The 56,864-nt window shown below is 68.8% G+C and carries 51 protein-coding genes, 1 tRNA gene, 1 pseudogene and 1 riboswitch (1 of these 54 running past the window's edge); of the genes and pseudogenes, 29 read left to right on the forward strand and 24 right to left on the reverse strand.

What is annotated here, in order from left to right; translation table 11 throughout:
• On the reverse strand, positions 1–1,180 hold a 1,180-nt coding region (gene groL / locus ACFE76_RS02430), incomplete at its 3' end, for a chaperonin GroEL (RefSeq protein ID WP_375430145.1).
• 247 nt (positions 1,181–1,427) lie between these two features.
• A complete protein-coding gene (locus tag ACFE76_RS02435) occupies positions 1,428–3,221 on the reverse strand; it encodes a glycoside hydrolase family 3 protein (protein ID WP_375430146.1) in 1,794 nt (597 codons plus the stop codon).
• 88 nt (positions 3,222–3,309) lie between these two features.
• Between ACFE76_RS02435 and ACFE76_RS02440 the strand changes: the two genes are divergently transcribed.
• Entirely contained in the window at positions 3,310–4,788 is a 1,479-nt protein-coding gene (locus ACFE76_RS02440; protein ID WP_375430147.1) for an MDR family MFS transporter, read from the forward strand.
• Positions 4,789–4,802: 14 nt separating this feature from the next.
• Here ACFE76_RS02440 and ACFE76_RS02445 read toward each other — a convergent pair whose 3' ends face one another.
• Positions 4,803–4,997 (reverse strand): hypothetical protein, encoded by a 195-nt coding sequence (locus tag ACFE76_RS02445; protein ID WP_375430148.1) that lies wholly within the window; start codon positions 4,995–4,997, stop codon positions 4,803–4,805.
• A gap of 31 nt (positions 4,998–5,028) precedes the next feature.
• Positions 5,029–5,838, reverse strand: coding sequence for an HAD-IIA family hydrolase (locus ACFE76_RS02450; protein ID WP_375430149.1), 810 nt, complete (start codon positions 5,836–5,838; stop codon positions 5,029–5,031).
• A 70-nt stretch (positions 5,839–5,908) separates the two neighbouring features.
• Between ACFE76_RS02450 and ACFE76_RS02455 the strand changes: the two genes are divergently transcribed.
• From ACFE76_RS02455 to ACFE76_RS02465, 3 genes are all read left to right on the forward strand, one after another.
• Positions 5,909–6,124, forward strand: a complete 216-nt coding sequence (locus ACFE76_RS02455; RefSeq protein WP_375430150.1) for a hypothetical protein — start codon at positions 5,909–5,911, stop codon at positions 6,122–6,124.
• 338 nt (positions 6,125–6,462) lie between these two features.
• Positions 6,463–7,890, forward strand: a complete 1,428-nt coding sequence (locus ACFE76_RS02460; RefSeq protein WP_375430151.1) for a hypothetical protein — start codon at positions 6,463–6,465, stop codon at positions 7,888–7,890.
• Between the two features lie 118 nt (positions 7,891–8,008).
• Complete coding sequence (locus tag ACFE76_RS02465) at positions 8,009–8,707, forward strand: GTP pyrophosphokinase family protein (RefSeq protein WP_375430152.1); 699 nt, start codon at positions 8,009–8,011, stop codon at positions 8,705–8,707.
• Positions 8,708–8,729: 22 nt separating this feature from the next.
• Here the strand turns inward: ACFE76_RS02465 and ACFE76_RS02470 are convergent, their stop codons facing one another.
• Entirely contained in the window at positions 8,730–10,784 is a 2,055-nt protein-coding gene (locus ACFE76_RS02470) for a RecQ family ATP-dependent DNA helicase (RefSeq protein WP_375430153.1), read from the reverse strand.
• Positions 10,785–10,963: 179 nt separating this feature from the next.
• Here ACFE76_RS02470 and ACFE76_RS02475 point away from each other — a divergent pair, with 179 nt between their 5' ends.
• Entirely contained in the window at positions 10,964–11,170 is a 207-nt protein-coding gene (locus tag ACFE76_RS02475) for a hypothetical protein (RefSeq protein ID WP_375430154.1), read from the forward strand.
• A 366-nt stretch (positions 11,171–11,536) separates the two neighbouring features.
• Here ACFE76_RS02475 and ACFE76_RS02480 read toward each other — a convergent pair whose 3' ends face one another.
• Positions 11,537–11,812 carry a MoaD/ThiS family protein gene (locus ACFE76_RS02480; RefSeq protein ID WP_375430155.1) on the reverse strand — a complete coding sequence of 92 codons (276 nt, stop codon included), beginning with the start codon at positions 11,810–11,812 and terminating at the stop codon, positions 11,537–11,539.
• On the reverse strand, positions 11,809–13,110 hold the full coding sequence (gene thrC, locus ACFE76_RS02485) for a threonine synthase (RefSeq protein WP_375430156.1): 1,302 nt from the start codon (positions 13,108–13,110) through the stop codon (positions 11,809–11,811). Before thrC ends, ACFE76_RS02480 begins: the two co-directional genes overlap by 4 nt.
• Before the next feature lie 10 nt (positions 13,111–13,120).
• Positions 13,121–13,233, reverse strand: a riboswitch (SAM riboswitch).
• A 100-nt stretch (positions 13,234–13,333) separates the two neighbouring features.
• Between thrC and ACFE76_RS02490 the strand changes: the two genes are divergently transcribed.
• Complete coding sequence (locus tag ACFE76_RS02490) at positions 13,334–13,825, forward strand: hypothetical protein (RefSeq protein ID WP_375430157.1); 492 nt, start codon at positions 13,334–13,336, stop codon at positions 13,823–13,825.
• On the opposite strand, the gene ACFE76_RS02495 is transcribed toward ACFE76_RS02490, so the two are convergent.
• Positions 13,809–14,117 carry a DUF3263 domain-containing protein gene (locus tag ACFE76_RS02495; RefSeq protein ID WP_375430158.1) on the reverse strand — a complete coding sequence of 103 codons (309 nt, stop codon included), beginning with the start codon at positions 14,115–14,117 and terminating at the stop codon, positions 13,809–13,811. The genes ACFE76_RS02490 and ACFE76_RS02495 overlap by 17 nt on opposite strands.
• A 91-nt stretch (positions 14,118–14,208) precedes the next feature.
• Between ACFE76_RS02495 and ACFE76_RS02500 the strand changes: the two genes are divergently transcribed.
• The 3 genes from ACFE76_RS02500 (at position 14,209) to ACFE76_RS02510 (ending at position 16,569) form a co-directional block, all read left to right on the forward strand.
• A complete protein-coding gene (locus ACFE76_RS02500) occupies positions 14,209–15,225 on the forward strand; it encodes a Gfo/Idh/MocA family protein (protein ID WP_375430159.1) in 1,017 nt (338 codons plus the stop codon).
• A gap of 13 nt (positions 15,226–15,238) precedes the next feature.
• Positions 15,239–16,414, forward strand: coding sequence for a mannose-6-phosphate isomerase, class I (gene manA, locus ACFE76_RS02505; RefSeq protein WP_375430160.1), 1,176 nt, complete (start codon positions 15,239–15,241; stop codon positions 16,412–16,414).
• A 79-nt stretch (positions 16,415–16,493) separates the two neighbouring features.
• Positions 16,494–16,569: transfer RNA gene (locus ACFE76_RS02510), tRNA-Thr, on the forward strand.
• 190 nt (positions 16,570–16,759) lie between these two features.
• Here the strand turns inward: ACFE76_RS02510 and ACFE76_RS02515 are convergent.
• The 7 genes and pseudogenes from ACFE76_RS02515 to ACFE76_RS02545 form a co-directional block, all read right to left on the reverse strand.
• Positions 16,760–19,180, reverse strand: a complete 2,421-nt coding sequence (locus tag ACFE76_RS02515) for a DUF262 domain-containing protein (protein WP_375430161.1) — start codon at positions 19,178–19,180, stop codon at positions 16,760–16,762.
• Between the two features lie 270 nt (positions 19,181–19,450).
• Positions 19,451–20,602, reverse strand: coding sequence for a tyrosine-type recombinase/integrase (locus ACFE76_RS02520; RefSeq protein ID WP_375430162.1), 1,152 nt, complete (start codon positions 20,600–20,602; stop codon positions 19,451–19,453).
• A complete protein-coding gene (locus ACFE76_RS02525; RefSeq protein WP_375430163.1) occupies positions 20,599–20,784 on the reverse strand; it encodes a helix-turn-helix domain-containing protein in 186 nt (61 codons plus the stop codon). Before ACFE76_RS02525 ends, ACFE76_RS02520 begins: the two co-directional genes overlap by 4 nt.
• A gap of 187 nt (positions 20,785–20,971) precedes the next feature.
• A pseudogene (locus tag ACFE76_RS02530) lies at positions 20,972–22,488 on the reverse strand (replication initiator).
• On the reverse strand, positions 22,485–24,017 hold the full coding sequence (locus ACFE76_RS02535) for an FtsK/SpoIIIE domain-containing protein (protein ID WP_375430164.1): 1,533 nt from the start codon (positions 24,015–24,017) through the stop codon (positions 22,485–22,487). Before ACFE76_RS02535 ends, ACFE76_RS02530 begins: the two are co-directional and overlap by 4 nt.
• Positions 24,014–24,211 carry a hypothetical protein gene (locus ACFE76_RS02540; RefSeq protein WP_375430165.1) on the reverse strand — a complete coding sequence of 66 codons (198 nt, stop codon included), beginning with the start codon at positions 24,209–24,211 and terminating at the stop codon, positions 24,014–24,016. The genes ACFE76_RS02535 and ACFE76_RS02540 overlap by 4 nt, the downstream gene beginning before the upstream one ends.
• An 11-nt stretch (positions 24,212–24,222) precedes the next feature.
• Positions 24,223–24,633 (reverse strand): hypothetical protein, encoded by a 411-nt coding sequence (locus ACFE76_RS02545; protein ID WP_375430166.1) that lies wholly within the window; start codon positions 24,631–24,633, stop codon positions 24,223–24,225.
• Between the two features lie 128 nt (positions 24,634–24,761).
• Between ACFE76_RS02545 and ACFE76_RS02550 the strand changes: the two genes are divergently transcribed.
• Positions 24,762–25,496 (forward strand): multiprotein-bridging factor 1 family protein, encoded by a 735-nt coding sequence (locus ACFE76_RS02550; protein WP_375430167.1) that lies wholly within the window; start codon positions 24,762–24,764, stop codon positions 25,494–25,496.
• Between the two features lie 5 nt (positions 25,497–25,501).
• Entirely contained in the window at positions 25,502–25,984 is a 483-nt protein-coding gene (locus tag ACFE76_RS02555) for an NUDIX domain-containing protein (protein ID WP_375430168.1), read from the forward strand.
• On the opposite strand, the gene ACFE76_RS02560 is transcribed toward ACFE76_RS02555, so the two are convergent.
• Positions 25,948–26,493, reverse strand: a complete 546-nt coding sequence (locus tag ACFE76_RS02560) for an HD domain-containing protein (protein WP_375430169.1) — start codon at positions 26,491–26,493, stop codon at positions 25,948–25,950. The two genes, ACFE76_RS02555 and ACFE76_RS02560, sit on opposite strands and share 37 nt — an antisense overlap.
• A gap of 36 nt (positions 26,494–26,529) precedes the next feature.
• On the opposite strand from ACFE76_RS02560, the gene ACFE76_RS02565 reads away from it, so the two are divergent.
• Positions 26,530–27,768: a DUF262 domain-containing protein gene (locus tag ACFE76_RS02565; RefSeq protein WP_375430170.1), complete on the forward strand. Its 1,239-nt coding sequence runs from the start codon at positions 26,530–26,532 to the stop codon at positions 27,766–27,768.
• Positions 27,769–28,538: 770 nt separating this feature from the next.
• Here ACFE76_RS02565 and ACFE76_RS02570 read toward each other — a convergent pair.
• From ACFE76_RS02570 to ACFE76_RS02585, 4 genes are all read right to left on the reverse strand, one after another.
• On the reverse strand, positions 28,539–29,213 hold the full coding sequence (locus tag ACFE76_RS02570) for a hypothetical protein (RefSeq protein ID WP_375430171.1): 675 nt from the start codon (positions 29,211–29,213) through the stop codon (positions 28,539–28,541).
• A 288-nt stretch (positions 29,214–29,501) separates the two neighbouring features.
• Entirely contained in the window at positions 29,502–31,016 is a 1,515-nt protein-coding gene (locus tag ACFE76_RS02575) for a restriction endonuclease (protein WP_375430172.1), read from the reverse strand.
• The gene (locus ACFE76_RS02580) at positions 30,961–31,560 is read right to left on the reverse strand and encodes a hypothetical protein (protein ID WP_375430173.1); all 600 of its coding nucleotides are present in this window, start codon (positions 31,558–31,560) and stop codon (positions 30,961–30,963) included. Before ACFE76_RS02580 ends, ACFE76_RS02575 begins: the two co-directional genes overlap by 56 nt.
• A gap of 417 nt (positions 31,561–31,977) precedes the next feature.
• Entirely contained in the window at positions 31,978–33,255 is a 1,278-nt protein-coding gene (locus ACFE76_RS02585; protein WP_375430174.1) for an ATP-binding protein, read from the reverse strand.
• Between the two features lie 344 nt (positions 33,256–33,599).
• Between ACFE76_RS02585 and ACFE76_RS02590 the strand changes: the two genes are divergently transcribed.
• Both ACFE76_RS02590 and ACFE76_RS02595 read left to right on the forward strand, forming a co-directional pair.
• Complete coding sequence (locus tag ACFE76_RS02590) at positions 33,600–35,084, forward strand: amino acid permease (protein WP_375430175.1); 1,485 nt, start codon at positions 33,600–33,602, stop codon at positions 35,082–35,084.
• The gene (locus ACFE76_RS02595; protein WP_375430176.1) at positions 35,081–35,968 is read left to right on the forward strand and encodes a universal stress protein; all 888 of its coding nucleotides are present in this window, start codon (positions 35,081–35,083) and stop codon (positions 35,966–35,968) included. The genes ACFE76_RS02590 and ACFE76_RS02595 overlap by 4 nt, the downstream gene beginning before the upstream one ends.
• Positions 35,969–35,975: 7 nt before the next feature.
• Here ACFE76_RS02595 and ddaH read toward each other — a convergent pair whose 3' ends face one another.
• Positions 35,976–36,761, reverse strand: coding sequence for a dimethylargininase (ddaH, locus tag ACFE76_RS02600; protein ID WP_375430177.1), 786 nt, complete (start codon positions 36,759–36,761; stop codon positions 35,976–35,978).
• A gap of 260 nt (positions 36,762–37,021) precedes the next feature.
• On the opposite strand from ddaH, the gene ACFE76_RS02605 reads away from it, so the two are divergent.
• The 8 genes from ACFE76_RS02605 to ACFE76_RS02640 all read left to right on the forward strand — a co-directional run bounded on the left by ACFE76_RS02605 (position 37,022) and on the right by ACFE76_RS02640 (position 44,628).
• Positions 37,022–38,245 (forward strand): EAL domain-containing protein, encoded by a 1,224-nt coding sequence (locus ACFE76_RS02605; RefSeq protein WP_375430178.1) that lies wholly within the window; start codon positions 37,022–37,024, stop codon positions 38,243–38,245.
• Positions 38,246–38,407: 162 nt separating this feature from the next.
• A complete protein-coding gene (locus tag ACFE76_RS02610; RefSeq protein ID WP_375430179.1) occupies positions 38,408–39,814 on the forward strand; it encodes an L-serine ammonia-lyase in 1,407 nt (468 codons plus the stop codon).
• Between the two features lie 251 nt (positions 39,815–40,065).
• Positions 40,066–40,860: a transglutaminase family protein gene (locus ACFE76_RS02615; protein WP_375430180.1), complete on the forward strand. Its 795-nt coding sequence runs from the start codon at positions 40,066–40,068 to the stop codon at positions 40,858–40,860.
• Between the two features lie 138 nt (positions 40,861–40,998).
• Positions 40,999–41,205 (forward strand): hypothetical protein, encoded by a 207-nt coding sequence (locus tag ACFE76_RS02620; RefSeq protein ID WP_375430181.1) that lies wholly within the window; start codon positions 40,999–41,001, stop codon positions 41,203–41,205.
• 1 nt (position 41,206) lies between these two features.
• The gene (locus ACFE76_RS02625; protein ID WP_375430182.1) at positions 41,207–42,034 is read left to right on the forward strand and encodes a metal ABC transporter ATP-binding protein; all 828 of its coding nucleotides are present in this window, start codon (positions 41,207–41,209) and stop codon (positions 42,032–42,034) included.
• Positions 42,031–42,912, forward strand: coding sequence for a metal ABC transporter permease (locus ACFE76_RS02630; protein WP_375430183.1), 882 nt, complete (start codon positions 42,031–42,033; stop codon positions 42,910–42,912). The genes ACFE76_RS02625 and ACFE76_RS02630 overlap by 4 nt, the downstream gene beginning before the upstream one ends.
• A gap of 88 nt (positions 42,913–43,000) precedes the next feature.
• A complete protein-coding gene (locus tag ACFE76_RS02635; protein ID WP_375430184.1) occupies positions 43,001–43,411 on the forward strand; it encodes a Fur family transcriptional regulator in 411 nt (136 codons plus the stop codon).
• A 119-nt stretch (positions 43,412–43,530) separates the two neighbouring features.
• A complete protein-coding gene (locus tag ACFE76_RS02640) occupies positions 43,531–44,628 on the forward strand; it encodes an ABC transporter ATP-binding protein (protein WP_375430185.1) in 1,098 nt (365 codons plus the stop codon).
• 138 nt (positions 44,629–44,766) lie between these two features.
• On the opposite strand, the gene ACFE76_RS02645 is transcribed toward ACFE76_RS02640, so the two are convergent.
• Positions 44,767–45,636, reverse strand: a complete 870-nt coding sequence (locus ACFE76_RS02645; RefSeq protein WP_375430186.1) for an NUDIX domain-containing protein — start codon at positions 45,634–45,636, stop codon at positions 44,767–44,769.
• Positions 45,637–45,702: 66 nt separating this feature from the next.
• Between ACFE76_RS02645 and ACFE76_RS02650 the strand changes: the two genes are divergently transcribed.
• On the forward strand, positions 45,703–46,239 hold the full coding sequence (locus ACFE76_RS02650) for a GNAT family N-acetyltransferase (protein ID WP_375430187.1): 537 nt from the start codon (positions 45,703–45,705) through the stop codon (positions 46,237–46,239).
• On the opposite strand, the gene ACFE76_RS02655 is transcribed toward ACFE76_RS02650, so the two are convergent.
• Positions 46,190–47,095, reverse strand: coding sequence for a 3-methyladenine DNA glycosylase (locus tag ACFE76_RS02655; RefSeq protein ID WP_375430188.1), 906 nt, complete (start codon positions 47,093–47,095; stop codon positions 46,190–46,192). The genes ACFE76_RS02650 and ACFE76_RS02655 overlap by 50 nt on opposite strands.
• Positions 47,096–47,217: 122 nt before the next feature.
• Here ACFE76_RS02655 and ACFE76_RS02660 point away from each other — a divergent pair, with 122 nt between their 5' ends.
• From ACFE76_RS02660 to rlmB, 4 genes are read left to right on the forward strand one after another with little or no spacing between them, the layout of a single operon-like run.
• A complete protein-coding gene (locus tag ACFE76_RS02660; protein ID WP_375430189.1) occupies positions 47,218–48,594 on the forward strand; it encodes a DUF4032 domain-containing protein in 1,377 nt (458 codons plus the stop codon).
• 41 nt (positions 48,595–48,635) lie between these two features.
• A complete protein-coding gene (locus ACFE76_RS02665) occupies positions 48,636–49,067 on the forward strand; it encodes a MarR family winged helix-turn-helix transcriptional regulator (RefSeq protein WP_375430190.1) in 432 nt (143 codons plus the stop codon).
• Positions 49,068–49,116: 49 nt separating this feature from the next.
• Complete coding sequence (cysS, locus tag ACFE76_RS02670) at positions 49,117–50,532, forward strand: cysteine--tRNA ligase (RefSeq protein ID WP_375430191.1); 1,416 nt, start codon at positions 49,117–49,119, stop codon at positions 50,530–50,532.
• 4 nt (positions 50,533–50,536) lie between these two features.
• Entirely contained in the window at positions 50,537–51,496 is a 960-nt protein-coding gene (gene rlmB / locus ACFE76_RS02675; RefSeq protein ID WP_375430192.1) for a 23S rRNA (guanosine(2251)-2'-O)-methyltransferase RlmB, read from the forward strand.
• Positions 51,497–51,519: 23 nt separating this feature from the next.
• Here rlmB and ACFE76_RS02680 read toward each other — a convergent pair whose 3' ends face one another.
• Positions 51,520–51,780, reverse strand: coding sequence for a hypothetical protein (locus tag ACFE76_RS02680; protein WP_375430193.1), 261 nt, complete (start codon positions 51,778–51,780; stop codon positions 51,520–51,522).
• 88 nt (positions 51,781–51,868) lie between these two features.
• Between ACFE76_RS02680 and ACFE76_RS02685 the strand changes: the two genes are divergently transcribed.
• Positions 51,869–53,335: a glycine hydroxymethyltransferase gene (locus ACFE76_RS02685; protein ID WP_375430194.1), complete on the forward strand. Its 1,467-nt coding sequence runs from the start codon at positions 51,869–51,871 to the stop codon at positions 53,333–53,335.
• Between the two features lie 348 nt (positions 53,336–53,683).
• On the forward strand, positions 53,684–56,864 hold the 5' portion of the coding sequence (locus tag ACFE76_RS02690) for a S8 family serine peptidase (RefSeq protein WP_375430195.1). It continues 167 nt past the right edge of the window; only the first 3,181 of its 3,348 coding nucleotides appear in the window; its start codon is at positions 53,684–53,686; its stop codon lies off the right edge, out of view.

Consider the following 56,864-nt stretch of genomic DNA (forward strand, 5'->3'; position numbering starts at 1 on the left):
TGCGGTGCTTGCGCTCCTTGAGCTCGACCTCGGTGGCCGCGCCGACCTTGATCACGGCAACGCCGCCGGCCAGCTTGGCCAGCCGCTCCTGCAGCTTCTCGCGGTCGTAGTCCGAATCGGACTTCTCGATCTCGGCCCGGATCTGCGAAACGCGGCCGGCGATCTGCTCGGCATCGCCGGAACCGTCGACGATCGTGGTCTCGTCCTTGGTGACGACGACCTTGCGGGCGGTGCCCAGCAGGGACACGTCGACCGAGTCGAGCTTGAGCCCGACGTCCTCGGAGATGACCTGGCCACCGGTCAGGATCGCGATGTCCTGCAGCATGGCCTTGCGGCGGTCACCGAAGCCCGGGGCCTTGACGGCGACGGACTTGAAGGTGCCACGGATCTTGTTGACGATCAGCGCGGCCAGGGCCTCGCCGTCGGTGTCCTCGGCGATGACGACGAGCGGCTTGCCGGCCTGGATGACCTTCTCCAGCAGCGGCAGGACGTCCTTGAGGCTCGAGACCTTCGAGTTGACGATGAGGATGTAAGGGTCGTCGAGGACCGTCTCCATCCGCTCGGTGTCGGTGACGAAGTAGGGCGAGATGTAGCCCTTGTCGAAACGCATGCCCTCGGTGAGCTCGAGCTCGAGGCCGAAGGTGTTCGACTCGTCGACGGTGATGACGCCTTCCTTGCCGACCTTGTCCATCGCCTCGGCGATGATGTCGCCGACGGTGGCGTCCCCGGCGGAGATCGAGGCGGTGGCCGCGATCTGCTCCTTGGTCTCCACGTCGGTGGCCGTAGCGGCCAGCTGCTCGACGATGGCTGCGACGGCCTTCTCGATGCCCTTCTTGAGGCTCATCGGGTTGGCGCCGGCGGTGACGTTCTTCAGGCCCTCGCGGACCAGAGCCTGCGCGAGCACGGTGGCGGTGGTGGTGCCGTCGCCCGCGACGTCGTCGGTCTTCTTGGCGACCTCCTTGACGAGCTCGGCACCGATCTTCTCGTACGGGTCCTCGAGCTCGATCTCCTTGGCGATGCTCACACCGTCGTTGGTGATGGTGGGCGCACCCCACTTCTTCTCGAGCACGACGTTGCGACCCTTGGGGCCGAGGGTGACCTTCACGGCGTCGGCGAGGATGTTCATCCCACGCTCGAGCCCGCGACGCGCCTCGGTGTTGAACTGAATGAGTTTGGGCATGTTCTCCGCGAGTCCTCCCGCGCGCCGGCGGCGGACCGCCGGCTAGATTGGCTGGTTGTCTGCCCCACGACGGTGCCCGCGACGGACGACCCCTGACGGGGTCTCACACGTGTGTGAGGTGGCACTCACGCTAGGAGAGTGCTAACTAATGTTTAGCACTCGGACCATGCGAGTGCAAACACCGGCCCGCTCCCCGACTTGTCAGCGGCAGTGGTCGCCGGGGCGACCATGGGCGCTGACAGGTCGGTCAGTCGACCAGGCCGTCGCCGAAGCGGAACAACGGGTCGACGGTGTCGAACGGCACGTCGCTCCGACTGGCCTCGACGGCGGCCGTCGACGAGGGCAGGTCGAAGGGCAGCCGACCGCGCGCCTGGGCCGTCCCGAGGAGCACGTCGACCAGGGCCTCGTCGTTGGCGCCGAAGTTCACCAGCAGCGCGGCCGCCGCGCCGGCGACCTCGGTGAGCACGGCCGGTCGGTCGAGGTAGACGTCGACCACCGTCGGTACGGCGGCGCAGACCGCCAGGACCCGGTCCCGCTCGGCGGCGGGGAACTCCAACGAGCCGGCGTGGAAGCGGGACTCGAACCTTCCCGGCCGGGCTTCGTACGGGGCAGCCAGCCGCAGCACGGCCAGATCGGCCTCGGCCGGGTCGTCGACCACCCGGCCCAGCCGCTCCGCCGCGTCCCGGCCCAGCCCCTCGACGTAGACCGACGCACCTGCGGTCAGCGGCAGGGACGCCGGCCCGGCGGCGGCCGCGGTCAGCCGGGTGATCGCCGCCCGCTGAGCCGCCGCCCCGTCCGCCACGAAGTCGGCGCGACCGATGGTGGCCAGGGCGTGCTCGAGGTCCAGCGGCGCAGCGTCGAACAGGCCCAGCACGAACTTCTCGCGCAACAGCCGGCGGACCGAGACGTCCAACCGCTGCTCGTCGACCCGGCCGGCCCGGACGAGGTCGACCACCAGCTCGGGGCAGCTCTCGCCGCCGAACTGATCGACGCCCGCCTCGATCGCCTTCAGCACCCGCATCGCCGGGGTGAGCTCCTCGATCCCCCAGGCCCGCGCCGGCATCGGCTCGCCCGCGAAGGTCTTGTCGGTGATCAGTCCCCAGTCGGTGCAGACGATGCCGTCGAAGCCGAGCTCGGTACGCAGCAGGTCGGTGATGACCCCGCGGCTGAAGGCAAAGCCCACCTCTTCCCAGTCCGTCCCGATCGGCATCCCGTAGTAGGGCATGATCTGCGACGTCCCGGCCGCCAGCGCCGCCCGGAACGGCCGCAGGTGGTACTCCTGCCGACCGCCGGGATAGACCTGCTCGCGGCCGTAGTCGAAGTGCGGGTCCTCGCCGTCGAGCTGCGGCCCACCGCCGGGGAAGTGCTTGGTCATGGTGGCCACCGACTCCGGGCCCAGCCGCTCGCCCTGGAAGCCCCGGACGTACGCCTGCACCAGCTCGGCGGTCAGGTCGGCGTCCTCGCCGAAGGTCATCCCGATCCTCGACCAGCGCGGTTCGGTGGCGAGGTCGATCTGCGGGTGCAGCGCCACGCGCAGGCCGCCGGCGAGGTACTCCTGCCGAGCGACGTCAGCGAACCGCTCCACCACGGCGGGGTCGCGCAGGGCGGCGAAGCCCAGCGACTCCGGCCACAGCGAGAACGCTCCCGCCGGCGCCGCGGTGCCCAGGTTGCTGCTGAAGGCATGCCGCGGGTCGGTGGACACGCTGACGGGGATGCCGAGCGGGGTGTCGGCGGCCAGCTCCTGCAGCCGGTGGTGCCAGCCGACGAGGTCGCGGACGCTCTCCGGCGCCCCGAGCACGTTGAAGTGGTTCATCCTCAGGTCCTGCACCGACGCAGCCGCCTCCGGCCGGCCGATCATGTTGCCCGACCGCATCAGCCCACCACCGGGCTCGGTCATCTGCATGTCGTGGAACATCAGCCCGGCCTTTTCCTCCAGCGTCAACCGGCCCAGCAGGTCCTCGACCCGCCGTTCGACCGTCAGCTGCGGGTCGCGGTACGGGACGTCGGCTGGCGGGTGAGGTGGGGACGTGAGCTGGGGCATCGGCGCTCCTTCAGGGATGGTGTCGCCATCCTGCCGGAGGCTCACCGGCCGCGGGAATGCCGGGACGCCCGGGGCGGTTGGCGAATTCGTGACCGAGTCCGCAGCCCCGACCATCAGCCGGTCCGATGTCGGACTGCGCTCGGCGCGCGGCCCCATCCTGCTGGCGGTGATGCTGAGCGTCGGCCTGGTGGCCATCGACTCGACCATCCTGGCCACGGCCGTCCCCGCGATCGTCAACGACCTCGGTGGCTTCGCTCAGTTCCCGTGGCTGTTCTCGATCTATCTGCTCGCCCAGGCCGTCTCGGTGCCGATCTTCGCCAAGTTCACCGACCTCGTCGGCCGCAAGCCGGTGATGCTGCTGGGGATCGGGCTGTTCGTGCTCGGTTCGGTGCTGTCGGGCTTTGCCTGGTCGATGCCGGCGCTGATCGCGTTCCGCGCCGTGCAGGGACTGGGCGCCGGGGCGGTGCAGCCGACCGCGATGACGATCATCGGCGACATCTACTCCGTCGCCGAGCGCGCCAAGGTGCAGGGCTACGTGGCCAGCGTCTGGGCGATCTCGTCGGTCGTCGGTCCCACGCTGGGCGGGGTCTTCGTCGACTTCGCGGACTGGCGCTTCATCTTCTTCGTCAACGTGCCGCTCGGCGCGGTCGCGGCCTGGGTGCTGGCCCGCCGGTTCTCCGAGGACGTGCACCGTTCGCGGCACTCGATCGACTACGCCGGTGCGGCGCTGCTCGCCGCCGGCACGTCGCTGGTCGTCCTCGGGCTGCTCGAAGGCGGCGTGGTCTGGCCGTGGCTGTCCGTGCCCGGGGTCGGCGTGCTCGCCGCGGGCGTCGCGAGCCTGGTCGCCTTCGTGTTCGTCGAACGCCGGGCCAGCGAGCCGATGATCCCGCCGTGGGTGCTGCACAGCCGGCTGCTGAACAGCACGAACGTGGCCAGCCTGGCGGTCGGGGTGGTGCTGATCGGGCTCACCTCCTACATCCCGCTCTACGTCCAGGGCGTGCTCGGCACCAACGCGTTGGTCGCCGGCTTCGCGTTGGCCGCGTTGACCCTCGGCTGGCCGATCTCGGCCTCGCAGGCGGGCCGGATCTATCTCCGGATCGGCTTCCGCCGGACGGGGCTGATCGGCACCGCGATCGTGCTGGTCGGGATGGGACTGCTGATCCTGCTGTCCCCCGACAGCTCGGTCGCCCAGGTGGCCGTCACCTGCTTCGTGATCGGCCTGGGCATGGGCCTGGTCGCCAGCCCGACGCTGATCGCCGCCCAGTCGGCGGTGGAGTGGAACGTCCGCGGCGTGGTGACCGGCACCAACATGTTCGCCCGCTCCATCGGCAGCGCCGTCGGGATCGCCGTCTTCGGCGCTATCGCCAACGCCGCCCTCGCCGCCTCCAGCGGCGGCAAGGTGTCCACCACCGCGAGCGCGATCCCGGCCCGGGTGCTCGACCCGGCCCTGCACCAGGTGTTCCTCGGCACCGGGGCCGTCGCCGTGCTGATGCTGGTCGCGGTCGTGCTGATGCCCGAACGGGGCGCCGCGCGCGACACCGAAGCCGCGTCGGCGACCTCCGACTGAGCGGTCGGGTGGCCTCAGCGCAGCTCGACCGTCGCCACACCTTCGGTCAGGAGTCCTCCCGCCCGCGAGACTCTCGAGCTCAGCCCGCTGGGGACGTCGTCGTACAGAAAGCCGCTGGCCGCCCGGTTGGAGTCGGCACTCACCAGGGTCGAGGTGAAGGTCTTGGCGTGCGAGGCGATCCGGAACAGGTGGCCGGTCTGTGTCGGCACCCGTGCGTCCGGGTCGGCCAGCCAGCAGGGGTCAGTCTGCCGTGGCCGGCGGGGCGAACTCGGCGACCAGCGGGACCACGTCGGCGATCGAGTCCAGGACGCGGGTCGGCCGGTACGGAAACCGGCTGATCTCGTGCGCCTTGGTCGAGCCCGACAACACCAGGATGGTGCGCAGTCCGGCCTCGATGCCAGCGATCACGTCGGTGTCCATCCGGTCGCCCACCATGGCCGTGGTCTCGGAGTGCGCTTCGATCGTGTTCAGCGCCGACCGCATCATCAGCGGGTTCGGCTTGCCGACGAAGTAGGGCAAGATCCCCGTCGCCCGGGTGATCAGCGCGGCCACCGAACCGGTCGCGGGCAGCGACCCTTCGGCCGAGGGTCCGGTGGCGTCGGGGTTGGTGGCGATGAAGCGGGCGCCGCGTTCGATCAGCCGGATCGCCCTCGTGATGGCCTCGAACGAGTAGGTCCGGGTCTCCCCCAGCACCACGTAGTCGGGGTCGCGGTCGGTCAGCACGAAGCCGATGTCGTGCAGGGCGGAGGTGACGCCGGCTTCCCCGATCACGTACGCCGATCCCCCGGTGCTCTGCTCGGCGAGGAACTGCGCCGTGGCCAGCGCCGACGTCCAGATCGCCGCCTCCGGGACGTCGATGCCGCTGCCGAGCAGCCGGGCCCGCAGGTCGCGTGCGGTGAAGATCGAGTTGTTGGTCAGCACCAGGAAGGGCCGGCGGTGCTGCTGCAGGGCGGCGATGAAGTCCGCTCCACCCGGCAGCGCCTGCTCCTCGTGCACCAGCACCCCGTCCATGTCGGTCAGCCAGCAGGCGACGGGCTTGGTCTCGGTCATGGCTCCAGGCTGACAGCGGCTGACGGGTCCGTCCAACCCCAGGGTGACCGATGTTCCTACCCCAGAGGTGATGAGACTCCTCCGGACGGCCGCCGTGGTGCTGGCCGCAGGCTTGGGCGTGATGGGCTGCGGTACGGCGGCCGAGCCGTCCCCGAGTCCGACGCCCACCCCGACGCCGAGCGTGGAGCTGCCGACCGAAGGCGCGGGCAGCGATGGCCTGACCGTCCGCTACCGCGACGAGGCCGGCCGGCTGAAGACGCTGCGGGTCGAGGACTTCCCCCGCTGACGGGTGCCAGACTCCCGGCATGATCGAGCAGGTCCTGAGCCGGCCGGCGCTGGTCGTGCTGGTGGGGCGGCGGGCGCCGGCACGTGGGCGGCGAGCCGGTTCCGGGCGGTGGAGATCGTCTCCGCGGACGCTCTGCGGCAGCGGTCGGCAACGGGCCGGCCGACCTCGAGGCTACGACCGAGGCGTTCGCAGTGCTGGACCAGATCGTGACCGCGCGGCTGCGGCGTGGGCTGGCCGAGCTGGGCGCTGAACGGCGCGCACCCGGTCCCGTGTGAACAGCAGGTTTCAGCACCGGACCACGGTCGGAGTAGTCCTCGCCCGGACGGCATACTGCAGACGTGTCTGAGACCGTGACTCCCGAGCAAGCGACTGCCACCGAGAAGCCGACCGTGATCATCCTCTACGGCGGTACCGGTGACCTGGCCAAGCGGCTGGTGCTGCCGGCCTTCTGGGAGCTCTACACCCGCGACCTGCTGCCCAAGCGCTGGAAGCTGGTGGGCAACGGCCGCGGCGACGTGTCGCACGAGGACTTCGCCGCGCACATCTACGACTGCCTGGTCGAGTTCGCGAGCACTCCCGACCCTGAGCTGTGGAAGGGGTTCGCGGCCAACGTGCTGTTCGCTGGCGGCGGCTTTCGCGACAGCAACCCCGGCAGCCTGCTCGACGTGATCGCCCACGCCGAGGCCGAGCTGGGCGAGGACCGGACGATCATCCACTACCTGGCGATTCCCCCGTCGGCCTTCGAGCCGACGACGCGCGCGATCAAGGCCCACGGCCTCGCGCCGGGCTCCAAGGCGGTCTACGAGAAGCCGTTCGGCACGTCCCTGAAGAGCTTCCACGAGCTGGACGACCTGGTGCACTCGGTGTTCGACGAGGGGCAGGTCTACCGGATCGACCACTTCCTGGGCAAGGAGGCGACCCAGAACCTGCACCTGGTGCGCTTCAGCAACCGGCTCTTCAATGACACCTGGAGCAAGGAACACCTGGCCCAGGTGCAGATCGACGTGCCGGAGACGCTCGACATCGCCGACCGCGCCGGCTTCTACGACGAGACCGGCGCCGCGCTCGACATGCTGGTCACCCACATGTTCCAGGTCGCGGCGGAGGTCGCCATGGAGCCGCCGCAGAGCATGGCGGCGGCGGACCTGCAGTCGGCGCGGGAGTCGGTGATCGCTGCGTTCCGGCCGTTGGACCCCGACGAGGTGGTGCTCGGCCAGTACCGCAGCTACCGCGAGACCGACGGCATCCCCGACGACTCCGACACGGACACGTTCGTCGCCGCCCGGCTGTGGATCGACACCGACCGCTGGCAGGGCGTCCCCTTCCTGCTGCGCACCGGCAAGATGATGAAGAAGAGCGCCCAGCGGGTCAGCCTGATCTTCAAGCCCTCCGATGGCCCGGTGCACTCGATCGGCAGCAACACCAACGCCTTGATCTTCGACCTCAAGGGCAACGGGGCGATCGAGATCCAGATGACGGTGAAGAAGCCGGGACCCGAGCCGCTGCCGGCCGAGAGCTGCAGCACGCTGCACCTGGAGAACGTGGCCACCGGGTCGATGACGGCCTACACGTCCCTGATCTACGACGTGTTCGCCGGCGACCGGTCGCTGTTCACCAGCTCGGCCGGGCTGGCCGCCGCCTTCGAGGCTTTCGCCCCGATGCTCGGCGAGCACCGTCCGAAGGTGGAGCTCTACGACGACGGCACCTGGGGCCCGGCCGCCGCCACGGCCCTGACCGACGACGTCGGCTGGCTGCTCGGCGGCTGAGGTTCGGGCGGTCCTCGACGTCGTCACTATGAGGGTGGGGCGGACCTCGGTCAGAATAGGGGTCCGCACTCTCGAGGGAGCCATCGTCGACGAGCCCAGTAGTCCCATCCAGGCCGCAGTGCTGTTGCCTGGATCGGCGGACCTGCCTGACGCCGGCGTCCTGGCGCAGCTGCAGGCGGCTCAGGACCGCTTTGCGCCGTTCATCATGCAGTACAAGTTCGGCATCGACGAGATCATGACCAAGATCTCGATCCTGCGCGAGGAGTTCGTGCAGACCCACGCCTACAACCCGATCGAGCACGTCACCTCGCGGCTCAAGACGCCGGAACGGCTGATGGACAAGATCGCCCGCAAGGAGTGCCCGCACACCTTCGAGCACATCCGCGAGGCGATCACCGACATCGCGGGCGTCCGGGTGGTCTGCAGCTTCATCTCCGACACGTACTTGATCTTCGACATGCTGGTCAGCCAGTCCGACGTGACGCTGCTGCAGGTCAAGGACTACATCCGCGATCCGAAGCCGAACGGCTACCAGAGCCTGCACGCCATCGTGGAAGTCCCGGTGTTCCTGTCCGACGGCCCTCGGCCGGTCGTCGTCGAGCTGCAGATCCGGACGATCGCGATGGACTTCTGGGCCAGCCTCGAGCACAAGATCTACTACAAGTACCGCGACGACGTCCCCCAGCGACTGCTCGACCAGCTGACCGAGGCGGCCGGAGCCGCGTACACCCTCGACACGACGATGGAGTCCCTGCACCAGGAGGTCTTGGGACTCGGACAGCGCCCCGGCACCGCAGAACCGACCACCGACGCCTGAGCCCGGGAGCGGCCTCGACCGCTCAGGGCAGCTGGTGCAGCGCGAGCGGCAGTACCGAGGTCGCACCGGCCTCCGCGAGCAGGGACCCAGCCACGGTGATCGTCCACCGGCTGCGGATCCGGTCGTCGACGAGCAGGACTGGACCATCGAAGCTCATCCCGGGCATCAGCGTGGTCGTCCGCAGCAGGTCCCCAGCACGGACCGAGGACGAGGAGTCTTCGGCCGGTCGTGGACCGCTCACCGCCAACGCCTCCACGAGCGGCAGCCGGCCGATCCGGGACAGGTGCTCGGCGACCGAGCCCACGAGCGTGGGATAGCTGCGCGACGGCATCGCCACGACCGCCACCGGGCGCTGCCAGGTCTTGGACCAGCGCTTGAGCACCTCGACCATGCCGTCCAGGACGTGCGGCGGGGCCGCGCCGTCGCGCTGCCACATCCGGGCCAGCTCCTCGGCCCACGCCGGGTCGTCGGCGAAGGCGAGCGCCCGCCCCTCGGCGAGGAAGCCGATCCGGCCCTTGCGCCCCGGCAGTCCGGACGGCCACAGCTTGCGCGGCTCGACCACCACGTCCTGGCCGCGGAAGAAACGCTGCGCGGCGGCCACCACGTCCGCGCCCGGTCGCTCGCCCGGCTCGGGCAGCTGGCCGGTGCAGACCGAGCAGCGGCCGCACGGCTGCGGGTCGGGATCGTCGAGCGCCTGCTGCAGGAACTGCATCAGGCAGCCCTCGCCGTGGGCGTAGGAGCGCATCAGGTCGGCTTCGGCCGCCCGGACGCGGCGGAGCGCCGCCCACTTGGCCTCGTCGAAGTACCAGGCCGTCCCGGTTGCCACCCAGCCGCCGGACTGGCGCTTGACGGCGTCGTCGACGGCCAGGATCTTGAGCGTGCTCTCGAGCCGGCCGCGGCGGATACCGGTGGCGCTCTCCAGGGCCGGCAGCGACTGGGGTGCGTCGCCGAGGGCGTCGAGGATCTGCTCCACCTGGTGCTCGTCGGGGATGCCGGCGGTGGCGAAGTACTGCCAGATCCGCTCGTCGGACTCCGCGGGTACGAGGACGGCGAGCGCGTCGTCCAACGCCCGGCCGGCACGGCCGACCTGCTGGTAGTAGGCCACAGGCGACCCCGGCGAGCCGAGGTGGACGCAGAAGGCGAGGTCGGGCTTGTCGTAGCCCATGCCGAGGGCCGAGGTCGCGACCAAAGCCTTCACCTGGTTGGCGCGCAGCCGGTCCTCCAGCTCTTCACGGTTGGTCGTCTGGCCCGAGTACGCGGCGACGTCGAACCCCTGCTCGGTCAGGAACGCCGCCACGCGCTCGGTCTCGGCCACCGTGAGCACGTAGATGATGCCGGAACCAGGCAAGGTACGGAGCGCGTCGGCCACCCAGGCGTAGCGCTCGAGCACACTGAGCTGCGGCACCACGGCCAGCCTCAGCGACGCGCGCGCCAACGAGCCCCGCAACGTCACGGTGTCCTCGCCGAGCTGCGCGGCCACGTCGGCGGTCACCCGCTCGTTGGCCGTGGCGGTGGTGGCCAGCACGGGTGTCCCTGGCGCGAGCGCCAGCAGGGTCCGGGTCAGCCGCTGGTAGTCCGGCCGGAAGTCGAAACCCCAGTCCGAGACGCAGTGGGCCTCGTCGATGACGAGCATCCCCACCGACGCCAGCAGATCAGGCAGTCCAGCGGCGAACGCCGGGTTGGACAGCCGCTCGGGCGAGATCAGCAGCACGTCGAGCTGGCCGGTCCGGACGTCGCCGAGCACCTGCGCCCACTGGTCGATGTTGGTCGAGTTCACCGTCGCCGCCCGAAGGCCTGCTTTTTCGGCCGCCGAGATCTGGTCGCGCATCAGCGCGAGCAGCGGCGAGACCACCAGGGTGGGGCCGGCGCCCTGTTGGCGCAGCGCTGCCGTGGCCGCCCAGTAGACCGCCGACTTGCCCCAGCCGGTCGCCTGCACCACCAGGACGTGCCGGTGCCGGTCGACCAGCTCCTCGACCGCGGTGATCTGCTCGGCGCGCGGCCGGGCGTCCGGGCCGGCCATCATGGCGATGGTCGTGGCCAGGACGTTGCGAGCTGTGTCACGCGCCACCGAAGTCATGCCCCTATCCTGCCCGCCGGATCTGACGTGGACGAACGCTGGAGGCGAGCTGTGGATAGCCGCTTGACACTCGGCTGCCTGTGGACAACCTGGTCGGCGGAACGGCTACGGCCTCTTGGCGCCGCGAGTTACGATCGTGTTACACACGGCGAGAGTGCGGCTCACCGGTCGTAGGAAAGGTGCAGATCGACATGGAGCTTCTGGCTCTTTGGATGGTGGCGGGTGTCTTGCTGATGTCGGCCGTGGTCTTCGGCTGGGTGGCGGTCACGACACACGCCATGGCCGACGACCTCGAGCGACGAACCGCAGAGCTGCATCAGGAGGACCTCATCCGGCGGGCCTGCGCCCGGCTCGACGAGGAGCACCGCCTGCTTCTCGAGCACTGAGCTGTGCCGCCTGAGGGGCGGGGTCATCGGTTAGCTCTTCGAGGTGACCATCTCGCCGGTGTGACCTCGCCTTCCGCGCCCTTGCGCGCATTCGAGCGTTCCCCGGAGAGTGATGTCCCCGTGTAGCGGTGCGTCCGTACGTTCCCGCCGATGAGCGGCGCTGGCTGCTCTGCCGGCTGCTGTCGTCCTTCGACACCTGCTACGACGACGACGTCCATAGTGTCAGGACCCTCTGCACCTTGCCGGTCCATCCAGCCCGTCGCCGCTCTCGAGGGCGATCGCGAGTGCGGAAGAGACCGGGCGCGCAGCGCTCCGGCGGAGCCTGCTCGAGGTCGACCCCGAGCTCTGCGAGCGCTACGCCGACGCTCAGCCGCCGGCGACGGCCGGGATGATCGAGACCTTGGCGCCCTCGGGCACGGGTGCCTCGAGCCCACCGGAGAAGCGCACGTCCTCATCCCCGACGTAGACGTTCACGAAACGGCGCAGCTGGCCCGCGTCGTCGAGGATGCGACCCCGGATGCCCTTGTGGTTGGCCTCCAGCGACTCGAGCAGCTCGGCCAGCGTGCCGCCGTCGGCGGTGACCTCACCGGCACCGGCGGTGTAGGTGCGCAGGATCGTGGGGATGCGTACCTTGGCGCTCATCCGCGGTACTCCTTCCAGAAGTCGGTGAACGCCTCGTAGCGAGGCGGGATGGTGGTCTTCGGTCCGACGTGGCCGCTCACGGCGTCCAGGGTCTTGAGTCCGTCACCGGAGTTGATCACCACGGTCTCGGCGTCGGGGTCGAGCACGCCGTCGGAGATCAGCTTCGCCGTGACGCCCACGGTGACGCCGCCGGCGGTCTCCCCGAAGACGCCCTCGGTCCGGGCCAGCCGGCGGATGTTCTGCACCACGGTCTCGTCGTCGACGTCGGCGATCAGTCCACCGGTACGCCGGACCACGTCCAGCACGTACGGTCCGTCGGCCGGGTTGCCGATGGCGAGCGACTTGGCGATCGTGTCCGGCTTGACCGGCGGGACGAAGTCAAGATCATTTCGGTAGGCCTGGGCGATCGGCGAGCAGCCGGTGGCCTGGGCGCCGTAGATCTTGTAGGGCTTGTCCTCCACCAGTCCGAGCTTGATCAGCTCGATGAAGCCCTTGTCGATCTTGGTCAGCTGGGAGCCCGAGGCGACGGGGATGACCACCTGGTCGGGCAGCCGCCAGCCGAGCTGCTCGGCGATCTCGTAGGCCAGCGTCTTCGAGCCCTCGGAGTAGTAGGGACGGACGTTCACGTTGACGAACGCCCAACCCTCCTCCTCGGCGGCGATCTCGCTGGCGAGCTTGTTGACGTCGTCGTAGGTGCCCTGCACGGCCACGAGGGTGGTGTCGTAGACGGCGGAGGCGATGATCTTCTGCTGCTCGAGGTTCTGCGGGACGAAGACGACCGACTCGATCCCGGCCCGGGCCGCGGCCGCGGCGACCGCGTTGGCCAAGTTGCCGGTCGACGGGCAGGCGAGCACCTTCAGGCCGAGCTCGCGGGCGGCCGACAGGGCCACGGCCACGACCCGGTCCTTGAAGGAGTGGGTCGGGTTGCCCGAGTCGTCCTTCACCCAGAGCTGGCGCAGGCCGAGGTCGGCGGCAAGGTTGCCGGCGTCGAGCAGCCGGGTGTAACCCGGGTCGGTGGAGCGGAAGGTCGCGATGTCGGTCGGTACGGGGAGCAGCGGGGCGTAGCGCCAGATGCTCTTGGGACCGGCCTCGATCTGGGCCCGGGTGATCGTCGGGAACTCATAGCCCACCTCGAGCGGGCCGAAGCACTCCAGACACGCGTAGAACGGGCCGAGCGGGCTCTGCTCACCGCAGGCCCGACAGACCAGGTGGGTGGCGTTGCCGAAGGCTCCGGTCCGGACGCCGGCCGGGAGCGGGACGGTCGTCGAGGTGAGGGTCGGGGTGGCGAGCGCGGTCATGGCTGTCCTTACTTCATCTGTCCTGGCCGTCGTTCGGCCAAGGCGGAGTTGGCACCGTTCCTGATCGGTCAGGCGGTTGCCGGGGAGTCAAAGGGCCGTTCCCTCATCCCCTCTGGATGACGACGCCAGCCTAACGTCGGCGGTCCCACGGCTACGCATCCGGGTGTCAGATGGTGGGACTCTTGTCCGGAATCCGGGACGCTGAGCGCGATAACGTGACGGAATGGCGCCTCTGCCCCTCGACCGCCGACATCGAGCCCGCCGGCTCGGCAACTGGCTCAACCTCAGCACGCCGCTCGGGCTGCTTGTCGCCGGGGCCGGTCGTGCCACCGTTCGACCCGGCCCCCGCGGACTGCTGCTGGCCGACGGTTATCGCCTCGCCTTCCCGCTGGCGAGCGCCTTCACGGTCGGCAACGTGCTGATCACCTCGGGCCGGTGGTCGGCGCTGATCGACGAACGGCCGACGCTGCTGCAGCACGAGGAGCAGCACAGCTGGCAGTGGTTCAGCCTGGGGCTGCCGTTCCTGCCCGCGTACGTGGTGGCCATGGGCTGGTCGGTGCTGCGGACCGGCGACCGCGCGGCGGCGAACGTCTTCGAACGGCGAGCCGGGCTGGCCATCGGCGGCTACCGCGAGGTGCCGCTCAGGCCGTTGGGGCCAGCGGTCCGGGCGGGGTTGGGCACGCTCCGGAGCCGAGGCCTCAGGAGTCGATCGTGAGGTCGATGCCCAGCCGCTTGGCCGAGCGGTTGCGCTGCCGGGTGGCGCGCAGCCGGCGCAGTCGCTTGACCAGCAGCGGGTCCTGGACGAGGGCGGCGGGCTGGTCGATCAGGGCGTTGAGCACCTGGTAGTAACGGGTGGCCGACATCTGGAACTGATCGCGGATCGCCTGCTCCTTGGCGCCGGCGAACTTCCACCACTGCCGTTCGAAGGCGAGGATCTCGGCGTCGCGCACGCTGAGCTCGCCGTGCGGCTCGGGGCTCTCGAGGTGGCTGTTCGAGACACTGACCATGGCGCCATCGTAGGGCCTAATCACACCGGTGTCATTCAGCGCGGTCCCAACCGGCGTACGCCTTCAGGCGCGGATAGGTCAGCATGTTCCCGTGACGAACGCAGAAGATCCGCGCATCGGCTGGGGCATCCTCAGCACCGGCCACATCGCCTCGGTGCTGGCCCGCGACCTGGCCCTGCTGCCCGAGGAGGCCGCGCTGGTGGCCGTCGGCTCGCGGTCCCTCGCCAAGGCGGAGGCGTTCGCGGCCGAGTACGGGTTCCGGCGCGGCTACGGCTCCTACCGTGAGCTGGCTGCCGATCCCGACGTCGACGTGGTCTACATCGCCTCGCCACACAACGACCACTACGCCTCGGCCAAGCTCTGCCTCGAGGCCGGCAAGGCGGTGCTGGTCGAGAAGCCGCTGACCGTCAGTCCCGACCAGAGCGAGGAGCTCGTCGCCCTGGCCCGGGACCGCGGGCTGCTGCTGATGGAGGCGATGTGGACGCGTACCCAGCCGCTGATCCGCCGGGCCGCCGAGCTCATCGCCTCCGGTGAGCTGGGCGAGGTCCGACACGTCGACGCCCAGTTCGGCTTCGCGTTCGACGGGCCGACGACCCACCGGCTGCTCGACCCCGACCAGGCCGGTGGCGCCATCCTGGACGCCGGCGTCTACCCCACGCACGCGGTCAACCTCTTCCTGGGTGAGCCGACCGACGTGCTGGCCTACGGCACGCACGCCTCGACCGGGGTCGACGACCACGCCGCGGCGCTGCTCACCTATCCGCCGACCGACGCCCGCGGAGCGGCAACCGCGGCCATCCTGTGCACCCTGAACGCGCAGCTGCCGACCCGGCTCGCCGTCTACTGCACCCGCGGCCGGGTGATGGTCGACGACTTCTTCATCCGGCCGGAGACCGTGACCGTGCATCGGGCGGACGCCGAGCCGGAGGTGCTGGTCACCCAGTGGCCGGGTGGCGGCTACACCTTCGAGGCGCAAGAGGTGATGCGCTGCCTGCGGGCGGGTGAGATCGAGTCGCCGCTGGTGCCGTGGTCGAGCACGCTCGAGGTGGCCCGCACGCTGGCCCGGTGGGAAGCCGCCGTCGACCAGCCCGTCGGCACGATCGCCTGACATGGTCCAGCTGATGACGGGCGCCATCCAGCCCTACGCCTGGGGATCCCTCACGTTCATCCCGGAGCTGCTCGGGCAGCAGCCGACCGACGAGCCGCAGGCTGAGCTCTGGCTCGGGGCGCACGCCTCCGCGTCGGCCATGGTCGACGGCCGCCGGCTCGACGAGGTCATCGCCGACGACCCGACCGGGGTGGTCGGGGCGGCCGCGGTCGAGGAGTTCGGGGCCAAGCTGCCGTTCCTGCTGAAGGTGCTGGGGATCGCGAAGCCGCTGTCGCTGCAAGCGCACCCCTCACGAGAGCAGGCGGAGTCGGGATATGCGCGTGAGAACGCGGCGGGGATCGCGCTGGACGCGAAGGACCGGCTGTACAAGGACGACTGGCCCAAGCCCGAGATGGTGTGTGCGCTGGTGGACAGCGAGGCGCTGTGCGGCTTCCGGGACCCGCTGGAGACCTACGACCTGTTCGGCCAGCTGGGGGTGGCCTCGGCCACCGAGCTGGTCGGGCCGCTGGCGGACGTGGCGGTGCCGGCCGACCAACGGCTGGCGTCGGTCTTCGAGTCACTGCTCCGGGGCGAGGAAGGAACCGCCGCCGTGTCGGAGGTGGTCGCTGCCGCCCAAGGCCTGGAGGTCGAGGGCGCCCTCGGCTTGTTCGCGCGAACGGCCCGGGAGCTCGGTGAGCACTACCCGGACGACTCGGGCGTCCTCGCCGCGCTGCTGATGAACCGGATCGCGGTGAAGCCCAACCAGGCCGTCTTCCTGCCGGCCGGCAACCTGCACGCCTACCTTCGCGGCGGCGGGGTGGAGATCATGGCCAACTCCGACAACGTGATGCGCGGTGGGCTGACGCCCAAGCACGTCGACGTGGACGGCCTGCTCGCCATCCTGGATTTCAGCCCCGGATTCCCTGGCTTCATCGAACCGGTCGAGGAGACCCCGGGCTGTTGGCGCTACCCCACGCCGGCGCCCGAGTTCGCGCTGTGGCGGCTGGAGCCGCGGGAGTCCGTGGTGTCGGTCCCTGCCGTCGACTCCGGTCGAGCACTGCTGGTCACCGACGGGTCCGTGGTCGTCGAGGGCGGCGAGTCGGACCTCCCGCTGGGTCGCGGCCAGGCCGCCTTCGCCCGCGCCGGGGAACAGCTGATGGTCAGCGGGCGTGGCACGGTCTTCGTCGCCGGGCCGGGCGTCGACAGCTGAACGGCAGCGGGAACAGCTCCCTGAGCCTGTCCACCGCTCCCTGAGCCTGTCGAAGGGCCGGTACGCTGGCTCGGCACTCGCTGGCGTGGCGCAATTGGTAGCGCACCTGTCTTGTAAACAGGCGGTTGTCGGTTCGAGTCCGACCGTCAGCTCCACTCTTTCACCTTGTCAATCCGCTTTTCTTTCGGTCCTCGAGCCCGTCGAAGGACCGCCTGACAGCAGTGCTGACAGCAACGGCACTCATGAGCCGAACTAGGGGCCCGGCCAGGACGCCGTCCGAGCGCCCCTCCAGCCGCGCGATAGCAGCCAGCGCGCCTGGTGTGCCGTGCCCACGACCGTTCTGTCTCAATGGTCGGCCTCGACCAAGTCCGTCAGGTCGTCGCTCGACAGTCGCCGAGATGGGTCTGCCCTGCCGCCGAGTAAGAAGATGCCCTCAGCCTGCAGCACCAGCGCCGGGTCACGGTGGTCCTGAGGATCGGACCAGCGGAATGCCTCCGCGACCCGGCCGTCGTGGGTCAATATGCGATACCCGTTGACGCACTGCTGACAGCTGGTGATGTGGTTCCCCAAAGGTTGCGGTGCGGTGCCTACTGCGTCGGCCAACTCGCTGTAGGCGGTCCACCTCCCCTGCGGCAGAGCTTCGAGGATGGCGTGCAGCCGTGACCAGTCGAACGCTGGCTCGGACGACCCCTGCGCCGGCTTTTCGCCTCGATACGCAGCACGCACGTCGGCGAGCTTTCGGCCGTCCTCGAGGCGCCAGAAGGCCCAGCCGTTAGTTGCGCCGCCTCTAAGGTGGCTGCCAGCGCCCGAGGGGGTCTGAAAAATCTTCCCGTCAAGCTCGAGATTGCCGTCGGGCATTATGACGGCCTCCAGTGCGCCCCACCTTCCGGGTCGCGGGAGCAACCGGGTGCCAGGGGCCAGTAGCCCGGCGGCGACGAGATGCTTCACCTCCACCCAGCCCTGATCCGTAGGGGCTGTGTGAAGAACCTGCCCCGTGTGGCCTTCGGGCACCGGCCAGGTGGCCAGCAACGCTTGAATCATGACTTGTGACCGCGCGTCGATCAGGCCTTCGTCCCAGACCTCGATGCCTGGGTCGCTGAAGTGGCGGTTCATAAGGAACACGTCGTGCTTGGCAAGCTTTGCGCGCTTGGTGCTCCAAGCGCTGTTCGAGACCGCGGAGTTCAGCCCCTCAGTCAGCAGGGTGAGATTGCCCAACCGATGCACGTGAGCGCCCCGGTTGAGTTGGGCCTGCAGCCCCTCGACCGGCCAGTGTGTCTCCCACTTCTGCGGCAGCACGTGTTCGATGGGATACCCGCGCCGCGGAACTGGTGGGTACTTGTAGGCCGACCGAAGGCGGTCTTCCACTGCTTCGAGAAGCATCCGTAGCCGGCCCCGCGGGAAGCGACGGTAGGCGTTCTCGGTGAGCAGGACGACCCGAATCTCATCATCTCCTGGCCAGTAGCTGCTAGCCGAGGACAGCCGGGCCAGGTGGTTGCGCACCCGCTCCACCAATTCAGCTGATGGAGCCGTGCGGTGAGTCCGGATGAGCTCAGCAACGATGCGGCCGAGGTCAGCTGAAGTCAGCCGGAGCAGTTGGCGACGGATCATCCAGCTCTCGGTGGCCCTGATGACGCCGTTCGCCACGTCCGCTGGGATGGACAGCTCCGGGTCGTGCAGCCACAACAGCACGGGTCTGAGCAGCTCAACCCCAGTGGCACCCATCCGGTAGACAGCCATCTCCGTCGGGGTGAGCGCGCGGTCGGGGTCGGCAGCTGCCACCGCCCACGCCTGGTATAGATCAGCCTGCTGCTTGATCAGCACCAGCAGATCGCCCATCTTCTGGCCCGACTGGTAGTCCACGTAGTGCTTGAACCGGGTGAAGGTCGACTTCGGGCTGACCTCTTCACCCACCCGGGACCCCAGCCACTGGTTGAGGAACAGTGAGCTGCGCGAGATGTTGTACCGCCCCACGGAAATTTCGGTTTCCCAGAACGTCGCCTCGAACGGCCAGTCCTGGGCGTACGCCAGACGTGTGTCGACCCGTTCAGCCTCCAGTCGTTGGAAGACGAAGTTCTTCACCAGGTCGGCGGCGGTGAGCGGCGTACCGCGAGCGTTGAGGGTCTCGAAAATCTCCTGGGAGTTCTCCTGGGCCTGGAGATCAATCACCACCAACTGCAGGCCCCTGGTGAGTACCTGCACCAGCACCTCGGCCCGGTCGCCGAGTGCCGCGTCCCTGGGCGCCTCGCCAAGCCACTCTGCAACAGCGGCGACGAAGAATCGGTGGGCTCGGGCCAGTAGGGACCCCGCGTGCTTCAGGCCGTCGTGATTGACCGGCGGCTCGGTGTTCATGACCTCGTCGAAGGCCGCCTGGTCGCGGTTGGTGTGGCGCAGCTTCAAGCGGGTGGCGCCACCAGTGACGTACAGCTCCAGGTTGTGTGTGAGCAACTCCAGCTGGCCCGAGAGCGTGTCCCGCCCTGCCTCCTCGAGCACTGCGCCCGTGGCGTCCATCAGGAGCTGCAGGGTGGTCATCCGCTGCTGGCCGTCGATGACGTTGCGCGCCGGCAGGTTGCCGGTCTGGTTGTCCTGCGCCTGCACTACCACCGCACCGAGAAAGTGTGTAGCTGAGGAGTATGGGTCGTTGAGGCGGAGCTCGGCCAGCCGCCGCACGTCCTGCCACAGCGGAAGCCATTGCTCGGTCTCGTCCCACACGTAGGGCCGCTGGAACAGCGGGACCACCAGGTGCTGCGGCAGGGTGAAGATGTCCAACGGTGTACGGACGTTTGTATCCACGGCTCCCCTTGTATATGACGTCGTTCATACTCCCCCAAGCCACTGATGCTGTCAGACCAGGATTGGCCTGCGGCCATGACCTGGAAGCTCCTTTAGGCGTCCGCTTTGGCGAGGGATCGAGTGGGGACAAGTGACGTGCCGCACCGTCGTCCGTCGAGGAGCACCACCCGACATCACCCACATCCCTTTGCAGTTCCGGCTCATGCTGACCATGCGGTTCCGGGGGTGGTTGAATGGCTCGAGCAGTCACTCGTGAGCCCCTTCTTGGCCCCCCAGGACGCGGTCGATCGCGTCGGCCGCCTCGCGCAGCGCCGACGGCATCACGTGCGAGTAGAGGTTCATCGTGATGCCCAGCTGCGAGTGCCCCAGGACCTCCATCACCACCCTCGCCGGCACCCCCTGCGCCAGCAGCAGCGACGCACAGGTGTGCCGCATGTCGTGGAGGCGGATCCGCCGCACCCCGGCCTCGACGATCAGCGCGTCCAGCACGCGAGCCAGGTTCCGCGGCTCGATGACCGTCCCGATCGTCGTCGTGAACACCAACCCGGTCTCCTGCCAGTACGGCTCCAATGCCGCACGCTCCTCCTCCTGGCGCCTCCGGTGCTCCTGCAACACGGCGACGGTCACCGCCGGCAGCGGGATGTCCCGTCGCGACCGCGCGGACTTCGGCGGCCCGAACACCATCCCGTGCCCGTACACCCGCTGCGCCGTGTGCCGCACGTGCACCACCCGCCTATGCAGGTCGACGTCGGACCACCGCAGTCCCAGGAGCTCGCCCCGGCGCATCCCTAGGCCGACGCCCACCGCGAACAGCGCGTAGAGGCGGTCCCCCTGGGCCGACCGTAGGAACGTCCCCGCCTCCTCCGGCGACCAGGGCTGGACCTCCTCCTGCTCCGCTCGAGGGGCCCGCACAAGCGCGGCGACGTTCCGCTCGATCAACTCGTCCCGCATCGCCTCCGCCAGCATGTTCCGCAGAGTCGCGTGGACGATCTGCACCGACCGCACCGACAACCCGGACTCCAGCTTCGCCGCCAGCAACGCCCGGACGTGCGCGGGTGTGAGGCGACGCAGCGGGTAACGGCCCAGACCCGGCACGATGTGCAGGCGCAACGTCGACCGGTACGACGACACCGATGACGGCCGCAGCCGTGGCGCGACCACATGGCCCATCCAGTGCGAGGCGTAGGACTCCACCGTCCACGACTCCACCGCCAGCGGCACCCCCGCCGACGTCTTCGCCACCAGCACCGCCAGCTTCGCCACCGCCTCCCGCTGCGTCCTCGCGTAGACCGCCCGCCGAACCCGGCCACCGTCAGGACGCAACACACAGTGCGCGCCCGTCCAGCGACCGTCGGCACGCCGGTAGACCGAGCCCTCGCCGTTCGTGCGGCGGCTCATGCCACCCAGGCCTCCTCGGCCAGCCGCTGCACGTAATCCCGCAAGGGTCCAGCAGGGACTCGACGTGACCGGCCGATCAGGATACTCACGACCTCGTGGCGGCGCATCAGCTCATACAGCTGGGATCGGCTGACACCTAACGCTTCCGCCGCCTCAGCAGGCGTCAACAGCAACTTCTCCATGATCGTCTTCCGTTCTGTGTGGGTTGGGGTCTCGGCCTCCCCGACTGGGGATGGTGTGGTCTCCGCCCTGGCCGTCAAGGGCAATTCGTGTCTTGCGGATTCGCTGCGCTCTCCCTGGACGGCCAGGCCGGAGACCAAGACTTGGCTGGTGGTCGGGGAGGCCGAGGTGAGTGGTCGGCTGCGGCTCTCAGGGCGGCTGCTCGGTTGCCGAACGGCTGTCCACAGCCTGTTTCGCGGCCTGGTACTGGGCGCGCCAGCGGTGCCGTTCAGCGATGGAGGCGAGGAGGACGCGGGCGTAGGTGTGCGGGTCGGGTTTGGTGTCGGTCCAGAAGAACCGGGGCTTCCCGTCCGCGGCCAACGTGTCGGCGGCGAGCCGTTCGATCTCGGGGGCGAGGATGCCTGCGGCGAGGAGGGCTTGCCGGACGACGTCGGCACGGTCGGCCTTGTGGCGGGCCAGCGATTTACCGGACCACTGCCGGGAGACGAGGACGCGTCGGCCGCCGAGGCCGAGGTTCTCCCGGTCGTGCGCCTTTGAGGGGCACCGTCCGGGCTGCAGGCCGGGGCCGGCGTGGTCGGGTTGGATGCCGTACCGCAGCCAGTTAGCGCAGCCCGGTGAGCAGGGCAGAAACCGGAGCTCGGCGTGGAGCCGGTCGACGTGGCGTTCCCGGTCCAGGTCGGCGCCGTCCTGGTCGTCGGCGTAGGTGTCGGCGACGGACTTGGTCAGGTACTTCGTCAGGTAGCGGACGGCCCGGTCCGCGTCCGGGGACGGTGCAACGATGCCGCGCAGTCGGTCTGGGTCCCGAACCGCATCACATGGACCGACCGTGCGGCGGGGTCGATGCTCAGCCGGTCCACCGCCTGCTGCCAGCTGGGCAGGAGTTCCCCGGTGTCGGGGTCGGCGTAGTCGGTGCCATCCCAGACCGGAAGCCGGTCGACGTAGACGGCGTGGTCGTGCGGCGGCCACCACACCTGTACGTAGGTGGCTTTGACGACCTGGCGGAGCAGCTCCCGCGGGATCGCGCCTCGGATGGCGGCGTGCAGGTGGGGGGCTAATCGTTTTTGGGGTTCGAGGGCGGCGAAGTACTGGACTTTGTAGCCGGCGCAGCGGCGCAGGTTCTGCCAGAACCGGTCGACCAGCTTCGGGAAGTGCAGCGCGTCCAACGCCGCCCGTCGGTAGTCATATTTCGACGGCACGACCGGGACGCTGCTGCCGGGTCGGACGGGTCCGTAGCTGGACAGGGTGAGAGTGAGGAACATCGACGGCCGGTACTCCCGCCCGTCCGGCGCGGTGAACACCCGACCGACCGTCCGGTCCTCGACCGCCACCTTGGGCAGATCGGTGGCGTCGTCCCGCCGACGGGTCGACCGCACCCGACGATCCCCACCATCACCAGCTGGGTCGGCCTCCTGCCCGCCCTGATCGTCTTGGGACTCGTGGTCGGCATTATCGCGAACGGGTGGCGGTGGTTCTTCGGTGCGGTGCCAGCCCTCGGCGCACTGTTGCATCCGTAGCACCCGGGCCTTGTGGGCGCACGGTGGGCAGACGCTCTCCCGGGTGGACCCGCACGGGATCGCGACCCGGGTCTCGGTGTCGGTCTCGCGGTCGATGACCCGCCGCAGCAATGGCCGGATGCACACCTTCTCGACCATCGCCAGCTCCCGCACCACCGACGCCGGTAGCCGCAGCATGGTCGTTTCGGTCATGCCGCCTCCCCCGGCGACCAGGACGGCGAGGCGGGGAGGGCGAGCAGTTCGTCGTTGGTCGGCTCCAGCTGAACCGCCGCCGGCTGGAGTGCGGGCGGCTGGAGTGCGGGCGGTTGGACGAGGTCGGTGATGTGGTCGTCGGTGAGGTGGCTGAACCGGACCCGGACGGGTTCGGCGATACCGTCGACGGTGACGTAGCCGATCCCGGGCTGGGTGTCGGGGATGAGGTCGCAGCGGGCGCCGCGGTCCCGGGCGCCGGGGCCGAGAACGAGGTGGACCTGTTCGGCCTCGTTGAGCCGCAACGCGATCCGGGTCGGGGACAGGTCCCGGGCCGGGATGGTCTCCTTCCGCGGGTCCTGCACCGCCGCCACCACCGTCACCCCGACCGCCCGGCCCTGCGACAGCAGCAGCCCGAGCGCGTTCCCGATCCGCCGCTTCAGCTCCCGATCCGATACATAGGCGGTCAACGCGGCCAGCTCGTCCACCACCAGGACCAGGAACGGTTCCGCCACCGAGGGTTCGTGCAGCCTGGTCACCCCGCGAAGGCTGTCCTGGCGGCGGCGCATCACCTCGACCGCGTCCTCCAGCACCAGGGCGAACTCCTGCTCGAACCCTTTGCCGGTATCGGTGCTGCCATGGACGAACCGGTCGAACAACGGCCGGCCGGCAGCCAGCTCCATCCCGCCTTTCGGGTCCAACGCCCACACCCGCACCAGTCCTACCCGGACGGCCGGGGCGAGCTGGGTGATCACCGACCACAACACCGACCCCTTGCCCGCACCTGTGGCCCCCACCACCAGGACGTGAGTGCCGAGCAGCCGCAGCCGGTAGACCTCCCCGTCCTCCCGCAACCCCACCGCCAAACCTGCTAGACCCGCCAGACCCGCCAACGACACCTCGCCCGACGGCAGCGGCTGGACGGGTTGTGTGAGCGGGTCGCGGGTCAGGAACCAGAGCTCGAGCAGGTGCGGCCGTTCCGGCACAGTGCGGACCCGGCAGTCCTGGGCGCCGAACGTCTGGCACAGCCGGTCCGCCACCTTCGCCCAGTCCTCCAGCGTCTGCCCGGGCAGCATCCGCACCCGCACCCGGTCCACCGCCCTCGTCGAGGTCACCCGCACCAGCACGGGCAGGTGCTCGGCCCCGCCGCGGTGCACGTTCAGGCCGGCGGTGTCGACCGAGGCCTGCCACAACCGGCGGTACACCCAGAACTGGCGCCACCCCGACCGGAGCCGCAGCCCGACCCACCACTCGAACAGCACCGGACGCCGCCACCGGAACGCCACCAGCCCGGTTGCCAGCACCAACGCCGCCGACAGCACGAACGCCGACCCGAGGTGCCGCCAGACCAAGGCCAGCACGACGACGGCAGTGAGACCGGCGAGAGCGGTCGGGGACGTGACCACCGCCAGCACCAGCCGGGCCAGCCGCCGGGCCAGCCAGCCGACCACCAGCGCGGTCAGGGAGATCCGGACCGGCTCCCACCGCACCCGGATCGGGGACTCTTCGACCTTGTGTCCGCCGAGGTTCACAGCCGGGTCACCTCCCGCCACAACGCGTCCCCGACCTGCTGCAGCCCGTGAGTCAACGCCCCACCGATCGGGGTCGCCGCCAACACCAGCCCGAACAGCACACACACCAGCGCCCCGGACGGCCGCAACACCCGCAGCCGGAGCAGCATCACGATCACCACACCGAGCACGACCGCCGCCCCCACCACACTCATCTCCGAGACCCCTACGCCGCGGAGGACTGCGGACGAGCAGCCCGGCCCGGGGCCGCCATGCCGGTCGCACGCAGCGAGTAGGCGATCTTCGACCGGCCGTTCCCGACCTCCTTCATGTACGGGGTGACCAGCAGCCCCTCCAGCATCACCGGCCGGACGGGGGTTCCCTCCATCGCCGACGGTGGGACCGGCTGCACCGGTGCGGTGATCTTCACCTTGAACGTCCGCTCCCGCGCCTCCGGGTCGAAATCCATCACGTCGACCACCCACACCGGCAGCCCGGAGTCCCGGTCCAGCTGCTGCACCCGGTTCTCCCGAGTCGACCGGTCGAAATCCACCAACGGCGCTACCGCACCCACCACCCCCACACCGAGGGGAAACACCTCACCGCACTCCACCCGGAACGGACCTTGAACCGCCATGACTTGCTCCTCACCTGGACTGCCCTGCTGGCCTTTCCAGCGGACAGGTCTGATCCTGGTGGGACGGTGAAGACGTCTACACCGCACTTGAGGGACGTTTGGGGACAGTCCGGTGTACGTTGGCGTCCGTGGTCAACCAGCGGTTACGCAACGCGCTCAGCGCGGCCGAACTCACTCAGGCGCAGCTCGCCGAGCGTGTCAGCGTCGACGCGAAGAGTGTCGAACGCTGGATCACTCGCGACCGGATGCCGCACAGCAGCACCCGGGTGAGGGTCGCTCGCCTCCTGGGCCAGGACGAGACCTACTTCTGGCCGCAGCTCCTCAGCACCGAGCAGAGCCGAAACGCCAGCCAAGCCGAGCTCGTGCAGATGTGGCCGACCCGCAACACCGTGCCTGGAGAAGTGTGGCGATCCCTCTTCCAGCAGGCGGCCGAGCAGATCGATGTGCTGGTCTACTCCGGCGGGTTCCTGGTAGAGGCCTACGACTTGGTCGAGGTCATACGCAACAAGTCCGCCGCCGGCACTAATTTCCGCCTCCTTGTTGGCGACAGCCGATCTGAGACGGTCCGGCAACGCGGGATCGAGGAAGGGTTACCGACCCTGCCGCAGCGGTGTCAGTCGACACTGGAGTACCTCAGCGATGTCCGCACGCTTCCCGGGGTTGATATCCGCATCCACCAGACGGTGCTCTACGCCAGCCAATTCCGCTTCGACGACGCCATGCTGATCAATAACCACACCTATGGCGCCTTTGCGGCTAAGTCACCGATCATGCACCTTCGCAAGGTGCCAGGTGGGCAACTGTTCGCCTACTATGCCGCCGCCTTCGACCGCGTCTGGGAGACCGCACAGACGCTAGCCTGAGCGACATGGGTGAGCGGATCGACTACTACGACGACCCGGACGCTCCGCCGGCCAACAGCATCAAGCCCAGCGCAGCCGCCCTCGTGGTTTGGGACGGCGCCATCCTGCTCACCCAGCGCAGCGACAACGGCAACTGGTCGATGCCCGGCGGCGCCCAAGACCCAGGAGAGTCCCTCACCCAGACCGCGATCCGCGAGACCCTCGAAGAGTCCGGCATCTACATCCGACCGACCGGCGTAGCTGGCATCTACACCGACCCCAAGCACGTCGTGCACTACACCAGCGACGACGAGGTTCGCCAGGAGTTCACAATCGTGTACCGGGCCCACTACCTGTCAGGCGAACCGACGACTAGCGACGAAACCACTCAGGTCGAGTGGGTGCCCGTCGAGCGCCTCGCCGAACTCAAGATGGACCGGAGCCAGCGGATGCGCATCGAGTGGGGCCTCACTCACGCTGATACTTGGATCGACCCGCCTGGCGCCTGACATGACGCCATCAAGATCGGCCTGGCCCGCCTAATGAACCGCGTCACCAGATCTTCCGGCCCATAGCGTGTAGCGATCTCGTCGAGCCGATCCTCAACCGTCACGGTCTCCCCTGTGGGGCCCGTGGTCATGTCAGCCCACCACACCAGCTGGTGAGCGGCGGCAAGATCATCATTGACGGCGAAGTCCCCGTAGACGGCTAGGTCGATGCCTCGCTCTTCCGCCTCGATCATGCTCGCCGAGTGACGTAGGACCAGGCTGCAAACCACCGGCGAGAAGCCCTCCCGAGCTAGCAAACGAGCCCCGTCGAGCGGGTGGAAGCCTGTGTCCGGATACCCGTAGCCGATGTCGTGCAGGGTTCCTGCCGTGACCAGATCCTCTCGGAGCCCCTGGCCCACCAGCGTCTGTACCGACTGAACCTTGCGACCCACCTCCAGGGAGTGAGCACGTCGGTCCGGCTCAAGCACGTCGAGCCACCCACGCAGCTCGTCCGGTGTCACCGAGACCATGCACCCATACTGACCGGCGGAGCGCCGATCGTCACCATGCCAGCCATCAGTGCACTGCCGAATCTGCCTCTACTCAATCAAGGCTCGCTGCGCTCGGACGCGGCGCGTGTCCTCGCTGCGCTGCGGGCCGCGCCGCACAGTGACCGTCAGGCCCTCCCCCTCCCGCAGCTGCGCGCCGGCACTAGTGTGGCGCCACCGTCGCTTCGAAGGAGAAATATGCAGGGCAGTACGCCGCAGACCTACACCATCGCCGACTGCCTCAAGTGGTATGACGATCAAGAACTGGTCCTGAACCCGAAGTTTCAGCGCGGCTCCGTGTGGTCCCCTCAGGCACGTACCTACCTGATCGACTCGATTCTCCGCGGCTACCCTATTCCGAAGTTGTTGATCCGGACCTCGGTAGATCGAGATAATCGCCGAACGATCCGAGACGTCGTCGACGGACAGCAGCGTCTCCGCACGATTATTGACTTCAACTCCGGGCGACTCATCCTCGGCGCCAAAGCCAAGGAATTTAAGGGGTACCGGTACGCGGACCTCAGTAACGAACAAAAGGACTCGTTCTTAAGTTACAAACTCACTTGTGAACAACTTATCAACGCGAACGACGACGACGTACTCGAGGTTTTTGTTCGGATCAATTCCTATGCTGTGCCTGTGATCGAACCCGAACTTCGGAATGCACGCTTCGATAATGACTTCAGCGACTTGGTTAAGGAGACAGTACTTGCCGTTGCACCGCTCTGGCATCTGGGAGTGATATCTGAGCGTGACCGCGTGAGAATGGTAGACCAGTCAGTTGTCGCGGAACTTTATGCCTTTCTAGCGCGAGGCGTGGCAGACGGAGCAGAACCCGATATCACGCGGTACTACACCAGCGTTAGGACTGCTTCGCGCGAAGCCCTGCCGTCGCAAGACTTGCTCATCTCTCTAGTTGGCGAAGCAGTTGACCTCTTGGGTGAACTCGCGAACGAACCGATCGTGCAGAGGCCACACCTGCTCATGTTACTTGCCGCATTGATGTATGCCCGAGGAGTGCTGCCGACGGGGAAGCTCATTCTATCCGAGGTGCCGCCGCCAGATCAGTTGATGGTCGAGAGGGATCGGATACTGGAATCTCTCGCGGTACTTAATCTCGCCCTCTCAACCGACCAGGAGGGAGCCAGGTTCACGGACTTCCGTGAGGCTCGGGCTTCGACCGCCCGGATGCGTAGTCGCCAGGTCCGATTCGAGTACTTGGCAAAAGCGCTCGCCGGTCAATTCTCAAGTTTGTAACTCTGTACTCCCGGACGAGTCCTAATCACATGAGTGCAGCTTTGGCGACTCCTGTCGACGCTTTCGTGGCAGAGCTAGATGAGTTGGAATCAATCTTCTCAGTCTGCAAGGGTAATCGGTCTGTAGCTGGCCACGGCTATACCTATGTGCCAAGCGAGGACGGGTGCCTGGTGTCGCTGTGGGACGCTTGGACTCGATTCCTGAGAGCTCTGGTTATGAGTTCTACGTCTGGCCCAATAATCGGTCTAAGTGGTGCCTCCTACACGCCTGTCCAAGTTAGAACAGAGGCCCAAGTTCTATCCGATCTAGCTGCTAACACTCGTGGAAACAACTTCGGCATCATTCAAGGCGAGCCGAAGTGGAATGATCCAGTCCGTCTGACAAGCATAGTGAGTTTCCTCGGTCTCGGGAACGGTGCAGTCATCACCAACGCCATCACTTCCAGCAGCGTGATCTTAGGTGCAATTTCTGTAGCTAGCCCACTCGAAGAGATCCGCAAATGCCGAAACTACGTCGCGCACAAGGCCCCGCCCACTCTTCGCGACGTGCAATCCTACTCACACTCATTCACGACCTTATCGGACCATTTGCGGCGCTACCGGTCGGGCGTTGAAACGTTTTCCGAGTGGCGAGATTGCCTAGCAGCACTCGCAGAGGCCGCGGGACAATGACGAATCGCCGAACCGCTTCCTCATGCTCAGCCCGGTCTGCGGTCGCAGTCGCCTGTCATAGCAAGTCAGCTGAACACCCGATTCCGACACTTCTAGAGCTCATGTGACCAGATCTGGTGCAACTTCGACAAACAGTGAATGGCCAGCATACGTGAATGGGCCCTCTACTTGAGTCACCGGAAACCTTACTCGGGCTTCCCGAACAAGGTCAGCACCAACACCGCGGCATCGCCATGCACGTGCGGTCCAAAGATGCGCGAGTGACTCGTAGACGCCATCCTCATCTCGGTCATGGAGGATCGCAAATCCGACGAGATTTCCGGCGCAAGGTGTTTGGTCCCCGGAACCCATGGCTGAGTAGGGCGCAACGAAAAGCAGCCATACACCAGCTTCATCAGGGGTGAAATCCCATCCGCAGTCTCGTCTGTAAGCGCGAGCCGCCTGGGCAAGAGGGGAACCCTCCCACTGATCGATATAGAAGGCGCCGGGAGGATCACCCTCAGAGTACTCGTCAAGATCAATTTCCACAAAGACAGGCGCCCACTCGTCTTCCTCCCGGTAAGGTCCCACCCATCGAAGGACCGGGCCAAGTTCACCGGCAACGCCATCGCGGGCAAGGGGGACTAAATTTTCGAGATCCTCAACGAGGACCGGAAGCGACTCACTGTTCTCGGCGGCGAGAGTTCCGGGTGGGGTCAGGGCCGATAGCGACCGATGTGCGGCCCGGATGGTGGCATCAAGCGGCGAGACCAGCCGTGGGTCGTCGTCGGTCATGAGTGCTCCTCGCAAGTGCGGCACGGGGTCCGGTCCGAACAGTGTCCACCTGGCACTCTACGAACCAACCGCCGGTCGCAGATCCTGGCGGCCGACGCGGCGGTGCATGGGATCAGAGCCGGCGGCGCGGAGGACAAGCGCTCGCGCGCCCCAGGGCCCCTTCGTTCAGACTGACGTCGAAGACGAGCTTAGACATTCGTTTCGTGCACCTCGTGGCGACCACCGCTCCAGCCAAGTGGCCAGAGCCGATGAAGCAGCTTGCTGATGCTGTGCGAGGCGCGCCACCGCTTAGTGATCTTCCAACAATACCGCAAGCGTCTGGTAGCAGTGACGGTCCCTTACCAAGGTGAAGATAGCCAATGCGTCCCAAGCAGATGCAGTTGGGGGCGCCGCCTGGTGATGTGGGCCAGCCGGCTCAGTTGGGGACCAGGCCTCCCGGTATACGACCCGAGGTGCCATTCGTGCTTCTGATTCTTTCATGCCCCACCACCCGGCGTCCGACTCCCCGATGACCACAGTCGCATCAGCGCCGACTGCGAGGAACTCGTTATTCGCATACTCGTACAACTCGGACAATCGAAGTGCCGTTGCCAGGTCCATCACGACGGCAGCAGCGTAAGACGCGCGCCTCTTCTCGAGTGCCACATGCTCGAACGGCGCGCCGAACAGTTGATCGATTTCAGCCCGAGGCCCATCCGCCCCGCTAGCAAGCCCGAATCCTTCGTCATAAGCATCTGCAATCCAGTCGACAACTCGATGCAGGTACTCAGTCGTAACAGTTTTATCGATCCTACTCATCGCTACCACAATTGGCAGCAAACTGGATGCCCACACGTCGGATAACAGATGTGCGGTTCCGGGCTGCAAGGTAAGCAAATTGGTCAACACCTTCGCTCCAATTCCGGCCGATGACGCAGCTTCCGGTTCTTGAAGAAGAAGGTAGAGTGCACACAATTCAGCCGCTTTAAGGCAGGCCGTGGGGTATGTTACATAGGGAACTCCCCCGAGATCGCGAGCGAGTTGAACTGAGTCGTGCGTTCGAGACTCGAGCCACTCCAGGAGTGGCGCGACTTCCGCGATGAAGAGCCGACGCGCAAGGCGAGCAGCCCCTTCATTCGACTGTGAGAGAGCCTCCCTCAAAAGAGAAAGCGCCAGTACTGATGCAAGGTCGGGACGCGACGACCGACGGCAGGAGTTCGCCAGGACTGCGGTGCAAATGCTGGCTACCTGGATATCACCAGTAAAAAGTGATCGACATTCCTGCTGAAGTTGCATCTGGTCCATCTTGCCATCCTCGATAGCCGCCACTAGCCGCAGGATCCGTCCCGCTTGATCCGTCCCTCGCAGGCCAGCATCGGGGTCATCCAATAGCCAGCGTCTCATCTCGTCTCGGTCCCAGACCTCGAGCGTAGGCTCACCTCGCTGAATCGCTTGCTGCGCATAATTTTGGGCTGCAAGCGTGGCTCCGCCCTTTAGCCGCCCTGTCGTCAGCAATACGCCGACTCGCCTGAGTGACTCATCAAAGGATGGGTGCGACAGAGTATTCAGCCGTGCTTCATCCAATTGTGGGTATACTGCTCGCCATTCACCCTGCCCCATGTCGCCAGCTTTAGACTGAATGCAGTACTGATAACGAACTCCCTCGAATACTCTTTGAGCGACGAAGTCCTTACCGAACTCGAATCCGCCATGCGTAAAATGAACTTCCGTGAATCCACGGCGATGCAGGAGAGACAGCAAGACCAGGTCAAACTCCCGTTCCGTTACGGTCTCTAGGTACGCGTCGATGACGTCGTCCAGCATCCGCTTCCTCCCTTTTTCGCTGCATGATCGCTTTGTAGCGGGCATCTTGCTCAGCTGTAGGTGACCCCAACGCCTGAAGATTTTGTGCGGTAGCTGGGTTCATGAGTAAGGACATTCCCACGGGCTGTCCGGCTTCGTCGAACTCCGATATGTGCACTTTCTCAAGTGCGTCTAGTAAGGCGTCGTAGGTTAGAACACCGCCGGCATCGACAACATTTCCGGTTGCCATAGTAGTTCGATCGATGAGTTCGTAAAAACCCGGCATCACTTGACTGAGCGTGGCGTGAGCCGCGCGTTCGACGATCTCGCTTATCTCCGTGAAGTCGCCGGCAATCGCCCTCTCGTAGCTCATGATTAGATCGGTGGATACCGCCAGAGGCTCCGCGACTGGGATCTCACGGCCATCGTCGGTACGGATGGGATCGACCCTAAGAACATCACTACGCCTATGTGGGATCTGCGCGTAGACGGGATCGATTGCCTTCATCAACGGATCGACGCACTCCCAGAGGAAGGTCAGGAAGGCGCTTTCGTACTCGGACATCCTCAGCATTTCAACCGTCCGATCAATCCGTGGAACGTAGAAGTGTTCCCCTGAGTATGTCAGCCGCTCACCCGACCTGTGGGGTATCCGCTATAGCAGCTGGCGACGGCGTACCTAACACTCGCTGGTTCACACACGGGACATGAGCGGCAATCGCACCAGCGGTGGGTGGGGCGCCACGGCGCACCGCCAAGACGCATGACTTTCCTCGGGCTCTCGTCGCACCCTGGCGCAGGCTAGCGGCGCCGTCGGCTTGAGGTTTGAAGGCGGCGCCCTTGACAGCAGCGTTGACAGCAACGGTGTCCCCCGAGGCGATACCCGCGCAACCGCTAGATCGCTCTGACTAGGGACGACAGACACCGGTGGACTACTGGCGTCGACCTTGTAAACAGGCGGTTGTCGGTTCGAGTCCGACCGTCAGCTCGATGGGGACCAGAGCCGGTCGACTGGCATGACGTGCAGACGATCCTCGTACGGGTAGGACCACAATCCGAGGTTGAGCGTTACCCCCGCGATGAAGCGCTCCCCCAGGGCGTCGCGCATCTTGCGCAGCCCGCGAAAGTCGTCACCGCTGACGCGCTCAGCGCTCTTGACCTCGAAGCCGAGGACGCGACCGTCGTCGAACTCGATCACGAAGTCGACCTCGTCGCCGTCGTGCGTCCGCCAGTGTCCTACGGTCACCTGCTCGTCGAGCCACGAGATCTGCTTGCGCAGCTCGCCGACGACAAAGGTCTCAAGCAGGCTGCCGAACTCCGAGCGAGCGGTTGCGTCCAGAGTGGAGAGCTTCGCCGGCGTGAGCCTCAGCAGTCGGGCGGCGACGCCAGAGTCAATGACGTGCACCTTGGGGGTTGCTACCGTCCGCGCTCGCAGGGTCTTGCCCCACGCCGGTAGGCGTTCGACGAGGAAAAGGTCTTCCAGCAGGCGGGTGTAGCTCTCCAACGTCGTACGGTTGCCTCCCAGAACGTCTGCGACCTTGCTGATCATCGCGAGCTGGCCGGTTCGCCCGGCCAGCCAGCCGAGCAGCGAGCGAAGCAGTTGCCGCTGGTGGATCTGACCAAGTTCAGCTGCGTCGCGTTCGACGGACTGGGTTACGTAGCCGTCGAACCAGCGGTCGCGGGACGGCCCCGGTCGTTGTAACGCCAAAGGCATCCCGCCGGCGCAAATGCGCGCCACGTAGTCGCTACGCCTCGTGTCTGAACGCGGATGGCGACCGACCAAGGCCGCCGGGTCGTCCCGCAACGCCTCGACCATATCCTCCCGGACACCGCCGATCTCCCCTTGAGAGAGCGGCCAGATCGTCATCAGATGCAACCGACCCGTGAGCGCCTGGGCAGTTCTCGGGATGGCGTCCTGGCGGGTGGATCCCGTCAGGACGGCAGTGCCGGGCGCAGAGCCGTTGACGTTGAGTCGCGCCTTCAGCGCGTCCAACAGCAGGGGCACGTGCTGGTACTCGTCGATGCAGGCCAGGCCAGGACCACCGACGGCCAGACGTGGATTGGCCGTAGCGGCCTCTCTCACCGACGGCTCATCCAAGTCCACGACCGCGACGCCTCGCGCCTTGGCTAGCGCGCGGAGCAGCGTCGACTTGCCCACCGAACGCGGCCCGTGCAGAGCAATGACCGGTTCTTCGCCCACCAGTTGATCGAGGATGGGTTCCAGCCGTCGCGGAACGACCTGCACGAGGGGGGCCGACATGGACACATCCTAGCCCCACCGTCAGATTTGAGGACCCTGCAGTGTCAGATTTGAGGACTTGAGATCGTCAGATTTGAGGAGTTCGGACCATCAAACTAGAGGATCCAATCCACGTGTGCCTCAGGCGGGTCGGGAGTCCCGAGTCCACGGCAAGTCGATCAGCGGTCACCCACGCCGCGCGCCGCGGGGCGCACGAGCGTCCATCGGCCCCTTCGGACTCCGCGCCCAAGAAACGGTTGCGTGACAGGCCCCGCGGGGGCTGGCCACGGGGGCCGGCGGACCGAGAGACTACGGGCCAGCCGCCGGCGGAGCCTCCCGCCGGGGCAACCTGTGATCGGAGCGTCATGAGCACCTCTACCGCGCGACCGGGACTGAGGGGCGAGCTGTGGCGCCGCAAGCCCATCGGTGAGAGCGCGAACCCTCACGGACCGCGGCTGGAGCGCACGATCGGCACGTTCCAGCTGACGATGTTCGGCGTGGGCGCCACGATCGGCACGGGCATCTTCTTCGTGCTGGGACAGGCCGTGCCCGAGGCCGGCCCGGCGGTGATCATCTCCTTCGTGCTGGCCGGCATCGCCGCCGGGCTCGCGGCCCTCTGCTACGCCGAGCTTGCCTCCTCGGTGCCGGTCTCGGGCAGCACCTACTCCTACGCCTACGCCACCCTCGGCGAGGTCGTGGCCATGGGCGTGGCGGCTTGCCTGCTGCTGGAGTACGGCGTCTCGACCGCCGCGGTCGCGGTCGGTTGGTCGGGCTACCTCAACGAGGCCGTGACGAACATCTTCGGGTTCTCGCTCCCGGCGGACCTGCTGGCCGCCCCGTTCGCCAAGGGCGACGGGGCCACCGGCATCATCAACCTGCCGGCGGTGATCCTGGTCGGGCTGTGCATGCTGCTGCTCATCCGCGGGGCCAGCGAGTCGGCCAAGCTGAACGCCATCATGGTCGTGATCAAGCTGACCGTGCTGCTGATGTTCGTCGTCATCTCCTTTACCGCGTTCAACGGGGACAACTTCACCGACTTCACCCCGATGGGCAAGGCGGCCATCGGGACCGCGGCGGGCACGATCTTCTTCTCCTTCATCGGTTTGGACGCGGTCTCGACGGCGGGCGACGAGGTCAAGGACCCGCAGCGGACCATGCCGCGAGCACTCATCGCCGCGCTGATCATCGTGATCGTCTTCTACGTCCTGGTGGCGTTCTCCGCGCTCGGCACCCAGCCCTGGACGGCGTTCGAAGGTCAGCAGGAGGCCGGCCTCGCCAAGATCCTCGAGGACGTGACCGGGGTCAGCATCTGGGCGACGATCCTCACCCTCGGCGCAGTGATCTCGATCTTCTCCGTCACCCTGGTCACGCTCTACGGACAGACCCGCATCCTGTTCGCCATGGGTCGCGACGGCATGCTGCCGCCGATCTTCTCTCGGGTCAGCGCCCGCAGCCAGACCCCGGTGAACAACACGATCATCGTGGCGGTCGTGGTGGCGATCCTGGCCGCGTTCGTCCCGCTGGACTACCTCATCGACGTCGTCTCGATCGGCACCCTGACCGCCTTCTGCGTGGTCTCCGTCGGCGTGATCATTCTGCGGGTGCGCGAGCCCGACCTGCCCCGCGGGTTCAAGGTGCCGGGCTATCCGGTCACCCCCGTCCTGGCGATTATCGCCTGCGTCTACATCCTGTCGAGCCTGCAGTGGGTCACCTGGGTGGTGTTCGCCTGCTGGGTGCTGGTCTTCCTGGCCTTCTACCTGCTCTACGGCCGGAAGCACTCGGTCGTCGGCAAGCTGCAGCGTGGGGAGATCGCCCCGACCGAGGTCCCCGTCGAGGACGGTCACGCGTGAGCGTCGTCGTCGGCTATCTGCCGCACAAGGGCGGACGCGGGTCGCTCGACCTGGGCCTGCAGCTGGCGCACGCGCTGGACGAACCCATGGTCGTGGTCACGGTCGTCCCGCGCCAGTGGTCCACCCCGTCAATGGCCCGGGTCGACGCCGAGTACGCCGACTACGCGGTCCAGGTGGGCCAGGAGGCCGAACGGCAGGCCCGCGCCTACCTCACCGACACCACCGTCAAGGTCGACATCAGCTACCGGTCGGTCACCGGCCGCTCGACCGCCAGTGCGCTGGTCGACGCGGTCGGCGAGCTGGGCGCGACTGTCCTGGTGCTGGGCTCGTCCACCGACGGCCAGGTCGGGCGGGTCGTCGTCGGATCCACGGCGGACAAACTGCTGCACGCGGCCCCGGTGCCGCTGGCCATCAGCCCGCGGGAGTTCCGCTCGACCGCCTCCGACGGGGTGACCAAGGTGACCGCCGCGTTCTCCGACTCCGACAGCTCAGCGGCCGTGGTCGGCCGGGTCCGGACGTTGACCGAGCAGTTCGGGGTCCGGCTGCGGGTGGCCAGCTTCGGCGTCCGCGGGGCGACGATGTACCCGCCCGTCTCCGGCATCACCGCGGAGGACTCCGTCCTGGACTCCTGGGCCGACCAGGCCGAGGCTGCGCAGCAGGCGCTGGTCGCCGACGGCGTGATCGGTGCCGACACCGAACGGGTGATCGCCACCGGCGCGACCTGGAGCGACACGATGGCCTCGATCCCGTGGGAACCGGGCGAGGTGCTGGCCCTGGGGTCGTCGTCGATGGGACCGCTGGCGCGGGTGTTCCTGGGCTCGCGCGCCACGAAGCTGATCCGGCACGCACCGGTGCCGGTGATCGTCCTGCCGACCGGCGGCTGAGCGGCGCTCAGCCGCGGACCCGTACCGACAGGCAGGTCACGCAGCCCTCCAGCCGCTCGAACTCCGTGATCGGGACGGTCACCACCTCCAGACCGCGGGAGGCGTACAGCTTCGCGGTCTGCGGCGCGTCGGCCGACATCAGGACTGCCCCGTCGCCGAGGTCGACGACCGCGGTGCCGTGCTCCTCCGGGACGGCGAGGAACGAGCCGAACGTACCCGGATCGTCGACCAGGGGCGGGTGACCGACCACCGTCCCGTCGGGCAGGGCGGTCACCGCGGACTTGAGGTGCAGCACCTTCGAGACGGGTACGGCGACGACACGCCGACCGTAAGGCTTCACCAGCGCCGCCAGCTGGGCGATGCCCTGGTCGTTGGTGCGGGTGCTGCGGCCGACGTACAGCACGTCGGCGACCTCGAGCACGTCTCCGCCGTCGAGGCGCCCGGCTCCGCTGATGGCGGCCACGTCCAGGGCAACGCCGGCGTCGACCAGCCGGTCCAGACCCGCGGCGGTGCTGGTGAGCTCGCCCCGGCGCGACGGTGCCCCGGGGGAAGTCAACACGGCCAGCCGGTCGACCACGATGAGCGCGTCCTCCACGAACACCCCGTCCGGGTGCTCGGGTGCGGCCTCGAGCTCGACGACGTCCCAGCCGCGGTCGGCGAAGGCGGCCACGTAGCCCTCCCACTGCTGGCGAGCCAGCCCCGGATCGACCGGGACGCGGTCCAGGTGGGTGAGCTCGCCCTCAGCGAGCCGGGGCGAAGGCGGGCGAACCAGGATCAGCGGCAGCGACGGCATCACCCCAGTGTTGTGCAGAGGCGTGCGGGCTGGCGGAGCCGCGGCTCCGGCGGGGAGCAGAACCCCGCGTTCGGCACCGTCACCATGCTGCTCAGGTCGCGCCCGTCCCCAGCCCGGCGCCGCGGTCGAGGCGTTCGTCCTCCGGTTCGGGCTGAACGACGAAGCAGCAAACCTCGCGCCGCACGCCCGCTGACCTATCGGCCGGGCGCCGATCCGCCGCAACATCGACCCGAGAGCGGTGAGGGTGCGACACTGGGCCCGTGAACGGTCCCCCCGCCGCACAACAGCGCAAGGCGACCGCCGGCCCGGCCTACCGGGTGGCGGCTCTGGCGGCGCGCTCGATCGGCGTGGCCGACGCCACGTTCGTCCTGGTCGACGGCCACCTGCAAGGGGTGCTGGCCACGACCCGTACCGATATCGACGCCAATCCGGAGGCGGAACGGCTGAGCGAGCTGGTCGCCACCCGCGGCGAACCGGTGGTCGTCGAAGACCCGAGCTCGGCCGACCACGAGGGCGGTACCGGCGCGTTCCTCGGTGTGCCGCTGGTCGGCCCCTCAGCGGCGGTCGTCGGTGTCCTCTACCTCACCCACCCCAGCGCCCGGACGTTCTCCACCACGGACGTGGAGCTGCTCACCGACTTCGCAGCGGTCGCGGCCGACCAGCTCGACCTGACGCGTCGGGCGAACGAGCTCGAGGCTCCGAGCGAGCGCGGGGCCGCCGCGTTGGTCCGGGCCATCGGGCACGGCGAGATCGTCCCCTGGTACCAGCCGATCGTCGACCTGGAGACCGGCCGGATGATCGCCGTGGAAGCCCTCGCGCGTTGGGAGCACCCGTCCGGCACGCTCGACGACCCCGCCCAGTTCGTCCCGTTGGCCGAGCGGTCACACCTGATCACCGACCTCGACCGGGTGGTGATCGGGCAGTCGCTACAGGACCTGGGCCGGTGGCGCGTCCAGCACCCGACCCTGCGGCTGAGCGTCAACCTGTCCGGTCGACACCTCGACTCCGAGGACTGGGTCGCGATCGTGGAACGTCAGGTGGTGCGGGCCGGTCTCGAGCCGTCGGCGGTGACGCTCGAGCTCACCGAGACCACCCGGCCGGCCGGACCGGGCCTGAACACCGACCGGATCGTCGAGGCGCGGGCGGCGGGGTTCGAGGTCTGGTTCGACGACTTCGGGTCCGGCTGGGCCGCGCTGCAGGAGCTGCTCACCTTCCCGCTCGACGGGATCAAGATCGACCGGTCGTTCGCGGCCGAGCTCGGGCGACCCACCGACGACACGATCGTGCGGGCGATGGCGCGTACGGCCAACGAGCTGGGTCTCCGCGTGACGATGGAAGGGGTGGAGACCGCCGAGCAGGCTGTGATCGCTCGGGAGCTCGGCTGCCACTACGGCCAGGGTTTCCTGTGGTCGCGACCGATCCCCGCCCTGCGGGTCGACCGGCTGCTCGCCACTGCCGACGGCGAGCTGCCCGTCCTCGGCTGAGTCAGGTCAGGACCGATCCCTCAGGACGCGATCGTCCACGGGCGGCCGAGACGTTCAGCCACACCTCGGCGTTGGTGCCGGCGTCCTGGCTGATCGCTACCCCGACGTTGGCGCCTACCCGCGCCTTCCACCGCGCCAGGCCGGAGGAGGACACTGAGGCCCGTGACCGTGAGCGTGTTCGACCTGTTCAGCATCGGCATCGGTCCGTCCAGCTCGCACACCGTCGGCCCGATGCGGGCGGCCGGTCGCTTTGCCACCGCGCTGGCCGACGAGGGGCTGCTGGAGCGTACGACGCGGGTCCGCGCGCAGCTCTTCGGCTCACTCGGCGCCACCGGGCACGGTCACGGCAGCTACGACGCGGTGCTCTGGGGGCTCGAGGGTGAGGATCCCGAGACGGTGGACACCGCGACCGGACCGGTACGGGCCGCGGAGATCCGGCGGACCGGCCGGCTACGGCTGAACGGCCGGCACGAGATCGACTTCGACCCAGACGCCGACCTGGTGCTGCACCGGCGGCGCGCGCTGCCCTTCCACCCCAACGGGATGACCTGCACCGCCTACGTCGGCGACCACGTGCTCAGCGAACGCACCTACTACTCCATCGGCGGCGGCTTCGTGCTGGACGACGACGGATCCGGCACCCCGACCTTGCTGCCGGACCCGACGCCGGTGCCGTACGCCTTCCGGACCGCGGCCGAGCTGGTCGGCCTGTGCCGCGAGCAGAGGATGAGCGTGAGCGAGCTGATGCTGGCGAACGAGTGCGCTCGCCGGCCCGAGGCCGACGTCCGGGCCGGCCTGCTGGAGATCTGGGGCGTGATGGCCGGCTCGGTGCGGGCCGGCAGCCAGGCGCACGGCGTGCTGCCCGGAGGGCTGCGGGTACGCCGGCGCGCAGCCGAGATGTACGACCGGCTGGTCAGCGAGGCCGACGGTCTCGCGGCCCGCGACCCGCTGGAGGTGCCGGGGCCGGTCGACCCGCTCAGCGCGCTGGACTGGGTCAGCCTGTGGGCGCTGGCGGTCAACGAGGAGAATGCCTCTGGTGGTCGCGTGGTCACCGCGCCGACCAACGGGGCCGCCGGCATCATCCCGGCCGTGCTGCACTACGCCGTCCGGTTCGTACCCGGCACCGACGACGACGGGATCGTCCGGTTCCTGCTCGTCGCAGGGGCGATCGGCGCGATCTACCAGCAGACCGCCTCCATCTCCGGCGCCGAGGTCGGCTGCCAGGGCGAGGTGGGTACCGCCTGCTCGATGGCCGCCGCCGCGCTGACCGAGATCCTCGGCGGCACGGTCGAACAGGTCGAGAACGCCGCCGAGATCGGGATGGAGCACCACCTCGGCCTCACCTGCGACCCGGTCGGCGGGCTCGTCCAGATCCCCTGCATCGAACGCAACGCCGTCGGCTCGGTCAAGGCCATCACCGCCGCCCGGCTGGCCATCCGCGGCGACGGCCGGCACACCGTCAGCCTGGACAAGGTGATCAAGACGATGATGGAGACCGGCGCTGACATGAAGGTCAAGTACAAGGAGACCTCCCGCGGCGGGCTGGCCGTCAACATCGTGGAGTGCTGACTGCCGCTGAGCCGGACCGCCTGCGCGCCACTGCCGCCTGCGAGCCCGCGCCGCCGGCAAGCCCGCGCCCCTGACCTCCCCCTGGAGGGTCACTTCACACGCCGTAGGGCGACCTCACACACGCTGGCGGGGGTGTGAAGTCGGCCTTGAGTGTGTGAAGTGACCCTCGAGGCTCCGCCGCGGGACGGGGACCGGGGCGGGGGCCGGGCGTCGTCACCGGGCCGGAACCTGGGCGTGGAAAAGTTGCTGACATGAAGCGTACGGTCACGTCCCACCTCGATCTCACCCTCTCCGGGCCGACAAAGCTGGTCTACAGCGTCGCGGTGGCGGCCGGAGCACCGTTCGAGACCGAGCTGTTGTCGGTCGTGGCGGACGGCAAGCCGGTGGAGCCGAAAGAGCTGGTGGACGCGAACGGCACCCGGCTGCACGTCGTCGAGACGTCAGCGCAGCTGGTCAGCCTGGACTACCGGGCGGTGGTGGACGGGCAGTTCGCGATCCCGGCCGTCGACGAGCTCGACCTGATCACCTACCTGCGCCCGAGCCGTTACTGCGAGTCCGACAGCCTCGGGCCGACCGCGGCGAGTGAGTTCGCTGGCCTGCAGGACGAGCCGCTGCTGGCCGCGGTGGGGAACTGGGTCTCGGACAAGCTGGACTACGCGGCCGGCTCGAGCCTGCCCACCGACGGCGCCGTCCGGACCCTGCTCGGCCGCCAGGGTGTCTGTCGCGACTTCGCGCACCTGTCGATCGCGCTGCTCCGGGCGCTGAACGTACCCGCTCGGATGGCCGCGGTGTTCGCGCCCGGGCTCAGCCCGATGGAGTACCACGCCGTCTGCGAGGCGTACGTGAACGGCGTCTGGTACGTCGTCGACGCCACCCACCTCGCTCCGCGGCAGAGCCTGCTCCGTGTGGCCACGGGCCGCGACGCCGCCGACACCGCCTTCCTCACCAACCTCGGCGGCGGTGTCCAGCTGAGCGCCCTCGAGGTCACGGCCACGGTCGACGACTTCCCCTACGACGACGGAAGCCAGCTGCTGCAGCTGGTCTGATCGCGAGCCGCCCGTGGACGGAGGCCAGCGGCGGAGCGCTCGTGACCCGAGCACCTCTAGCGGCTTTGACACTCATTATCATTCTGGCTACCGTCGTCACGACACCGTGCTCGGCCCCCTGAACCTCTCGAGGACCCGATGAACCGCCCCTGCGCCCTGCTGCTCGCCGGCGTGGCGGTGACCGCGACCGCCTGCTCCTCCGGCGCGAGCGGCACCCCGGCGGCCGACGGTGGATCACCAGGGGCGATCACCGTCACCGTCACCGAAACCATCCCCGCAGGCGACACCTACCTGACCTGGATGACCAAGAACGTCGACGCCGTCGCCGCCAGCCTCGGTGGCTGAGGTGGTCGAGACACACGCGCCGGACGCGATCCTGGCGATCCGCGACGCGACCCTCGCGTTCGGCGACCGGACGCTGTGGTCGCACCTCAACCTGAGCGTCCGGGCGGGTGAGTTCGTCGCCGTCCTCGGTCCGAACGGCGCCGGCAAGACCAGCCTGCTGCGCTGCGTGCTCGGCACCCAGCCGCTGACGTCCGGCTCGATCGAGATCCTCGGCCAGCCGGTCCGCCGCGGCCACCCGCTCGTCGGCTACGTCCCGCAGCAGCACCTGGCCGACCACGGCACCCCGCTCCGGGCCCGCGACTTCGTCGGTCTCGGACTGAACGGGCACCGGTTCGGCGTTCCGCTGCCGAGCCGGGTCCGCCGTCGCACCGTGGACGCGATGCTGGAGACGGTGAACGCGAGCCAGCTCGCGACGATGAGGATCGGCAACCTGTCCGGCGGTGAGCAGCAGCGGCTCCGCATCGGCCAGGCCCTGATCGGGAGCTCCCGGCTGCTGCTCTGCGACGAGCCGCTGATCTCCCTCGACCTCTACCAACAGCGCGCGGTCAGCTCCCTCATCGACACCAGCCGGCGCGACGCCGACCGGGCGGTGCTGATGATCACCCACGACGTCAACCCGGTCCTGGACATGGTCGACACGGTGGTCTACGTGGCCGCCGGCCAGGTACGGACCGGGTCGGTGGAGGAGGTGCTGACCACCGAGGTGCTCTCCGACCTCTACCAGACCCGGGTGGACGTGATCCGCGCCCGCGGTCGGGTCATCGTGGTCGGGCTGCCCGACGGTGCGCACGAGGGCCACGAGGCCCGGCCCAGCGGGGACGCCGGATGACCCACGACATCTGGGGCGAGCTGTTCCGCTTCGACAACTACGCCGAGCTGCTCGTCCTCGTCCGCAACTCGATCATCGCCGGCGCCGTCCTCGGCCTCACCGGCGGGCTGATCGGCGTCTTCGTGATGGCCCGCGACATGGCGTTCGCCGTGCACGCCATCAGTGAGCTGTCCTTCGCCGGAGCGGCCGCCGGCCTGCTCTTCGGGGTCGGCGTCGTCGAGGGGTCCCTGGTCGGCTCGCTGGCCGCCGCGCTGCTGATCGGGCTGCTCGGCTCGCGCGCCCGCGACCGCAACTCCATCATCGCCGTCCTGATGCCGTTCGGGCTCGGCCTGGGCATCTTGTGCCTCGCCCTCTACTCCGGCCGCGCCGCGAACAAGTTCGGCCTGCTCACCGGGCAGATCGTCGCCGTCGACAACCCCCGCCTGACGGCCCTGCTCATCATCTGCAGCATCGTCATCGTCGGGCTGCTGCTGGTCTGGCGGCCGCTGATGTTCATCAGCATCGACCCGCAGGTGGCCGAAGCCCGCGGCGTCCCGCGCCTGGCCGTGTCCATCCTCTTCATGGTGCTGCTCGGCCTCGCCGTGGCCGTGTCGGTCCAGATCGTCGGCTCGCTGCTCGTCCTCTCCATCCTGGTCACCCCCGCCGCCGCCGCGCTCCGGGTGTCCGCCTCGCCGGTGGTCGTGCCGCTGCTGTCGACCCTGTTCGCCGTGGTGTCCACCGTCGGCGGGATCATGCTGGCGCTCGGCGGATCGGTGCCGATCAGCCCGTACGTCACCACCCTGTCGTTCCTGATCTACCTGATCTGCCGGCTGCTCGGCTGGTTCCAGAACCGACGGCAGCGGTCGCGGCGGCCCGAGCTGCTGGGGGCGACGACGTGATCGGAGCGGCTGCGTTGGTTGGAGGCGCCAGCACGGGTCACTACTCTGGCCAGATGATCAGGCCTGTGCGAGCCCTGGCCGGTGCTCGATGGTGACCGTTCCGCAGCGGAAGACGCGTCAACGCGCTGCGGTCGGAGCCATCCTCGAACGGACCGACCAGTTCCGGACCGCCGCCCAGATCCACGACGACCTGAAGCACTCCGGTGAGAACATCGGCCTGACCACGGTCTACCGCACGTTGCAGATGATGGCGGGCAGCGACGAGCTCGACTCGATCCGGACCGACGAGGGCGAGACCGCCTACCGTCGGTGTTCGGTCGGCCACCACCACCACCTCGTCTGTCGCTCCTGCGGTCGTACCGTCGAGGTCGAGGGGCCGGCGATCGAGAGCTGGACCTCCCAGGTGGCCCACGAGAACGGCTTCACCGACGTGCAGCACCACCTCGAGATCTTCGGTACTTGCCGCGACTGCGCCGCCGTCGGGCCGCCGACCGTCTAGAACTCGGGTCCCTGACGGGAGGGTCGTGTTGGCTGGGTTGCTGTGACGTGCAACACTGCGGAGGTTATTTCCACTACGGATCGTCGGGCACGTACCTGCCCGTGGAAAGGAAGTGTGGCGTGGCCACAGTCTCGTTCGATGAAGCAACCCGGGTCTATCCCGGAGCGGACCACCCGTCCGTCGACAAGCTCAACCTCCAGATCGGTGACGGCGAGTTCATGGTGCTCGTCGGCCCGTCCGGGTGCGGCAAGTCCACCTCGCTGCGGATGCTCGCAGGCCTGGAGGAGGTGAACGCCGGCGCCATCCACATCGGTGACCGGGACGTCACCGACCTGCCGCCGAAGGACCGGGACATCGCGATGGTGTTCCAGAACTACGCGCTGTACCCCCACATGACCGTGGGCGACAACATGGGCTTCGCGCTGAAGATGGCCGGTGTCTCCAAGACCGAGCGTCAGCAGCGGGTCTCCGAGGCCGCCAAGCTGCTCGGCCTCGAGGACTTCCTCAACCGCAAGCCGAAGGCCCTCTCCGGTGGCCAGCGGCAGCGCGTCGCCATGGGCCGCGCGATCGTCCGTTCCCCCCAGGTCTTCCTGATGGACGAGCCGCTGTCCAACCTGGACGCCAAGCTGCGGGTCTCGACCCGTACCCAGATCGCCGCGCTCCAGACCCGGCTCGGCGTCACCACCGTCTACGTGACCCACGACCAGGTCGAGGCCATGACGATGGGTGACCGCGTGGCGGTCATGAAGGACGGCCTCCTGCAGCAGGTCGACAGCCCGCTGAAGCTCTACGACACCCCGAAGAACCTCTTCGTGGCGGGCTTCATCGGCTCCCCGGCCATGAACCTGATCGAGGGCACCGTCGTCGACGGCGGCATCAAGGTCGGCGACTACACCGTTCCCGTTCCGCGGGAGTGGCTGGCCAAGGCGGCCGGCGAGGACAAGCTGACCCTCGGCATCCGTCCGGAGAACCTGTCGCTGTCCGAGACCGGCGAGGGCATCGGCATCGACGTCGCCGTGCTCGAGGAGCTCGGCGCTGACGCGTTCCTCTACGGCACCCTGTCGGGGCTGAACGAGGACGCTCGTCTCACCGCGCAGCAGATCGTCGCCCGCATCTCGTCCCGGCGTCCGCCGGCTCGGGGTTCGAGCGTCCGGCTGACGGCTGACGCCGAGCACTTCCACGTGTTCTCGACCAAGAGCGGTGACCGTCTCTCCTGAGACCCAACCGGTCGCGGTCGTACGCGGCTGAAACCACCAGCAGGCCCCCGGCACTCGTTTGCCGTGGGCCTGTTGTGTTCGTCCGCGCCCTTTCCGGTGAGCACCGTTGCGTCAACCACGACCGAGACCCGCCGGCGGTCAGGCAGGGCGGCTGAGCAGGTCGAGCAGCGTCCGCGGGCCGAGGACCTGCGCACCGAGGTCCTCGACCCGGGCCCGCAGCTCGCGGTCGGCCGTGACCACCCGTACGGGTCGGTCGACGGTCCGGCGCCGGCTCACCTCCTCGACGATCGCGTCGTCACCCGACCCTGTCGCCGACACCACCTCGACGCCGTCGACCGACTCGGTCCCGTGTGCCTGTCCCTCCACCACCAGGACGACCGCCGGGAACGACCGCACCCCGTCCGGGGCCACCGTCGCCAGGTCGCGTGCGGGCAGGCCCTCGGGGACGGCCGCGAGCTGGTCACGCAGCCGGCGGGCCGCACCGGCGCGGTCCCGCCACCAGCCGTCCGGCCGGCTGCCCATCACGTTCGCGGCGTCGACGACCAGCACGGGCGCCGGACCGACGTCGCGCAACAGCGGCCAGGTGGTGGCGAAGCCAGGGTGCAACGCGAGGCCGTCGACCTCGGGCAACGGCACCCAGCGCACGGCGTCGCTCTCCCAGTTGCGGGGTGCGAGCGGCATGGTCGACGAGGCCGACGCGACGATGGTCGTGTACGCCCAGCCGCCGTGGTCGTCGACGTAGCTGGCCTCGACCCGCACCTGGTCGAGGTCGACGGTCGCCTCCTCCCCCGCCTCGCGGAGGGCCGCCTCGACCGCGGTCTCGTCCTCGTGCCGGGCACCGCCCAGGATCCCCCAGGTGCCGCCGTGGTGACTGCGGTCGGCGCGCAGCTGCAGGCCCACCGCCCGGTCCTGGGTGGGCGGGGTGCGCAGCAACAGACCCGCCGCCCCGAACAGACCCCAGTGCCGATGGCCGAGGGCACAGGTCGTCCACCCGTCGCCACTGTTCACCGGCCGATCGTATGCGGGCGGCGGACTACTACCCTGGGCGCGCCCCTGGAGCGGACGAGGAGATCGATGCCCGAGCAGTACGACGTCCGACCCGCGACCCCGGACGACGCCGAGGACTACGTGGACTGCCACGTCGACTGCCTGGCCGAGACCTACGTCGAGATCATGCCGCCGGCCTTCGCCGAGCTGCACCGCCGCGAGGCCGCCGCCCTGGTCGACCGCACCCGGCAGGCCTGGCAGGCCGGCACAGACCAGACGTCGTCCTGGCTGGCCCGCGACGCCACCGGCGAGGTGGTCGGCGTCGTCCGCTCCGGCTGGGGCCAGCAGTCCTGGGAGCGCGAGCTCGGCGCCCCGACGTCGTCCGCACCGTTCCAGCTGCACCACCTCTACACCCGTCAGCGCACCCACGGCACCGGGCTCGGCCGGCAGCTGCTGGAGATCGCCGTCGGCGCCGAGCACACGTACCTCTGGATCCTGCACGGCAACGCACGCGCCGACCGCTTCTACCGCCGACAGGGTTTCGGGCCCGACGGCGGCGAGATGACCTGCGGCGCTAGCTGGTTCCACCGGACGATGTACCGACTGGTAAGGCCGGCTCCGTGAGCGCGTCGAGCTCACCGAGCCCGGCGAGCAGCCGTGCCCGCAGCGGCGCGGCCCGGACGGCGAACGACCGCTGAGCAGCGGCGTAGGCCGCGCGACCCTCGGCGGTCTCGATCCGCACCGGCTCGTAGCCCAGAGCCGACAAGTCGTACGGGCTCGCCCGCATGTCCAGCTCGCGGATCTCGCGAGCGAGGGCAAAGGTGTCGGCGACCAGCTCGGAGGGCACCAGCGGGCTCAGCTTGTACGCGTACTTGTAGAGGTCCATGTTGGTGTGCAGGCAGCCGGGCTGCTCCAGCGCCGGCTGGTCGGCCCGCGTCGGCTGAACGACGTTCAACGGTCGGGCCGCCGGGGTGAAGAAGCGGAAGGCGTCGAAGTGGCCACAGCGCAGCCCACGTTCCTCGACCACGGCCGCCGTCCCGTCGGCTCCGAGGCGGAGCGGCCAGTCGGGGTGCCGCAGCTCCGCGACCGGCGCCCGGTAGGCCATCGCCCACTCGTGCAGCCCGAAGCAGCCGAAGTAACCGGGCCGGGCGGCCGTCGCGCTCAGCAGCTCACGGACCCAGGTCAGCGTCGAGGCCCGGGACGCCCGCACCGCCTCGGCGTCGAGGGTGACCCCGTCGGCGACCTCGACGTAGTCACGGCGCTCGAGGAACGCGCGGGCGGCCCGCCCGCCCAGCACCACGCCCGCACCGGGGTGCCAGCGGCGCAGCTGCGCGGGCCGAAAGCTGTAGTACTCGAAGAGGAAGTCCTCCACCGGGTGGGCGACGCTGCGGCGGCGTCGGTCGACGATCCCGACGAGCCAGCCGTCGACCCGCTCCTCGTGGGCGACCTGCCGCGCCCGCCACTCCTGCTCCGGCACCACGCCGGGAACTGTACGAGTGCCAGCCCTGGAAATCGACCCCGAGACGCTCATCTGTGGCTCGGACAGGGCAATTGGGGTCGTCTCGGGGTCGTAAATCAGGGAGCGGCTGCGACAATGACGCCATGCCCAGGTTCCTGTCGGCGCGCCCGGACACCCGCCTGATCACGTTGCCGTGGGAGACCCCGCTGGCGGAGTGGCCAGAAGAGCTGCTGGTCGCGCTGCCGCGCGGTATCTCCCGGCACGTGGTGCGCTTCGTCCGGGTCGGCTCCGACGTGTACGCGGCCAAGGAGGTGCTCGAGCACCTGGCCAAGCACGAGTACCGGCTGCTGCGTGACCTGACCCGGCTCGACACCCCCTCGGTCGAGGCGGTGGGCGTCGTCACCACCCGGCTCGACCCCGAGGGTGAGCCGCTCGACCCCATCCTGATCACCAAGCACCTGCAGTTCTCGCTGCCCTACCGCTCGCTGTTCAGCCGTGGCGTCCGGCAGGACACGGTCAACCGGCTGGTCGACGCCATGGTCGTGCTGCTGGCCCGGCTGCACCTGATCGGCTTCCTGTGGGGCGACGTGTCGCTCTCCAACACCCTGTTCCGCCGCGACGCCGGCTCGTTCGCCGCCTACCTGGTGGACGCCGAGACCGGCGAGCTGCACGACCAGCTGACCAACGGGCAGCGCGAGCACGACCTGGAGATCGCCCGGGTGAACCTGTTCGGTGAGTTCTGCGACCTCGAGGCCGGCGGCCTGCTCGACGACGCGCTGGACCCGCTGACCCTGGTCGAGACCATCGAGAACCGCTATCGCGAGCTGTGGGCCGAGCTGACCGAGGTCGAGGAGTTCGACGGCAGCCAGATGCACCGGATCGAGAGCCGGGTCCGGCGGCTGAACGCTCTCGGCTTCGACGTGGCCGAGCTGGACATCACCACCGACTTCGCCGGCTCGACGATCCGGATCCAGCCCAAGGTCGTCGACGCCGGCCACCACTCGCGCCGGCTGCTCCGGCTCACCGGGCTCGACACCGAGGAGAACCAGGCGCGCCGGCTGCTCAACGACCTCGACTACTACCGGGCCCGGACCGACCAGCAGGGGGCCGATGAGTCGATCGTGGCCCACCAGTGGCTGACCGACCGGTTCGAGCCGGTCGTCACCTCGGTCCCGGGGGAGATGCGTAAGAAGCTCGAGCCCGCCCAGCTCTACCACGAGGTGCTCGAGCACCGCTGGTTCATGAGCGAGAAGGCCGGCCGCGAGGTGTCCATCGAGGACGCCTCGACGAGCTACATGTCCACCGTGCTGCAGGACCTGCCGGACGAGCAGATCTCCATGTCGCTGGACTCGATGGGGCCGCTGCAGAACCCGTACGACCCCTCGCAGGGATACGTCGACGACGAGGCCGAACGCCCGTACGACCCCTGGGAGGACGACGAGCCCGTGGCCGAGGACCCGGCGCCCGCGAGCATCTACCTCGACATCGGCGCGCTGCGCGCCAAGGCCGCCAAGCCCTGAGCCGACCGGGCAGCAGATCAAGATCGCCCTACGCTTGGCCCATGGACGAAGAAGATCTGCACGCCCTGGGTGAGGCCCTGATCACCACCTCGGCCCGGATCGTGCGGTGGGCTCCTCTGAGCACTCCGGTCCCGTTGAGCCTGGCCGCCGGGCGGCTGCTCGCTCGCCTGAACGACACGGGGCCAACCCGGATCAGCGAGCTCGCCCTGGCCGAACGCTGTTCCCAGCCGACCATCACCAACCACGTGAAGCGGCTGGAGACCGCCGGCTTCGTCGAGCGCCGTTCCGATCCTCGGGACGCCCGTGCCTGGATGATCGGCCTGACGCCGCGCGGGCTCGAGGAGCTGATCTCGCTGCGGGACTCGGTGAGCAGCGGCGTCGAGCCGTACCTCTCCCAGCTGTCCCGGCGCGACCTCAAGGCCCTGCGCGAGGGCGTCGAGGCGATGCGGCGGCTGATGGCGCTGGAGGGCTGACCCGGCCCGAGCGGCTCAGACGGGTGCCCGAGCCCGATAAACTCCCCGGGTGACTCTCCGGCTCTACGACACCGCGACGCACCGCGTCCGCGACTTCGTGCCCGTCGTGCCCGGCCAGGTGTCCATCTACCACTGCGGGCTCACCGTGCAGTCGGCGCCGCACGTCGGCCACATCCGCAAGGAGGTCGTCTTCGACGTCTTGCGTCGCTGGCTGCGGTACCGCGGCTACGCCGTCACGGTGGTCGCGAACGTCACCGACATCGACGACAAGATCCTGGCCAAGGCCGCCGAGAACGGCGAGCCCTGGTTTGCCCTGGCCTACCGCTTCGAGCGCGAGCTGCACGCCGCGTACGCGGCGCTCGGCTGCGAGCCGCCGACGTACGAGCCGCGGGCCACCGGGCACGTGCCGGAGATGATCGAGCTGGTCAAGACCCTAGTGGAACGCGGCCACGCCTACCCGGCGGCGGACGGGTCCGGCGACGTCTACTTCGACGTCCGGTCCTGGCCCGCGTACGGGTCGCTGTCGCACCAGCGGGTCGAGGACATGGAGGTCCAAGACGACGCGGACCCGCGCGGCAAGCGCGACCCGCACGACTTCGCCCTGTGGAAGGGCCGCAAGCCCGGCGACCCCGACACGGCCTCGTGGTGGACGCCGTGGGGCTGGGGCCGGCCGGGGTGGCATCTCGAGTGCTCGGCGATGGCCGGAAAGTACCTCGGCGACGAGTTCGACATCCACGGCGGCGGCATCGACCTACGCTTTCCGCACCACGAGAACGAGCTTGCCCAGTCCACGGCGGCCGGGCAGCGCTTCGCGCGTTACTGGATGCACAACGCCTGGGTGACCGCGGCCGGGGAAAAGATGAGCAAGTCCCTCGGCAACGGAGCGCTGGTCTCCGAAGTCACGAAGATCTATCCGCCGCGGGCCGTCCGCTTCTACTTGGCGCAGCCGCACTACCGGTCCAAGATCGAGTACTCCGACGTGTCGCTGACCGAGGCGACCGCGGCGCTCGCCCGGATCGACGGCTTTGTCGAGCGGGCCGCCGAGCTGGTCACCGCAGGGCCGCTGGAGCTGCCGGAGGCGTTCACCGCTGCGATGGACGACGACCTCTCGACCCCGACCGCCGTGGCCGTGCTCTACGACGAGGTGCGCGAGGGCAACAGCGCCTACGACGCCCAGGACCGGACGGCGCTGACCGTACGCCTGGGCCGGGTGCAGGCGATGCTCGGCGTGCTCGGACTGGCCGCCGACGACCCGGCCTGGCAGCGAGGCAACACCTCGACCGAGGACTACCGCCCAGTCGTCGACGGGCTGATGGCGGCGCTGCTCGCCCAGCGCGACGAAGCCCGGTCCCGCAAGGACTACGCCGCCTCCGACGCCATCCGGGACGCCGTCAAGAGCCTCGGCATCACCCTGGAAGACACCCCCCGCGGCGCTCGTTGGTCGCTGACGAGACAAGGAACCTGAGACGATGGTCGGCAACAGCCAACGCAAGGGCGCCATCCGCCGCAAGGGCAAGGGCAACACCGCCGGCTCGGGCGGCCGCGTCCGTCGCGGCCTGGAGGGTCGCGGCCCGACACCCAAGGCCGAGGACCGGCCCTATCACAAGTCCTACCGCTCGGCGGCCAGCGCCGAGAGCCGACCGTTGTCCGCCGGGCGTACCGGTGCGCCGCGGACCGGACGACCGGGCAGCGGACCTGAGTGGGTGGCGGGCCGCAACCCCGTGCTCGAGGCGATCCAGGCAGGCATCCCGATCAAGACCGCGTACGTCTCCGAGGGTGCTGAGCGTGACGACCGGCTGCGCGACATCCTCAAGCTCGCCGCCGACACCCGGACGCCGCTGCTGGAGGTGACGCGGGACCAGCTGGACAAGATGACCGGCGGCGCGATCCACCAGGGCGTGGCGCTGCAGCTGCCCGAGTTCACCTACGCCCACCCCGACGACCTGCTCGCCGCCGCGATCGAGGCCGACGGCGAACCGCTGGTCGTGGCGCTGGACTCGATCACCGACCCCCGCAACCTCGGTGCTGTGGTGCGCTCCGCGGCGGCGTTCGGTGCGAACGGCGTGCTGATCCCGGAACGTCGATCGGCCGGGATGACCGCCGCCGCCTGGAAGACCTCCGCCGGCGCCGCCGCTCGGCTGCCGATCGCCCGGGCCACCAACCTGAACCGGTCGCTGCGGGCGTTCAAGGCCGCCGGCTTCACCCTGGTGGGGCTCGACGGCGAAGCCGACGTCGACATCGCCGACCTGCCGCAGGCGTCGGGACCGCTCGTGCTCGTGGTCGGCAGCGAGGGCGACGGGCTCTCCCGGCTGGTCCGTGAGGCGTGCGACGTGATGGCCTCGATCCCGATCGCCAAGAGCGTCGAGTCGCTGAACGCCGGCGTGGCCACCGGGATCGCGCTGTACGAGATCTCTCGCCACCGCGGCTGACCAGCCGGCCGGCTGAGGTGCGCTCAGTCGAAGTTGAAGAAGGAATGAGCTCCGTAGAAGTGCAGCACGTAGCGGCACCGGCGGCAGACCATCAAGGTCATCGTGTGCGAGCTGAAACCCCAGCGTGAGTCCTGGCGGGACTCTTCCTGCTGGAAGTCCTCGCAGGCACACAGCGGGCAGCGCAGCGAGGGCCGACCGGCCGTCGGTGGCGCCGGCTCTCTAGCCGGACCCGGCGGGTAGGAGCCTCCCGGTTCGGCGGGGTACGGCTCAAAGTGATCGGACATCGGCACCTCCGCGATCAGGGTAGAGCCCGCCAGGGTCGGGCCGGCCGAGGGTCGCGAGTGCCGCCTGTACGGACGGTAGATTGTGCCCGTGACCCTCACTACCGAGAACCCGGCCGCCCTCGCCTACGCCGCCACGGCGTCGCAGGCCTACCGGTCCGCGCTCAGCGTGATCGAGTCCGTCGAGCCGCGGATCGCCGACGCCACGCGGCAGGAGCTGGCCGACCAGCGCAGCTCGCTCAAGCTGATCGCGTCGGAGAACTACGCCTCGCCGGCCGTGCTGTTGACCATGGGCACCTGGCTCAGCGACAAGTACGCCGAAGGCACCATCGGGCACCGCTTCTACGCCGCCTGCCAGAACATCGACACCGTCGAGGCCATCGCCGCCGAGCACGCCCGGGAGCTGTTCGGTGCGGAGTACGCCTACGTCCAGCCGCACTCCGGCATCGACGCCAACCTCGTCGCCTTCTGGGCGATCCTGGCCCACCGGGTCGAGCTGCCCGAGCTGGCCGAGCTCGGGGTCAAGGGGATCAACGACCTGACCGAGGAGCAGTGGGAGACGCTGCGGCACAAGTTCGGCCACCAGCGAGCGCTCGGGATGTCGCTGGACGCCGGCGGCCACCTGACGCACGGCTTCCGGCCGAACATCTCGGGCAAGATGTTCCACCAGCGCTCCTACGGCACCGACCCCGCGACCCAGCTGCTCGACTACGACCTGCTGCGCGCCACGGCGAAGGAGTTCAAGCCGCTGGTGCTGATCGCCGGCTACTCCGCCTACCCGCGGCGGGTCAACTTCGCGCGGATGCGTGAGATCGCTGACGAGGTCGGCGCGACCCTGCTGGTCGACATGGCGCACTTCGCCGGCCTGGTGGCCGGCAAGGTGTTCACCGGCGAGGAAGACCCGGTCCCCTACGCCGACCTGGTCACCACGACCACCCACAAGTCCCTGCGCGGTCCGCGCGGCGGTCTCGTGCTCGCCACCCAGGAGTACGCCGACTCCGTCGACCGCGGCTGCCCGATGGTGCTGGGCGGGCCGATGGGGCACGTGATGGCGGCCAAGGCGGTCGCGCTCGCCGAGGCCCGGACGCCTGAGTTCCAGACCTACGCCCAAGCCGTCGCCGACAACGCGAAGGCCCTCGCCGACGGCTTCCTCCGCCGCGGCGCCCGGCTCGTCACCGGCGGCACCGACAACCACCTCGTGCTGCTGGACGTCTCCGCGTTCGGGTTGACCGGTCGGCAGGCCGAGTCGGCGCTGCTCGACGCCGGGATCGTCACCAACCGCAACGCCGTGCCGAGTGACCCGAACGGCGCCTGGTACACCTCGGGCGTCCGGCTGGGCACACCCGCCCTGACCACCCGTGGCTTCGGCGCCGACGAGTTCGACCGGGTCGCCGAGCTCGCGGTGAGCGTGCTGAAGCAGACCACACCGGTCACGGCCTCGAACGGACAGCCGGGCAAGGCCAAGTACGCGCTGGCCGACGGCGTCGCTGATGACACCCGCGCGGCCTGCGCCGAGCTGCTGGCTGACTTCCCGCTGTACCCCGGGCTGCAGCTCTGAGCGGGCACGACCCGCGAGATCCCTCGACTCGGCAGGCGCCCAGGTCGTCCTCGATCGCCCGGCGCATCGCGATGACGCGTGTTCGACCTGGTCGTCGGTCCGGACAGGGACGGCCTTGCGGGCGATCAGGTTCCAGGCGCACGCAGTCAGGGCCACGACACTTCTTGGCTGCCGACCTCAGCACCGACGCCTGACAGGACCAAGATTTCCTGGGGTTCCACCGCCTGGATTCACATTACGTTCTCAGGGGGGGTAGTCGCGACGCACATCCGACCCATAGGCTCCGCTTCGGACACCGTCGAGGCTCTCGGTGTCTGAGCACTCCTCGGGCCTCGGGACAGGAACACCATGCCACTGCGCCGATCGCGCACCAAGGTCCTCATCGCCGCCGGGACCGCCCTCCTGCTGGCCCCGTTCAGTCTGGGCGGCCTGCCGTCCGCCGTAGCGGCGCCGGTCAAGGCCACCAGGCCCCTCACCGTTCCGCAGCCGTCGTACCAGCTGAAGAACGACAAGCTCAAGGGCACGCTGGCCAAGCCCTCGGCCAAGCGGCAGGCGGTGTTCGTCCAGCTGAAGGGCAGCGGCGCGGCGGCCGTGTCCCAGGCCGTCCTGGGCGACAGCACGAAGGCCAGCACCGAGAAGGCGGCCAGGAACGCCGCCCTCGCTCGCCGGACCAGCGTCACCCGGACCGCGAACAAGGTGCTGGCCGCGGCCCGCAAGTCCGACAGCTCGACCACGAAGCTCTTCTCGGTCTCCAACGCCGTCCCGGGCGTGGCTCTGGTCGCCAACCACAAGACGCTCGCCGCCCTGGCCAAGCGCAGCGACGTGGTCTCCATCGCCGCGCTGGTGCCCAAGAAGGCGAACAACGCCAGCGTCTCCCAGCTCACCCGTGCGGTGAACACCTGGAAGAACCCGGGCGTCACCGGCCGCGGGGTCACGATCGGCATCATCGACACCGGCATCGACTACACCCACGCCGACTTCGGCGGCGCGGGCACGGTGGAGGCCTACGACGCGGCCAAGGCCGACCAGACCTCCTTCACCCCGAACGCCAAGGTCGTCGGCGGTACCGACTTCGTGGGCGACGACTACGACGCCGACTCCACGGCCGACACCTACCAGCCGCTACCCAAGCCCGACCCGAACCCGCTGGACTGCAACGAGCACGGCACCCACGTGGCCGGTACGGCGGCCGGCTACGGCGTGAACGCGGACGGCTCGACCTTCCGCGGCAGCTACGCCGGGCTCAACCGGTCCTCGCTCTACGACCTGCGCATCGGCCCGGGCATGGCCCCGCAGGCCTCGCTCTACGCGCTCAAGGTCTTTGGCTGCACGGGCTCGACCGACGCCGTCATCCCAGCGCTGGACTGGGCCCTGGACCCCAACGGTGACGGCGACTTCGCCGACCACCTCGACATCGTCAACCTCTCCCTCGGCGGTGACTACGCCCCGGCCGACGACCCCGAGAACGCGGTCGTCAACACCGTGGCCGAGCACGGCGTGCTGCCGGTGATCTCCGCCGGCAACGCCGGTGACCTCACCGACGTCAGCGGCTCGCCCGGCAACGCCGTCCGTGCGCTGACGGTGGCCAGCTCGATCGATGAGTACCAGCTGCGCGACGGGATCCGGGTGGACGCGCCGTCCGGCCTGGCCGGCATCGCCGCGTCCCAGTTCTCCGTCGCCTACGAATGGGCGACCGAGCCGCCGGTGACCGGCAGCGTCGTCTCCCTGTCCAGCGCGAACGCGGACGGCTGTGACCCGCTCGGCAGAGCCGACGCGGCCACGGTCACCGGCAAGGTGGCCTGGCTCGAGTGGGACGACGACGACGCGGCCCGCCGCTGTGGCTCGGCGGTCCGCTCGAACAACGTCGCGGCCGCCGGCGCCATCGGGGCGATCTTCACCAGCGGTCTGGACGTGTTCAACGCCGCCATCACCGGCAGCGAGGACGTCCCGGTCGTGCAGCTGCCCAAGGCCGAGACCGACCGGCTCCGTCCGGCGGCGACGGCGGGCACCCTGAACGTGACCTTCGACGGCTCGCTGCGGGGCACGATCAAGAGCACCACCCCCGCCATCACCGACACCTTGTCGTCCTTCAGCTCGCGGGGCGTGCACGGCACCTCCGGGGTGGTGAAGCCCGACGTCACCGCCCCCGGTGACACGGTCACCTCGGCCGGCTTCGGGACCGGTAACGAGTCACTCACCATCTCCGGCACCTCGATGGCCGCTCCGGTGACCGCGGGGACCGCGGCCCTGGTGGTCAAGCAGCACCCCACCTGGACCGCCACCCAGGTCAAGGCCGCGGTGATGAACACCGCCGGTCACGACCTCTACACCGAGCCCGACCGGAAGGGCGACCGATACGGCCCGGCTCGGGTCGGTGCCGGTCGGGTGGACGCGTACTACGCGGTGAAGACCAACGTGCTGGCCTACGCGTTGGGCAAGGGCGGCGCGGTCAGCGCGTCGTTCGGCGTCGTCGAGGCGCCGGCCGACAAGAAGACGGTGACCCGGACCCGGACGATCCGGATCCGCAACACCAGCAACCGCAAGACCACGGCCAAGATCGCGTACGACGCGGTGGTCAAGCAGCCGGGCGTCTCCTACAAGGTGAGCCGTTCCTCGGTCACCCTGAAGGCGCGCAGCTACGTCGACGTCAAGCTCAGGCTGACGGCCACCTCGGCCAAGCTGCGGCACACCATCGACCCGACGATGGACACCCAGCAGACCGACGCCTTCCTGGTCGACGGTGACGGCAACACCGTCCAGCGCGCCCGCCAGTACCTGTCGGACGCCTCCGGTCACCTGCTGGTGACCCCGGCCGGCCACTCGGCCCTTCGGGTGCCGGTCTACGGGGCGGCCAAGCCGGTTTCGGAGACGCGGGTCGACAACGGCACCGCTGCTGGTGGTCCGGCCCTGCTGGTCAAGGGCGCGGGCTTTGCCCAGGGCAGCGGCTCGACGGCGTACGAGTCGAAGCTCTCGGTGATGACGCTCGGTGCGGTCAGCCCGCGGCAGCCCGTCTGCCCTGGAACGATCGCTCCGGGGTGCACCGGGAACACCTCGGCTCGCGCCGGCGACCTGCACTACGTCGGGGCCGGAGCGATGGCGGGCGTCGACGGGGACCGCGCGAACGGGTTCCTGTGGTTCGGGCTCAGCACCTGGGCCAACTCGTCGAACATCGGGACCTACAACACCCCGGTCGTCGACATCGACACCACCGGTGACGGCCGGCCTGACTTCGAGGCCTACGTGCAGCCGGAGGCGGGTACGGATCTGCTCACCACCTTCGTGGTGGACCTCGCGACGGGCGACCTGGTGGACCTGCAGCCCGCCAACTTCCTGGACGGTGACGTCGAGACGAACGTGTTCGACACCAACGCCGTGCTGCTGCCGGTGACCCCGGCAGCGCTGGGCATGACCAACGAGGACACCACCTTCCCGATCACCTACACGGTATCGACCTTCAACTACTACGCGCCGGACTCCACCGGCAACATCCAGGACACGACCGCGGCGATCCCGTTCGACGTCGCCAACC

This window comes from uncultured Friedmanniella sp., assembly GCF_964244005.1.
In the GTDB taxonomy this organism is placed as follows: domain Bacteria; phylum Actinomycetota; class Actinomycetes; order Propionibacteriales; family Propionibacteriaceae; genus Microlunatus.

What these genes read in the sequence shown, in the direction of transcription:
- ACFE76_RS02585 (WP_375430174.1), bottom strand. Translation starts at nt 33,255, where the DNA reads ATGTCGGCCCCCCTCGTGCAGGTCGTTCCGCGACGGCTGGAACCCATC.
- ACFE76_RS02450 (WP_375430149.1), bottom strand. Translation starts at nt 5,838, where the DNA reads ATGACCGAGACCAAGCCCGTCGCCTGCTGGCTGACCGACATGGACGGG.
- ACFE76_RS02435 (WP_375430146.1), bottom strand. Translation starts at nt 3,221, where the DNA reads ATGCCCCAGCTCACGTCCCCACCTCACCCGCCAGCCGACGTCCCGTAC.
- rlmB (WP_375430192.1), top strand. Translation starts at nt 50,537, where the DNA reads ATGGTCGGCAACAGCCAACGCAAGGGCGCCATCCGCCGCAAGGGCAAG.
- ACFE76_RS02635 (WP_375430184.1), top strand. Translation starts at nt 43,001, where the DNA reads ATGGTGACCGTTCCGCAGCGGAAGACGCGTCAACGCGCTGCGGTCGGA.
- ACFE76_RS02560 (WP_375430169.1), bottom strand. Translation starts at nt 26,493, where the DNA reads ATGGTCTCGGTGACACCGGACGAGCTGCGTGGGTGGCTCGACGTGCTT.
- ACFE76_RS02650 (WP_375430187.1), top strand. Translation starts at nt 45,703, where the DNA reads ATGCCCGAGCAGTACGACGTCCGACCCGCGACCCCGGACGACGCCGAG.
- ACFE76_RS02660 (WP_375430189.1), top strand. Translation starts at nt 47,218, where the DNA reads ATGCCCAGGTTCCTGTCGGCGCGCCCGGACACCCGCCTGATCACGTTG.
- manA (WP_375430160.1), top strand. Translation starts at nt 15,239, where the DNA reads ATGACGGGCGCCATCCAGCCCTACGCCTGGGGATCCCTCACGTTCATC.
- thrC (WP_375430156.1), bottom strand. Translation starts at nt 13,110, where the DNA reads ATGACCGCGCTCGCCACCCCGACCCTCACCTCGACGACCGTCCCGCTC.
- ACFE76_RS02480 (WP_375430155.1), bottom strand. Translation starts at nt 11,812, where the DNA reads ATGAGCGCCAAGGTACGCATCCCCACGATCCTGCGCACCTACACCGCC.
- ACFE76_RS02620 (WP_375430181.1), top strand. Translation starts at nt 40,999, where the DNA reads ATGAACCGCCCCTGCGCCCTGCTGCTCGCCGGCGTGGCGGTGACCGCG.
- ACFE76_RS02545 (WP_375430166.1), bottom strand. Translation starts at nt 24,633, where the DNA reads ATGGCGGTTCAAGGTCCGTTCCGGGTGGAGTGCGGTGAGGTGTTTCCC.
- ACFE76_RS02495 (WP_375430158.1), bottom strand. Translation starts at nt 14,117, where the DNA reads ATGGTCAGTGTCTCGAACAGCCACCTCGAGAGCCCCGAGCCGCACGGC.
- ACFE76_RS02630 (WP_375430183.1), top strand. Translation starts at nt 42,031, where the DNA reads ATGACCCACGACATCTGGGGCGAGCTGTTCCGCTTCGACAACTACGCC.
- ACFE76_RS02490 (WP_375430157.1), top strand. Translation starts at nt 13,334, where the DNA reads ATGGCGCCTCTGCCCCTCGACCGCCGACATCGAGCCCGCCGGCTCGGC.
- ACFE76_RS02525 (WP_375430163.1), bottom strand. Translation starts at nt 20,784, where the DNA reads ATGGAGAAGTTGCTGTTGACGCCTGCTGAGGCGGCGGAAGCGTTAGGT.
- ACFE76_RS02570 (WP_375430171.1), bottom strand. Translation starts at nt 29,213, where the DNA reads ATGACCGACGACGACCCACGGCTGGTCTCGCCGCTTGATGCCACCATC.
- ACFE76_RS02590 (WP_375430175.1), top strand. Translation starts at nt 33,600, where the DNA reads ATGAGCACCTCTACCGCGCGACCGGGACTGAGGGGCGAGCTGTGGCGC.
- ACFE76_RS02565 (WP_375430170.1), top strand. Translation starts at nt 26,530, where the DNA reads ATGCCAGCCATCAGTGCACTGCCGAATCTGCCTCTACTCAATCAAGGC.
- ACFE76_RS02680 (WP_375430193.1), bottom strand. Translation starts at nt 51,780, where the DNA reads ATGTCCGATCACTTTGAGCCGTACCCCGCCGAACCGGGAGGCTCCTAC.
- ACFE76_RS02540 (WP_375430165.1), bottom strand. Translation starts at nt 24,211, where the DNA reads ATGAGTGTGGTGGGGGCGGCGGTCGTGCTCGGTGTGGTGATCGTGATG.
- ACFE76_RS02455 (WP_375430150.1), top strand. Translation starts at nt 5,909, where the DNA reads ATGAGACTCCTCCGGACGGCCGCCGTGGTGCTGGCCGCAGGCTTGGGC.
- ACFE76_RS02665 (WP_375430190.1), top strand. Translation starts at nt 48,636, where the DNA reads ATGGACGAAGAAGATCTGCACGCCCTGGGTGAGGCCCTGATCACCACC.
- ACFE76_RS02520 (WP_375430162.1), bottom strand. Translation starts at nt 20,602, where the DNA reads ATGAGCCGCCGCACGAACGGCGAGGGCTCGGTCTACCGGCGTGCCGAC.
- ACFE76_RS02470 (WP_375430153.1), bottom strand. Translation starts at nt 10,784, where the DNA reads ATGACTTCGGTGGCGCGTGACACAGCTCGCAACGTCCTGGCCACGACC.
- ACFE76_RS02575 (WP_375430172.1), bottom strand. Translation starts at nt 31,016, where the DNA reads ATGCTGGACGACGTCATCGACGCGTACCTAGAGACCGTAACGGAACGG.
- ACFE76_RS02615 (WP_375430180.1), top strand. Translation starts at nt 40,066, where the DNA reads ATGAAGCGTACGGTCACGTCCCACCTCGATCTCACCCTCTCCGGGCCG.
- ACFE76_RS02580 (WP_375430173.1), bottom strand. Translation starts at nt 31,560, where the DNA reads ATGTCCGAGTACGAAAGCGCCTTCCTGACCTTCCTCTGGGAGTGCGTC.
- ddaH (WP_375430177.1), bottom strand. Translation starts at nt 36,761, where the DNA reads ATGCCGTCGCTGCCGCTGATCCTGGTTCGCCCGCCTTCGCCCCGGCTC.
- ACFE76_RS02555 (WP_375430168.1), top strand. Translation starts at nt 25,502, where the DNA reads ATGGGTGAGCGGATCGACTACTACGACGACCCGGACGCTCCGCCGGCC.